Below are 54,385 nucleotides of genomic sequence, written 5' to 3' on the forward strand. Positions count from 1 at the left end.
CCCTCCGATAACCGCCTCCGACCCGGGATGGTTGACATGTTATCGGCCCATGCACAAGCGCGTGTGATTTGTTGCAATCCTCGGTTCCCGGACCCGACTGCGCTATGCTGCATCACATGTGAGTGAGGGCACAGATGTTTGACAGGCACGATCCGTTCTATGCGCAGCTTGTGCCCCAGCGCGAGTTTGCGCGAATGGCCGAACCCAGCCGGTTCCAGCCGGTGCCCGACGATTGGATGGTGGGCGTTTCCGACATCGTCAATTCAACCGGCGAGATCGCCGAAGGCCGCTACAAGACGGTGAACATGGTCGGTGCGGCGGTGATCTCGGCGATGATCAACGCTTTGGGCGATCAGCAGTTTCCCTACATATTCGGCGGCGACGGCGCCTCGTTTGCGGTGCCGGGGGATCAGGCCGGCCAGACCCGGCAGGTGCTGGCGACCCTGCGGCGCTGGGCTGAGGAAGAGTTCGCAATCTCCCTGCGCGCCGCGCTGGTGCCGGTCAGGGACATCCGCTCGGCAGGCCTCGACGTACGCGTGGCGCGCTTTGCGGCCTCGGAAGGCGTGGATTACGCCATGTTCGCCGGGCGCGGACTGGCCTGGGCCGAGACCCGGATGAAGGCCGGAGAGTATGGGATCGACCCTGACGCCCCCGGCGCGCAACCCGACCTGACCGGCCTCTCGTGCCGCTGGTCCAACGCCCGGGCGCAGAACGGCCAGATCCTGTCGCTGGTGGTGCTGCCGACCGACCGCGCCACCGAGCGTGACTTCGCCGATCTCGCACAGCGCGTGGTGGCGGCCTCCGAAGGGCTGGCGCGCGGTGGCCACCCGGTGCCCGCCGAAGGGCCGGCGGTGAACTGGCCGCCGCCGGGGCTGGATCTCGATGCCCATGTCTCGCGCGCCGGGCGCAACCTGATGCTGCACAAACTGTTCCTGCTGGGCCAGAACCTGCTGATCTGGCTGCTGTTCAAGACCGGCAAGAACCTGGGCTCGTTCGACCCCGACCACTATGCCCGCATGGTCAGCAGCAACGCCGATTTCCGCAAATTCGATGACGGGCTGAAAATGACGCTCGATTGCGACGAGGCCACCCGCACCCGGATCGAGGCGCTTCTGGACGAGGCGCGCGGGCGCGGCAAGATCCGCTATGGCCTCTTTGCGCAGGACGAGGCGATGGTGACCTGCATCGTCCCCTCGGCACTGCGCGACGACCACGTGCATTTCATCGACGGCGCCTCGGGCGGCTACACCCAGGCGGCGGCCAAACTGAGCGGATAGAGCCTAAACAGAGCCTATTTCGCCTTCCAATGCGCCGACAGCGCCCGTGCATTCTGAGCCAGGATCAGCACGTCGATCCCCACCGCCAGAAACTGCGCCCCCATGTCCAGATAGGCCTGCGTGGCCTCCTCGCTGACTCCCAGAATACCCGGCGCCTTGCCTGCTGCCTTGATCCGGGTGATGGCGTCGGCGATCACCGCGCGCACCTCTGGGGCGGCGCTGTTGCCCTGAAACCCCATATCGGTGGACAGATCCGCCGGGCCGATGAACACACCGTCTACGCCCTCGACCTGCAATATATCGTCTAGCGCGTCGATACCCGCCCGGTTCTCGACCTGCACCAGCAGGCAGATCTCCTGATCGGCCGTCGGGATGTACTCGCTGACCGTCCCGAACATCGCAGCCCGCGCCGCTGTGGCCCCGACCCCGCGCGCGCCATGCGGCGGGTACCGGCAGGCCCGCACCAGCTCACGCGCCTGTTCAGCGCTTTCCACAATCGGCACCAGTACCGTCTGCGCCCCCGCATCCAGCACCGTCTTGATGATCCAGGTCTCGCCCACCGGCACCCGCACGACGGCATGCGACGGGCTGGCCGCCAGCGCCATCAACTGATCGCGGATCGAGCGAATGTCGTTGGGCGCATGCTCGCCGTCGATCACCAGCCAGTCGAACCCGGTGGTGCCCATGATCTCGGCGGTGTTGGATTCGGCAAAGCTCATCCAGCAGCCGATCAGCCGATCGCCCCGTTTCAGAGCCTGTTTGAACGTGTTTGTCGGGGCGGCCATGGCGGAACCTTTCAGGCGAAATTGACATCAACCGAGCCGAACGGCCCGAAATCGGCTTGGAACGCGGCGCCCGGAGGCGCCTCGATGGGCCGGATGAACGAGCCCGACAGGACGATATCGCCAGCCTCGATCACAAGTCCATACTCGGCCATCCGCCGCGCCAGCCACAAGACCGAGGTCACCGGATCGTTGAGCACCCCGGCGCCCAGCCCGGTCTCCTCGACAACGCCATCGCGGGTGACGATGGCCCCGACCCAGCGCAGGTCATGGGCGTCCACCGCATGGCGCTCATCGCCCAGCACCACACCCGCATTGGCCGCATTGTCACTGATCGTGTCGGTGATGATCCGCGCCTGCCCGGTCTCGGAATCGGCGCGCAGGATGCGGGTGTCGAGGATCTCCAGCGACGGGCAGACGTAATCGGTCGCCGCCAGCACGTCCGCGCGGGTGCAGTCGGCCCCGGCCAGCGGAGCTTTCATGACAAAGGCGATCTCGGCTTCGACGCGCGGCTGGATGAACCGGCCTGCGGGCACGGTGCCGCCGTTCCCGAACGCCATGTCATCAAGCAACACCCCACTGTCCGGCGTCTCGATCTTCAGCGCGTCCTGCATGGCGCGGCTGGTCAGGCCGATCTTCCACCCGATCCGGTGCCGCCCCGCCGCCAGCTTCTTCGCCACCAGTTGCTTCTGCACCGCATAGGCATCGTCCAGGGTCATGCCGGGATAGCGCAGGCTGAGCAGCCCGCATTGCGTGCCGCTCTGCTCGGCCTGAAACAACGTCTCGGCGGCTTGCGTATGCTGATCCGGGGTCATTCGTCCTCCACCGTGTTGACAAGCGTGCCGATGCCTTCCGCCTCAACCTCGATCACGTCACCGGGTTTCAGGAATCGCGGCGGGTCGAACCGGGCGCCCGCGCCGGTGGGGGTGCCGGTGATGATGATGTCGCCGGGCACCAGCGTGGTGAAGGTCGAGATATACGCGATCTGCCGCCGGATCGGGAACAGCATCCGGCTGGTGCGATCATCCTGCCTTGGCTCGCCATTGACCCGGGTGGTCAGCCGGATGTCATCAAGCTGCGCCGGGGCCGTAAAAGGCACTAACCAAGGCCCAATCGCCCCGGATTTGTCCCAGTTCTTGCCCTGCGTGACGTTGAACTTCGCGTGCCGCACCCAATCGCGCAACGTGCCTTCGTTGCACAGTGAAATGGCCGCGATGTGGTCATACGCCTTGTCCTGCGCGATACGGCGCCCGCCCTTGCCGATCACCACCGCGATCTCGCCTTCGTAATCCAGCTGCGGCGTCTCCGGCGGCCGGATCAGCGGTTGCCCGGCTCCGGTGAACGAGCGCGGGAACCGGATGAAGAGCGACATGTTCGGCGGCGCTTCCTGCCCGTCCTTGTACTCGGCATTGCGGTCCGGGAAGTTCACGCCGACACAGATGATCTTTTCCGGCGCGGGGATCGGGATTTCGTAGCGGAAGCTGCCATCGGGATGGGTGACTGGCCTGTCCTTCGCCGCCAGCGCCAAAGCGTGCAGACCATCTGCCTCGATCACCTCGCGCAGGGTCGGCCAATCCGGGAAATCGGGCGTGAGGGCAACCATGCCGCCCTCGGTCACGGCACCATAGAAGGTATCGCCTCCGAAACTGTAAGTGGCAAAGCGCATCACAGGAGCCCTCTCGCAATTTCGGTGATGACGTCGAAGGCCATCCTCACATCCTCCTCGGTGGTCTCGAACTGCCCGGCCTGAAAACGGATCACCAGATCTCCGTCCACCCGGGTCTGGGTCAGATAGATGCGGCCATCGTCGTTGATGGCGTTCACCAGCCGCAGATTCAGATCGTCCAAATTGTACAAACCGGGGTCAGAACCCGGTACAAAACGGAAGGTCCAGAGCGACCACATGGGTTTGGTAACGATTTCGAAATCCGGCTCCGCCGCCAGCCTATCGTGTAAGGCTTGCGACCAATTCACGTGATTGCGCAGCCGTTCACGCAGACCTTCCAGCCCGTAAGTGCGGATCACGAACCAAAGCTTCAGCGCCCGAAAACGCCGACCCAGCGGCACCGACCACTCGGAATAATTGATGATCCCGTCCTTGCCATGGGTCTTGAGATACTCTGGACTGATCGCCAGCGTCTGCACCAGATCGTCCGGGTTCTTGAGGAAATGCGCGCAGCAATCGAACTGCACGCCCAGCCATTTATGCGGGTTGAAGACGATGCTGTCGGCACGCTCCACCCCCGGCCAGTAGTGGCGGTATTCCGGGCAGATCATCGCGGACCCAGCCCAGGCGGCATCCACATGGGTATAGAGGCCATATTTCTCGGCAATCTCAAGACATTGCTCCACCGGATCGGTGGCGCCGGTGCCGGTGCCACCGACGCAAAGGATCACGCCCGCGGGCTGCAAACCAGACTCTAAATCGGCCTGAATTGCTGTCTCCAGCGCTTCGGGGTCCATGCCGCGCCAGTCGCCCTTGATCGGGATGCGGATGAGATTTTGCTGCCCGATCCCGGAGACCCAGATGGCGCGGTCGATTGAGGTATGCACCTCGGACGAGCAATAGACTCGCAGTGTTTTCTGCCCGAAGAGACCCTGTTCGTTGCCCTGCCAGCCCAGCGCCTTTTCCCGCATGGTCAGCACCGCCGCGAGCGTGGCCGAGGACGCCGAGTCCTGAATGACCCCCGCAACCCCCTCGGGCAGGTCCAGCGCCTGCCGCAGCCAATCCATCATCCGGGTTTCCATCTCGGTCGCCGCCGGAGAGGTCTGCCACAGCATGCATTGCGGCGCGATGGCGCTGGCCAGAAACTCGGCCAGAACCGAAGGGGCCGAGGCGTTCGAGTTGAAATAGGCGAAGAATCTTGGGTGTTGCCAATGGGTTATCCCGGGCATCACCATATCCTCGAAATCGCGGAAGATATCTTCCATCGCTTCAGGAGTTTCCGGCGGGGTTTCAGGCAGCGCGCTCAGCACATCACCCGGCTCGGTCCGCGCCCGCACCGGGCGGTCGCCCACGGTCAGGTGATAGTCCTGCGTCCAGTCGGCGACCTTGCGGCCCCAGTCGGCGAACTCGTTCCACTTCATGCGGTGATCCTTGTGGCTGGCGCCCCCTCACCCAACCCGCTCCCCCGAGGGGAGAGGGCTTTGGCGACCGTTGGGTCAGGGTGCGATGATCGGCTGGGCGTTGAGCGCGCTGGGCGCTGGTGTGACACCTTCGAAGGTCGAGCCCTCTTCGAACCAGCTGCGCGGTGCGGGGGCGCCCCAGAGGGTCTGGCGCTGCGGGTCGGTGAGGGACCATTTGATCGGCTCAAGGTCCGGGTCGACGGTCTGATAGTCCGAGCAATAGATCTCGATCCGGTGCCCGTCCGGGTCGCGCACATAGAGGAAGAACGCGTTCGAAATTCCATGCCGCCCCGGTCCCCGCTCGATATTGTCGACATAGCCAGTGGTGGACATCAGATCGAGAAGGTCAATGATGTTGAGCGGGTTCGGCACCCAGAACGCGGTGTGATGCAGGCGCGGGCCGAAGCCGTTGGTGAACGCCACATCATGCACGCCACCCTTGCGGTGCATCCAGGCGGCCCAGATTTTGCCGCTCTCGTCGTCCTCGGTGTATTCCGTGACGCGGAATCCGATGTCGTTGTAGAACTCAACCGCCGCATCCACATCCGCCGAGAACATGTTGAAATGGTCGATGCGGAGAGGTTTTACCCCGTTATAGAGCCTGTATTTCTGGTGGATCGGCGCCAGCCGCTCCATCCGGACATAGAATTCCAGCGGGATGCCCCAGGGATCGCGGGTGCGCAGGGTGCGGCCCATATGCGGGCGCTCCACCCACTCGACCGGCAGGCCGCGCGCGGCGAAGAACTCGGCGGCCTTGTCCAGATCAGGCTCATCGAACAGTTTGAAACCCAGCACCCCCACCTCGGCTGTATCCGCCTGCGCCAGCACGATACAGTGATGGCCGCGTTCCTCCATCGCGCGCAGGTGGATGCGCGTGTCGTCCTCGTGCGTGACCTGCAGGCCCAGCGTGTCCACGTAAAACGCGCGCGAGGCGGTCAGGTCGGTCACGCGGTATTCCACGTGGCTGAGCCGTACGATGTTGAAGGGCGGATAGAGGTTCGGGGCGGGGACGGGCATATCGGGCCTCCTTATTGAACCGGGAAGATCACGTTGGTCTGGCCGGTGCCGGAACTGGGGAAATACTCGGTGATGAGCTCGCAGGGCGCGGTGTAGCTGTCCCAGCCGAGTGCACCATAGAGCATGGCGGTGTCGTGCATCGAGCCCTCACCGCAGCAGAATTCTGCGTACTCACCCAGCATTTTCAGGAAGGTCGCATGATCGCCTTTTTGCCACAGCTCCAGCACGCGCAGGTCCATCTGGCGGTTGAATTCCGAGCTGATGGTGAAGGTGCCGTTATTGGCGGCGTAGTCCTTGTTGGCCCAGATCTTGTGGCTGAGCGAGCCGGAGGCGACCAGCAGCACCTTGCTGTCGCTGGCCTCGACCGCCTCGCGGATTGCCTCGCCGATCACGCGGCTTTCGTCATGGTCGTGCACGGTGCACCAGGCGGCGATGGAGACGACCTTGAAATCGCCCTCGCGGCTCATGAACCGCATCGGGACAAGGGTGCCGTATTCCAGTTCCAGCGAGTCCAGTTGGTGCGACAGGGTGTAGACGCCTTTTTCGGTGGCCTTGGCAGCGATGGCGTCACCCAACACCGGGTCGCCTTCGTAGGCATAGGGCAGGTTCTGGATGAATTGCGGGAACTCGTTCGAAGTGAACAGCCCCTCGAACCGGTGATTGGCATTGATGTGATAGCCCGCATTGATCACCCAATGGGTATCGCAAATCACGATGGTATCGGCCCCCAGTGCCTTGGCGCGCCGGGCGATTTCACGGTGGCCGTCGATAGCGGGTTGGCGGGCGCCTTCCAGACGGCCGGGCTGCTCCGACATCAGCATGGTCGGAACGTGGGTGCATTTGGCTGCGAGAACGATTTCGCCCATTCTCTCCTCCTCAAAGATTGGGTGCGCGTTTCCCCGAGGTCTCAGGCGCCGAGGCGCGGGATGCTGTGTTGGCCGGTGGCAAAGCCGACATGTTTCTGTTCCATGTAGAACTCGAAGGACCAGTCGCCGCCGTCGCGGCCAATGCCGCTGGCCTTGACACCTCCGAACGGGGTGGGCAGGTGGCGGACGTTTTCGCTGTTAACCCAGATCATGCCCGCCTCAAGCGCATTGGTGAAGCGCAGGGCGCGGGTCAGATCGTTGGTCCAGACATAGCCGGTCAGGCCGTATTGGGTGTCATTGGCCAGTGTTAGAGCCTGACTTTCGTCGCTGAACCGGATGGCGGTCAGGACCGGGCCAAAGATCTCCTCCTGCGCGATGGTCATGTCGTTGGTGGCATCGGTGAAGAGGGTGGGGCGCACGAACCAGCCTGTGTCGCCGACCCGCTCACCGCCGGCGGCGATGGTGGCGCCGTCAGATTTGGCGGTCTGGAAGTACGATGTAACCTTGTCGAAATGCACCTTGTGGATCAGCGGGCCGATCTCGGTTGTTGGATCCAGCGGATGGCCGACGCGGATGTTGTTCACGCGGGCGGTCAGTTTGGCCAGGAACGCATCGGCCACGCTGTCCTGGATCAGCAGGCGCGAGGATGAGGTACAGCGCTCGCCGTTCAGCGAGTAGATCATGAAGATCGCGGCATCCAGCGCGCGGTCCAGATCGGCGTCGTCGAAGACCACGACCGGGTTCTTGCCACCGAGTTCGAAATGCACGCGCTTCAGCGTATCGGCACCCTGTTTCATGATCATCGAGCCGGTTTTGCTTTCGCCGACAAAGGCGATGGCCTTGATGTCGGGATGTTCGGTCAGGCGCTTGCCCGCCTCTTCGCCGAAACCGTTGACCAGATTCCAGACCCCGGCGGGCAGACCGGCTTCATGGGCGATCTCGGCCAGAATGCGGGCGGTCAAAGGCGAGAACTCGGCAGGCTTGTGCACCACGGTGCAGCCCGCCGCCAGCGCCGGGGCGATCTTCCAGGTGCTGAGCATGAAGGGCGTGTTCCACGGGGTGATGACGCCGACCGGGCCGATGGGCACCCGCGTGGTGACGTTCATCAGGGTCGGCGATTGCAGGTTCTGCCCGTCCCGCGCTGCCGGAGCCTTGTCGGCGAAGAACCGGAAGTTCTCGGCCCCGCGTAGCGCTGCCTTGGACATGAAGCGCAGCGCCTGACCGGTGTCCCAGCATTCGCACAGCGCGATTTCCTCGGCGCGTTCGACGATCAGGTCGGCGATACGGTGCAGGATCTTGCGGCGTTCTAGCGCGGGCATGTCACGCCACGCTGGGAACGCGTTCTTGGCCGCTTCGGTGGCGGCGTCGATATCCGCTGCTTCGCCCCGGGCGACGGGACAGATCAGGCTCTCATCAACGGGGGAATGTGTCTCGAACCGCGCGCACGAGGTCGCGCCCACGGACTCTCCGCCGATCAGGTTTTGGATGCCGCTGGTGCGGAACCGTTCCAGATGTCCGTTCAGTTTCGCGATATTGGTGTCGAGGTCAGTCATCCTGATCAGCCTTTTTCAGATGGTCCCGGATCGTGCCGGTCTTCGGGGACAGCTCGGGGTCGATGTCGCGCATCTCAAGCGACAGGGCGACGGAGTGTTTGGCCATTGTCGGGGCGAGGAAGCGTTCCGCCGCCGCAAAGATATGTGCGGTCGCGTCTTTTCGGGCCTGCAGGTCGCGCCCGCCGCGCAGGCGGACCGAGATGTCCACATAGCCATGGGTTGGATCACCGTCCGCGATCGCCACATGATCGGCCCGCACCGCCCGAACGCGGATGCCGGCAAGCGGGAGAATTCTGGTTTCCAGCGCGGCCGCCCGCAGCGCCTCACAGAGCGCGCCGATATCGGTGCGGGTCTCCATATTGGCGGAATAGTCCACGATGACGTGCGGCATCTGCGCTCTCCTTTAATTAACATGTGAAGTAATTTTATGATTCTGTCAACCGCCGCCAAATCAATCACCGGTTGCGAAAGAGGCCGAATTCGGCAAAGGTTTGGTATGACACGCGAATTACCGCTTACTTCAAGGTCCTTGCCAATCGCTCTGCTGCGGGCACGCGAAAGCGTCATGGGGCCGATCCGCACGATGCTGAGCGATGTCGGAATCACGGAACAGCAGTGGCGGGTTCTACGTGTATTGGAGGAGGAGGGCCCTCAGGATCCGACCCGTATTGCCGAGCGGGCGTGCCTGCTGTTGCCCAGCCTGACGCGGATTTTGCAGAAGCTGGATGAGAAGGGGCTAATCGACCGGCGCCCTGATCCGGATGATCGGCGCAAGCAGATCATCAAGATCACAGATCCCGGGCAGAAGATCATTCACGATAACCTGACCGCCAGCATTCAGGCTGCCGAGCGCATCCGGGCGCATTTGGGGCCTGATCAGTACGAGGCCCTATTGGACCTGCTCAACGAACTGCACGACATGGACACGTAACCGGCGCTGGTCAGCGCCGGTGACTTTAGCGTTTGCCCGCCACGATACGGTCGAGGATCAGCGCGCAGAACAGGATTGCGAGACCTGCAAGGATGCCCTGACCGGCGGCGGCGTATTGCAGCGCCTCCAGCACGTCCTCACCCAGCCCCTTGGCGCCGATCAGCGAGGCGACGACCACCATGGCCAGCGACATCAGGATGGTCTGGTTCACGCCCGCCATGATCGTCTTATGCGCCAGCGGCAGGTCCACCCGCCAGAGCAGGTAGCGAGGCGTCGCGCCAAAGGCCAGCGCCGCCTCGCGCACCGTTTCGGGCACCTGTTGTAGGCCCAGAACCGTGAAGCGGATCACCGGCGGGCTGCCGAAGATCATGGTCGCAACCACGCCAGCGGGTTTGCCCGAGCCGATGAAGGCCACGACCGGGATCAGGTAGACGAACGACGGCATCGATTGCATGAAGTCCAGAATGGGTCGCACGATAGCGAAGGCGCGCGGTCTGCGGGCGCAATAGATGCCCAACGGAATGCCCAGTGTGATCGAGATCAGCGCGGCCGCGCCGAGCAGCGCGATAGTGGTCATGGCCTTTTCCCAGAAATCCAGCAGGCCCAGATAGGCCAGCGCCGCGCCGGTAAAGATTGCCACGCGCGGACCGGCGGAGAGAAAGGCGAGCATGATGATCACCAACGCCACGACGGGCCAGGGCGTGTCGACCAGCACAACCTCGATCCAGTCGAGCAACGTGCGCATCCCGTAAGTCAGCCCGTCGAAGAACCCGCGCCCGGCGGTCTTGGTCCATTCGAACACAGCCTGCACCCCGTCGCCCACGTTCAGCCGCCAGTCGCGGTTGGTCGGGAAGGTCTTGAGCAGGTTCACCGCGTCGGGCTGAGCGAACTTTATCGTGGTCAGCACCACGACGGCGACCGTCAGCACCGAAGAGATAAGCAGCCTTGGCCCTGACCAGCCATTCGCGACGCTGTGATCGGACCGCCACCGGGCGAACTGGCCTTCGAGCGTCCAGTTGGCGAGCGATGCGGCGAGGAATTTTACTCCGAGCAACAACACAATGCCGATGATCAGATAGGTCACGCCCGTGGAATCCGCGCTGCGCGCAGCCTCTTGGGCGCCAGCAAGCGCACCCTCCAGTGATTCCGCCGCTCGCTTCAGCGAATCGAGGGACGCAGCCCCGGATTGTTCCGCCGCCGCGATCTGTTGCCGCCTCAGTTCCAGCGTTTGCTCGATCTGCGCGGCCCGCTCCCGAAAATCACGACCTAGATCGCCGATGAGGCCCAGCCCGATCTGAATATAGGCCAGGGTTTCCAGCACCAGAAAGCCCAGGAACCAGGACCAGAGCCCGCGTGCGCCGAACCAGATCGGCCCCAGCAGGGCCGCCGCCTTGTTCAGCGTGAACCGGTAGCCCGGCGCCTGCATCATGTAGCCGAACGTCTGCTGGTAATAGGCCTGTCCGCTGCCCACGAACTCCGCGATCAGCGTGTTCAGGCGGTCGGCGGTTTCCGGTTTGATCTCTGCATCGCCCACGTGTTTCATGTCCGCCTCCTTAAGCCTGGCTGTCCTGAATGGCGCGGATCAGCCCCGCGCGGTTGATCACGCCTACGGTCTTCCCGCCCTGCGTGACGGCGACGACGCCATGCCCATCGACGCAAAGGTTCATGAGGTCCGACAGGTCCATTTCCGGATGCGCCTCCTTGGCGTCCTTGGGCACCTCGCCGTGATGGGCCTCGAACTCGTCAACCGGTTTCATCACCGAATGGGCGAAGATCATGTTGAGCTTGGAAATCCCTGCCACGAAATCGGCCACGTAGTCATCGGCAGGGTTCAGGATGATCTCTTCGGGCGTACCGATCTGCACGATGCGGCCATCCTTCATGATCGCGATGCGGTGGCCAATGCGGATCGCTTCGTCGAGATCGTGGGTGATGAACATGGTGGTCTTGTTGAGCTTGTGGCTGAGCTCCATGAACTGATCCTGCAACTGCTTGCGGATCAACGGGTCGAGCGCCGAGAACGGCTCGTCCATCAGCAGGATCTCGGGGTCGGCGGCGATGGCGCGGGCGAGGCCCACGCGCTGCTGCATGCCGCCGGACAGTTCATGGGCGTATTTGTCTTCCCAGCCGGTGAGTTCCACCAGTTCCAGCACCCGGTCCGCCTCTTCCCAGCGGCGGGCCTTGCCGGTGCCGCGGATCTCCAGCGGCATCGCCACGTTGTCGCGTACGGTGCGGTGCGGCATGAGTCCGAAGTTCTGGAACACCATCGCGACGCGGCGGTTGCGCAAATCGCGCAACCCCTCATCGTTGAGGCCCATCACATCGTCGCCGTCCAGATAGATATGCCCGTCGGTGGGCTCCAGCAGACGGTTCACATGGCGGACCAGGGTCGATTTGCCCGAACCGGACAGGCCCATGACACAGAACAGTTCACCGCGCTCGATCTCGAAACTGGCATCGGCGACGCCCACGACGCAGTCATACTTATCGAGCACGTCGGCCTTGCTCAGCCCTTCGGCATGAATGGCCTTCAACGCTTCTTGTGCCCGGTTGCCGAACACTTTCCAGACGCCACGCGCGTCGATTGCGATATCCGCTGTCATACTGGCCCCGCTGATATTGGTTTGGTGGTATTGGACCCCGGCTGCTTTCCGCCGGGGTCATGTTCGGCTCAGTTGACGTTCAGGCCCAGCCAACCATCCACGATATCGCCGTTGGCAGCGATCCATTCGGTAACCACCTCATCGATCTCGCGGCCTTTCACGACCACCTCATAGGTGAGCCCGCTCAGTTGGTCCGCATCCATGTCGATCTTGGCCAGGAACGAGGCGGCCGCCGGGTTGCGCTGCTCCAGAGATTTGGAATGGGCCACGGTCACGGTCTTGACCGGCTCGCCGGTGCTGACGTTGGACTTGTTGTACCAATCGGCATCCTGATCCGGCTGCACCATCTTGTAGGTGGCCGCGTCATGCTCGGGCTCTTCCAGAATGGTCACGTCATAAAGCGCGTGGACGTAATGCGGCGCGTAGCAGTAGAAGGCCGCACCCTTGCCCTGATCCACGAGGTCCTTCAGCCGCGAGTAGAACACGGTTTCATCTTCGGTGGTGGGGGTCAGGAAGGTTTCTATGCCATAGTCGCGCACGCGCACCTTGAACGTGTTGGTCGAGGCCCAGCCCGACGCTCCTACCCAGACCTCGCCCATGCCGTCGCCATCCGAGTCGAACAACTCTTGCGCGGCGGGAGTGGCCAGATCGTAGATCGATTTGATGTTGTGATCCTCGACCATGTAGTTCGGTACGCAGATGCCCGCGCGGCCCTCATAGCTGCCTTCGGACAGGGCGACGGTGCCCTTCTGGTCGACATATTCATCGGTGAAGGAGGACTGGTTCGGCAGCCAGACATCCGGATGCACGTCGATATCGCCGCGCCCACCGTCCATGGCGGCAAAGATCACCGCGTTGGCGCCCGGGGCGTAGCCCACTTCGCCACCCAGACGGGCTTCGATCACCTGACCGATTACCCGGCTCATGATCTTGGCGCCGGGCCAACTGGGCTCGCCCACCATGACCTTGTCCTGAGCCATCGCGCCGGTGGCGCCGAATGTAAGGGCCAGAGCGGCTGTAAGTGTCTTGATCTGTTTCATTCCTGGTTCTCTCCTGTTGATTGTGTCGGTTACGCTGTCAGGCGCGCGCCCGCTTGCGTTGCGGGTCAATGAATGGAATGTCCGTGACGGTGGCGCCGAGGCGCTTCATCCGTCCATCGAGCTGCCCGATTTCAAGCCGGGTTTCGTTGTCTGAGTGTTCGACCGACAGTCGCGCCATGGCGATGGCACGTTCAAGCGAGGGCGAGCGGGTGGCTGAGGTGACCACGCCCACCTGCCGCTCACCCAGATAGACATGGGCGCCATGGGCGGGCATGTCGTCGCAATCGATCAGCAGGCCCTTGAGCACCCGCCGCGGCTCGCGGGCATTGCGCTCAAGCGCCGCCTTGCCGGTGAAGTCGGCCTTGTTGAGATCGACGGCAAAACCCAGTCCCGCCTCGAACGCATCGACGCCCGGCGCGAATTCGGCATCTGCGGCGGCCAGCCCGGCCTCGATCCGGATGATTTCCAGTGCCGCGGAGCCCATGGGGGTGATCCCGAACTCTTCGCCAGCCGCCATCACCGCGTCCCAGATGGCAATGGCGTCGGATTTGGCGCAGAAGATCTCGTATCCCAGCTCGCCGGTATAGCCCGAGCGCGACAGCATGAAGGGCGCGCCCTCGCGGTCATGCAACCGCGCCACGGTGACGCCGAACCATTTGAGGTGATCCAGAGCCGGCACATGCGGCTGGGTAAAGGCGATCTTGCGCAGCAAGTCGCGTGATTTCGGGCCCTGCAGAGCGAGATTCGGCAGCGCCCCGCGCATCGCATGCACCCGCGCCTGCAGCCCGCGCTCGGAGGCCAGCGCTTGCAGCACCCGCCCGCTTTCTTCGGACCCGCAGCACCAGCGGAACAGATCGGGTGCCAGTCGGAACAGGGTGCCGTCGTCGATAACAGTGCCGCTCTCGTCGCACATCAGCGTGTAGGAACCGCGCCAGACCGGCAGTTTCGCCACGTTGCGAGTGGTGGCCTGTTGCATCAGTTTCTCGGCATCCGGGCCGACAATGTCGTATTTGCGCAGCCCGCTCATGTCCTGCACCGTCACCGCCTCGCGGCAGGCCCAATATTCACCCAGAGTGCCATGCGAGGGATAGCTGACCGGCGCCCACAGATCGCGCGCCGGGGCAAAATGCTGGGTCAGGGGGGCCAGACGCTCATGGAACGCGGAATCCTGGCTGATCGACATAAGGGCGTCTTCCTTTTCGCGATAGGCAACGGCGCGGCGGATCGGAGTTTCGGGGCGGTAGATGCGCACATGCACGTCCGTCGGGTTCCAGCCGTTGATCGGGTCGATATCGTCGGGGCAGGCGGTCGAGACACAGATCAGATCCTCGATCGCGCGCATGGCGACGTAATCGCCAGGGCGGGAGTGGGATTCTTCGGTCAGCAGGTGATGCGTCGTGGGGTCGATCCACGTGCTCCAGAAAAAGTTGATCGCAGGCCAGGCCGAGCGCCGCGCGACGCCATAAGGAGCGAGCGCGTTCGACATATTGTCGGAGCAGTTCACATGACCGGGAAAGCCGCGTTCTTCGTATCCGCGCGCGGTGCAGGCCAGCCCGAACGTGTCATGCCGCCCGCAGGTATCCTGTACCACGTTCAGCAGCGGGCGCATTTCGCGGTCATAGAATTTGTCCAGCAGACCCGGACCGGGATAGGCGCGCCGCACCATCGAACGGGTGGCGGTCGAGTCGATTATCCACTCGTCACCCCGGTCCAATCCGTCGGCGCGCAGGGCCATGAAGTCCGAGCATTGCTGCCCCTCGATGTCGATGATCTGGATGACCTCGCCGGCCTTGACCTCGTAGGCGCATCCGGTGCCGCGCGGCACGGTGAACTCGTCCCTTGTGTCGCCCAACAGCGGCGGCAGAAGCGGGCCGTTCACGACAGCGGGCTTGTGCAGCACGGTGACGCTGCCGCCGCCGGCGCCGTCAATCATGTTCTGGGCAGGCGCCGGGCGGATCAGCCAGATGGTCAAAGGCTGGTCCGCCCTGAGGATCAACGCATCCTCCGCCTGCGCCAGCCGGCGGGAGAGAACCGGCTGAAAAGGGTCGCCGCCCTGTGCCGCGATCCAGTCGCTGAACCGGGTGCTGTCGAAATCCGAAGGCTCAACCGTGCGGTTCGACGTCAGGCCCAGCGCCGCCAGCATCGGCTGCCCTGAGGCATCGAACGTGGCGAGTTCAAGCGGGCCTGATGGTGTGATCCCGTCCACCGAGATCAGGTCGCCTGCCAACATCTCCAGCTTTAAGGCCTCACGCGGGGCCAACGCATATGGCCGCGCGCCAGTGGTTTTCGGAAAACCGGGGAACCGGCGTCCGGACGTGTCGAACCCCATGTTGCTGAAGTCGTGTATGACTGTCTGGCCGTGCATCATTTTCGCGGAATCGCTGAAATGTAACTAGTTACAAGAGTTGATGAAACTAGTTACATATGTCAAGCCTTTCATGAGCCGACTCTCGTTAGTCAGGGAATTCAGACCATTATGACAGGCCCCGAGCCTAAAAAGCGTGCAAACCTGCGGGACGTCGCCAAAGCGGCGGGTGTTTCGGTTGCCACCGTGTCCCGGGTGCTGAACGCGCCCGGAACGGTAAAGCTTGAGACGCGCGAGAAAGTGCAGGCGGCGATTTCCGAGCTACGCTTTGTCCCCAGCGCTGCCGCGCGCGCGATCAACTCTGGCCGGACGCGGTTTGTCGGAGCACTGGTGCCGACACTGGACAACGCAATCTTTGCCCGGTTCCTGGCCGCGCTTGAGCGTACATTGGGCGAGCACAAACTGTCGCTGGTGGTGGCAACCACCCATGACGATCCCGGCATCGAGGCGGCAAAGGCGCAGAATTTGGTGGATATCGGCGCCGAAGGGCTGATCGTGTCCGGCATTACCCATGCCCCCGATCTGGATGCGCTGATCGAGCGTTGCCAGCTGCCCGCCATCGCCACGTCCTTCTATGCGCCGGACTACGGCTTACCGACCATCGGATATGACAACGCTGCCGCTGCGCGGCTGGCGTTGCAGCATCTGACCGGGCTGGGGCATCGCCGGATTGCCGTTGTGCACGGCCCACGTGCCAACAATGACCGGACGCGGGCGCGGCTGGAGGGCGTGTTGGGGGCGGGCGATGGTGTCTCGGTGCAATGTCATGAGGCCGTGATCTCGATTTCCGGAGGATGCGATGCCGCGCGGGTGATTTTGGCCGCCGATGCGCGGGTCAGCGCCGTGATGTGCCTGTCGGACGTTCTGGCCACGGGGGTTCTGTTCGAACTGCAGCGTCAGGGCATCCGCGTGCCGGATGAAATGTCGCTGATGGGGCTCGACGATCTGCCCGGTTCGGCCCATACGGCGCCGGGTCTGACAACGGTGCATCTGCCGGTTTCGCGCATGGGCGAAGCCGCCGCCCATGCGATTGCCGGGTGGGTGGAGCAGCGCCGGGTGCCGCGGCCCTATTTGCTTGAGCCCGAACTGGTGTTGCGGGCCTCGACCATCCGATGCGACGCCAGTGATTCCGGGGCGAAAAAGTAGCGTTTTGCGGTCATATTTTTTCGCGCTAGCTTTCGCGCCTGAGTCGCATCGTAAGGTGTGGTCAGTGATCGGATATAACGCGTTTGTGGAACGCGTAACTTATTCATATTAAACGAGTTAAACACCAGATCGGAATTTGCGGTTATTCGGCATTCCTGCTGTGGACATTCCCGTCCGCGTTGATCTAGACTCGGGTCAGCCAATGCGATCGGAGACGTCTGAATTGTCTACCACCCATGAGCCAGTGCAGGACCTGAAGCGCGACGAACGCCGTGCTTTCATACTGCTTGCGGTTTTCCTCGCCCCCGCGCTTGCAATTGCAATCGTGGGCGGATGGGGCTTCCTCATCTGGATGTTCCAACTGATCTACGGACCCCCAACCGGGTGACGGTGGAATGTCTGGCCAGGTAAGAACAGCAAACCCACGCCAGATGTTCCGACAAAGGTCGGATTACCAACGCCCACCTTGGTCCACTGAAAGTAGCATCCGAAATGCATGTATTGGCTGCCGAAGGTGCATAGAGGCCTGTCCCGAGGGCATCCTGTTTGCCGGATATGCGGACACGCCAGCCATCGATTTCGAACTTGGTGAATGCACCTTTTGCGGCGCCTGCGCAGAGGCCTGTGACGAGGCGGTATTCGCCGAGATCACCGCCGAGCCCTGGGACCAGATCGCCGTCATCGGATCGGGTTGCATGCAGGCCGCCGGGATCGGTTGCCAGCTGTGCACTGACACCTGTCCGCAGACGGCCCTGCGCCTGGACCTGTCGCACCGGCCCGTTGGCCGCATCGCGGTGAATGCTGAGGCCTGCAAAGGCTGCGGCGCCTGTTTGCCGGTCTGTCCGGTTGGGGCCATTACCGTCGAAACACCCAAAAAGGATCACCTCAATGGCTGATCTCGTTCATATCTCCAGCCTCATGGTTCTGGCCGACCCGGCCCAGATGGAAACCGTAGAGGCCGAAATCGGCAAGATCGCCGCCGCCGAGACGCAGGTCACCGACCCGTCCGGCAAGATCATCGTGACGCTTGTAACCGAAAGCGAAGCGGAAATCGTGAACCATCTCAACGAGTTGAATCTTATCGACGGCGTCGCCAGCGCGTCGCTCGTCTATCATCAAACCGAAACCGAACCAGAAGTCCCGGCATAAGGCCGGAACGGGGAGAATTGCATGACTGAAGTTACCAGACGTGATGTCATCAAGGCACAGGCGGTCGCTGCCGCCGCTGCCGCGGCGGGCATCCCGATCCCCGCTGCAGCACAGAACTTGATCACCGAAGCCGAGCTTACAGACCTGAAATGGTCCAAGGCCCCCTGCCGTTTCTGCGGCACGGGCTGCTCCATCATGGTTGCCACCAAGGCAGGCCGCGTCGTCGCCACGCATGGCGATGCCGAGGCCGAGGTCAATCGCGGCCTGAACTGCGTCAAGGGCTATTTCCTGTCCAAGATCATGTACGGGCAGGATCGCCTGACCCAGCCGCTCTTGCGCAAGAGAGATGGCCAGTACCACAAGGATGGCGATTTCGAGCCGGTCTCGTGGGACGAGGCCTTCGACACCATGGCCGAGAAGTGGAAAAAGGCCCTGGCCGAGAAAGGCCCCGGCGCGATTGGCATGTTCGGCTCGGGCCAGTGGACAGTGTGGGAAGGCTATGCCGCCGCCAAGCTGATGAAGGCTGGGTTCCGGTCGAACAACATCGACCCGAATGCGCGGCACTGCATGGCGTCCGCCGTGGGCGGCTTCATGCGGACCTTTGGCATCGACGAGCCGATGGGCTGCTATGACGATTTCGAGAACGCTGATGCCTTTGTGCTCTGGGGCTCGAACATGGCCGAGATGCACCCGATCCTGTGGACCCGCCTGGCCGACCGCCGGTTCAGCCATTCGCATGTGAAGGTGGCGGTCCTGTCGACCTTTATCCACCGCAGTTTCGATCTGGCCGATATTCCGGCGGTGTTCACGCCGCACACGGATCTGGTGATTCTGAACTATATCGCCAACTACATCATCCAGAACGGCGCGGTGAACGAGGATTTCGTCTCCAAGCACGTGAATTTCCGCAAGGGCGCCACCGATATCGGTTATGGCCTGCGCGACGATCACCCGCTGCAACAGGCCGCCGCCAACCCGAACTCAGGCGCCTCCGAAGAGATGACGTTCGAGGAATTCGCCGAGTTCGTGTCGGAATACACGCTTGAGAAAGCCGCCGAGATGTCCGGCGTTCCGGCTGACACGCTGGAGAATATCGCCAAGCTCTACGCCGATCCCGAAACCAAGGTCATGTCGCTCTGGACCATGGGCGTGAACCAGCACACCCGCGGTGTGTGGGTCAACAACATGATCTACAACGTCCACCTGCTGACCGGGAAAATCTCGCAGCCGGGCAACTCGCCGTTCTCGCTGACCGGTCAGCCTTCGGCCTGCGGCACCGCGCGCGAGGTTGGCACGTTCTCGCACCGTCTGCCCGCCGACATGGTGGTCAAGAACCCCGAGCACCGTGCGATTGCCGAAAAGATCTGGCAACTGCCCGAGGGCACTGTGCCCGATTGGAACGGCGCCCATGCGGTGGTGCAGAACCGCAAACTGAAGGATGGCGAGATCAACTGCTACTGGGTGCAGGTCAACAACAACATGCAGGCCGCGCCCAACATGATGGAGGAAGGGCTGCCGGGCTATCGCAACCCCGACAACTTCATCGTGGTCTCGGACGCCTATCCGACCGTGACGGCAGAAGCTGCCGACCTGATCCTGCCCGCTGCCATGTGGGTTGAGAAAGAAGGCGCCTATGGCAACGCCGAACGCCGCACCCAGTTCTGGTATCAGTTGGTCAACGCACCGGGTGAGTCCAAGTCGGATATGTGGCAGGTCGTGGAATTCTCGAAGCGCTTCACCACCGATGAGGTGTGGCCGGCGGAAATCCTCGACGCCAACCCCGAATACAAGGGCAAGACCCTGTTCGAGGTGCTGTTTGCCAATGGCAAGGTCGATCAGTACGAGCTGACCGAGAAGGCCAAGGAATACGGCAACCACGAATCCGAGGATTTCGGATTCTACATCCAGAAGGGCCTGTTCGAGGAATATGCCGAGTTCGGGCGCGGTAAGGCGCACGATCTGGCCTCCTTCGACACCTATCACGAAATCCGCGGTCTGCGCTGGCCTGTGGTAGACGGCAAAGAGACCCAGTGGCGCTTTAAGGAAGGGTACGATCCCTACGTGACCCCGGGCTCGGATTTCGAGTTCTATGGCAAGCCCGACGGCAAGGCGGTGATCTTTGCGCTGCCCTTCGAACCCGCCGCCGAAAGCCCGGATGAGGAATACCCGTTCTGGCTGACCACCGGCCGTGTGCTGGAACACTGGCACTCGGGTTCGATGACCCAGCGGGTGCCGGAACTGCACAAGGCGGTGCCGGATGCGCTGGTCTACATGCACCCCGATGACGCGCAGGCGATGGGCGTCCGGCGGGGCTCGGCGGTCAAGGTCGAGTCGCGGCGCGGCCATATCGTCAGCCGGGTCGAGACCCGGGGCCGCAACAAGCCGCCCAAGGGGCTGATCTTTGTCCCGTGGTTCGATGCGCGCCAGCTGATCAATAAGGTCACGCTGGATGCCACCGACCCGCTGTCGAAACAGACCGACTTCAAGAAATGCGCGGTGAAGATCGTGCCGGTGGGAGTGTAAACACATGAAACGCCAGACAGCTTTGATCGCCGCCATCCTGGCGGCTGCCATCGGCGGCGCGGCCCTTGCCCAGCAATCGGTCGCCACCCTGCGGGGTGGCACCCCGCTGGCCGACAATGCCGATCCGATGGTCATTCCCAAAGTGGTGAATACGGACCTGCGTCAGGTGCGCAACTACCCCGAGCAACCACCGCTGATCCCGCACAAGATCGACGGCTATCAGATCGACCTGAACGCCAACAAGTGCCTGACCTGCCATAGCCGCGAGGCGATTGAGATCAGCCAGGCGCCGATGGTCTCGATCACGCATTTCATGAGCCGTGACAACCAGTTCCTCGCCTCGGTCACGCCGCGCCGGTATTTCTGCAACCAGTGCCACGTGGCCCAAACCGAAGCACGCCCGCTGGTCGAGAACGGCTTTGTCGATATCGACTCGGTTCTGGAATATGTGAAAAACCAGCAGGGGGGATCTGACTGATGTTGGGTTTCCTGCGCCGGACCTGGGGTGCGGTACGCCGCCCCAGTGTCCACTATTCCCTTGGTTTTCTGACCATGGGCGGCTTTGTCATGGGCGTTGTGTTCTGGGGTGGATTCAACACCGCGCTGGAACTGACCAATACCGAGACGTTCTGCACCGGTTGTCACGAGATGCGTGACAACGTGTTCGTGGAACTCCAGCCGACCATCCACTATTCCAACCGCTCGGGCGTGCGGGCCACCTGTCCCGACTGCCACGTACCGCATGAGTGGACCAACAAGATCGCGCGCAAGATGCAGGCCAGCAAAGAGGTCTGGGGCAAGATCTTTGGCACCATCAACACGCGCGAGAAGTTCCTGGAAAAGCGGCTTGAGCTGGCCCAGCACGAATGGGCGCGGCTTGAGGCAAACGACTCGCTGGAATGCCGCAACTGCCATTCCGCCGAGTCGATGGACATCACCCGGCAGAGCACCCGCGCTGCCGAGGCGCATGAGCGGTTCCTGTTCACCGGAGAAAAGACCTGTATCAGTTGCCACAAGGGGATCGCGCACCAGCTGCCCGATCTGGGGCAGGCCTCTCTGATGGCCGCGCCCGAGGCGGTGGCAGAGCTGTCCGGCTATCTCGACCAGTAGGGCGTGATCCTCTGTCAGAGACTAAAAGGCCCCGGCGGAGCGATCCGCCGGGGCCTTTGGTTCATCTGCACCGGAGGTGAGGGGAGGGTGCGCCCCGGCGTCAGATGAACCCGGAATAGGCGCGGCGGATAGCGGCGTCATGCACCATCGTCGTGAGCGTCGTCAGATCGAAAACCGGACGACGGATCGCCTGTTGCAGCTTGTGCGCATAAGGTGGCAGGTCGGTGCATTCCAGCACCACCGCGCCGATCTCGGGCGCGCGGGCCATCATGCCTTGCGCGGCCTCGATCAGCTCGGCCTCGACCTTGTCCAGATCCATTGCCGTGCGTTCGTTGCGCAGGATTACCGTGGCGAACTCCTCGGTGTGGTCCAGACCCTGCACAACGATGGGGACGCCAGCGGCGCCCACCCCTTCGAGATGCGCGTCTGTCAATGCGTCGGCTGAGGCGGTGAGAACACCGACCGGCGCCTGCGTCATCTGATAGACCATCGGCACCTGGATCAGAGAGGACACGAAGACCGGCACCGAGACCGCCTGCGCGATCTCGCGCTGGAACAGGGCCAGAAACCCGCAGGATCCGGTGATGGCGTGCACGCCTTTGGCCTCAAGCCGTTTGGCCGCCTCGATCAGGCGGTCCTTCATTTCACCGGTGGGATTGCCCAGCAGTTCGGGCACGGTGATGCCGTCGAGCATCTCGTACATCACCGTGAAGGGCAGGCTGGACGGGTTCTTGATATGGCCGGGCGGTTTTGGAAAGTAGCTTTCCAGCGACAGCACACCGATCGAGATGCCACAGATGTTCTGCCCGCCGGGATGGATGGTCATGGGTCTTGTCCCTCAGAAGCGCCGCACACGGAACGGCGACAGGTCGATATTGGATGCGGTATTGGCGACCAGATCGGCGACGATCCGGCCGGTTTTCGGGGCCATCATCAGGCCGTAATGACTGTGCCCGAAGGCGCCGATCAGGTCTGGAAAACCCTCGATCTCACCAATGCAGGGCAGGCTGTCGGGCAGGCTGGGGCGCTGGCCGGACCAGGTTTGGATGTCGTCGGCCTGCAGATCGGGCAGCAGCGCCTTGGCGAGTTTGATCAGCCCGTCCAGCCGCTTCTGGTTGATCGGCTGGTCGAGCCCGGCAAACTCGGCGGTTCCGGCCACGCGTAGCCCTTCCTCCATCGAGGAGGCGACGAATTTCATGTCCATGTCCATGATCGAGTGGTGCAACTCCACCCCCGGATCGCGGAACGACACGTGATAGCCGCGCTCGGCTTGCATCGGCACCTTGATGCCTAGCGGTTTCAGCAGTTCTGCCGACCACACGCCCATGGCCAGCACCAGCTTGGGCGTCCAGTCGGTTCCAGCCTCGGTCGTGTAGGTCCAGCCGCCGCTTTCAGCGGGCAGGATGCCCCTGACCGACTGGCGCAGGATCTCGCCGCCCATGGCAAGGAACTTCTTGGCCAGCACTGTGCCGATCCGTCCCGGCGAGATGGCCCGCGCCTGTCCCTTGATCAGGATCGCCGCTTGAAACTCGGGCGTCAGGGCGGGCTCCAGTGCGCGCAGTTCGGCGGCGCCGATCCGCTCCATATCCGCCCCGCGTTCGCGCCGCATGCGGTAGTCGATGGCCTTCGGATCGGCGGCATTGGCGTTGCGGAAGGCGTGGACATAGTAGCTGTCACGAACCAGATCCTCATGCCCCGTCCCGGCCAGATGCTGGCGGTAGAGATCGACGCAATCCCGGTTCAGCAGGTCCATCGCGTCCGAGATCTGGTCCACTCGACCCGCGCGCCCCTCATAGAGGAATCGCAGGCCCCAGAAGGCCACGCGCGGCAGGTAGCTGGGCTTGATCGTCACCGGTCCCAGCGGGTCCAGCAGCCAGCCCGGCACCTTCTTCCACAGGCCCGGCATGGATTGCGGCACCACCGACCAGGGTGAGATGATGCCCGCATTGCCGTAGGAGGTCGCCTGACCGGGCGCATCGCGGTCGATCAGGCGGACCCTGAGGCCCCGCTCGGCCAGCGACAGGGCCGAGCAGATGCCGACGATCCCGGCACCCAGAACCGTCACATCAGGAGAGGCCGCGTCGCTCATTCCGCAGCCTGCAGCTTACGCTGTTGCCCGAATTGCTGGATCAGCACCGGCGCCATGACAACCAGCGCTGTCAGGTCCGAGCCGGTCGAGGGCGCGACCAGCAGCAGGCCGCCGATAGCCATCAGGATCCGCCACAGCCCTCCGAGCGGCGCCAGGAAATAGCCCGAGACGGCGGTTGCGATTGCAAAGACCCCCAGCGCGCAGGTCGCGGTGACCTGAACGAAGCTGGTGATCGTGAAGTACTCGGGCAGCACGATCAGCATCGTCGGTGCGTAGACAAACACCATCGGCACCATCAGCTTGCCCAGACCCAGCGTGAACGCGTTGAGCCCGGTGCGGAACGGGTTCGACCCTGCAATGCCTGCCGCTGCATAGGCCGAGGCGCAGACCGGTGGGGTAATCTCGGAGATCACGCCGTAATAGAGCACGAACATGTGGGTGGCGAGCGGCGGCACTCCAAGCTGGCTGAGCGCCGGGGTCGCGACGGCCACCAGCATGATGTAAAGCGCGGTAGTCGGCAGGCCCGCACCCATCAGGATACAGGCCATGGCGATCAGCACCAGCGACAGAAACTGCTGGATCGAGCTTTGCGAGAAACCCTCGATCCCGGTCCAGTCGAGCAGCGGCGCCAGGCTGGCGGCCATATCCGCCGCGCCGCCGGTGACCATGAAGCCCAGCCGGAAGCCGACGCCGGTGGTGTTGATGACACCCACCACGATGCCGACCGCTGCCGAGGCCGCACCCACGGCCAGCGCGTATTGCACGCCGACATGGAAGCTGTCGAACAGGTCGCGGAAGCTTTGGCGTTCGTTGCGGTGCAGGCAGCCGAGGATCGTCAGCGCGCTGAGGATACCGGCCATGACCGGCGAGAACCCCTCGCCGCTATAGGGCGATGCCTTCCAGAAGATGAACCCGAGCAGGGCCAGCGGCACCACCAGCGAGGCGGGCTTGTTGAAGGCGCAGAAGCCCACGACAACGCAGAGCGACAGGCCCATAAAGGCCGCCATGTTCGGCGAATATCCCGAGAACAGCACTACCAGCAGTGCGATCAGTGGGATGATGGTGAACCAACCTTCGCGCCATACGGCCAGGAACTGTGGCAGTTGATCCTTGGGATAGGCGGTCAGGCCCAGTTTCTTGGCGGTGAAATGTACTATCGAGATCACGCCTACATAGTGCATCATCGCGGGCACGATGGCGGCGATCACGATGGTGGTATAGGGCACCTCGAGATACTCGGCCATCAGGAAGGAGGCCGCCCCCATGATCGGCGGGGTGATCTGACCCCCGGCACTGGCCGCAGCCTCGACACCGCCCGCGAAATGGCCCGGGTAACCCAGCCGCTTCATGTTCGGAATGGTTAGCGAGCCGGTCGAGACGGTGTTGGCGATGGATGAGCCCGAGATGGTGCCGAAGAATGCCGAGGAGACCACCGACACCTTGGCCGGACCGCCGGTATAGCGGCCTGCAAGGATCATGGCGTTGTCGACAAAGAACTGCCCCAGCCCCATGCGCTGCGCCACCACGCCGAAGAGGACGAAGTGGAACACCACGGTCGAGACCACCCAGAGCGTGACGCCAAAGATGCCCTCGGACGGGAAGTACATGTTGTTGACGAATTGCCGCCAGTCGACGCCCGGGTGCTTGAGGATCTGCGCGGGCATATAGGGGCCGAACAGCGCGTAGCTCATGAACACCAGAATGATCAGGGGCAGCACGAAGCCGATGGTGCGGCGGGCGATCTCAAGCACGGTGAGGATCAGGACTGAGCCAAAGAACACATCCGGTCCCGACGGGTTGCCCTGACGCAGTGCCTGTTCCGGCAGATCGAAGCCAAGGCCGGAAAAGCCGCGCCAGCTGAGCCACAGGAACAGCGAGGCGGCGATGGCCAGCCCGGCGAGCGCCCAGTCGTAAAGCGGTACATTACCAGGCGCCAACGCGTTCGGCCCGCGCCATTCCAGGCTGCGTGCCGTCTTGATCAGCGGAAAGCCCACGAAGATGAACAGAAAGAGGCCCGCCAGATGGATGCCCATATGCACATGGTCCACCGGCGTTCCGAACCCGGCGGTCCACAGGTGATAGAGCGCAAAGCAGATCGTCGCCCAGTAGATCACCCGGGTCAGAACCGGCCCGTTGTCCCGGGTGTTCAGAGCCGAGTCATACTGCTTTTCAAGCTCTTCGAGTGCCTTGTTGTCGAGATGGGATTGCATGGGCATGGCCGGATCCTCCGGTAGTCCTGGTGTCCGAGCGGTGCCGCTGCCTTTGGCCTCTCAGGTCCAAAGGGGTCACCACCGGGTCAAAAAAGCGGCAGCGGGGGCATCCCGCCGCTGCCGCAGGTGCTGGGGGTCTTACTTCAGAACTCCGGCCTCACGGTAGAAACGCTCGGCGCCCGGGTGCAGCGGCACACCGATGCCGTCGATCCCGTCCAGCGCGGTTTCCAGCGTGATCACCTTGCCCTTGGGATGGCCGTTATCCAGCAGCTTGCGTGCGGTGTCGGACCACATCGCCTTGGTAACCTGATAGATCAGCTCTTCGTCCATGTTGGCGTTGGTCACCAGGATGCCAGACACCGCGACGGTGTTCACGTCATAGTCGACGCCTGGATAGGTGCCTGCCGGAATGGTCGACGGGATGTAGTAAGGCACGGTTGTGTTGGCCTGTTTCACCTCTTCATCGGTGAAGGAATAGAGCTCCATCCCCTTGGTGTTGTCGAGCTGGATCATCGCGGCGACCGGGGTGCCGGCGGCGTAGAAATAGGCGTCGAGTTGCCCGTCCGCGATCCGCTCGGCGGATTGCGCGTTGTTCAGTTCGGCCTCGTCGATGTTGTCACGGTTGACCTCGTGGTCGCCCAGGATCAGCTCGACCGCGATCTGCGTGCCCGAACCGGCCTGCGCGATACCGACGCGCTTGCCCTTCAGATCGGCCAGACCGTCCAGCGCGGCATCCTTCGGCAATACCAGGTGCAGATCCTCGGGGAAGAGGTTGGCGATCACCCGCAGGTCGGGCTTGGCGTTGCCTTCATACTTGCCGACGCCGTGATAGGCGAAATGCAGGGTTGCGGCGCCGGACAGACCGGCCTCCATCTGTCCCGCCTGAATGGCGTTGACGTTATGCGCCGAGGCGTTGGTCGATTGCGCGATGGCGACCAGACCCGGAACGCCACAATTGCCGCCCTCTTCGCAGGCGCGCGAGCCCGGCGGGTTCGAGATGGCGTTGGCGATGATGCCGCCGATCGGGAAATACGTGCCGCCCGCGCCGCCGGTGCCGATCCGGAAAAAGCTCATCTCCTGCGCTACGGCCACGCCGGTCATCATGGTGCAGGCCAAGGCTGCGCCGGTCAGTTTGCTGAAAATACCCATTGTCGTTCCCTGTTTGAGGCGCGCCCGTCTTGTGCGGTTACGCGCGGTGAATTCGGACCCACCTATGGTGTAAATCTAAATCAATAAATACAAACTCCAAATTCTATGGTATCCATAGATTATGCTTATGGAGCCGGAGAAATCATGAACCTGCAACAGCTTGCCGTATTTCGGGAGGTCATGAAAACCGGTTCCGTAAGTCAGGCGGCGCGCAATCTGCACAGAACGCAGCCTGCGGTCAGTGCTTCGCTCAAGGCGCTTGAGGCCGATCTGGGCATGGACCTGTTCCTGCGGGACGGGCGGCGGATGATTCCCGCGCCCGAGGCGCATTACCTGCTGTCCGAGGCGTCGGAGGTGCTGGACAAGCTCACAATCGCCAAGCAGAACCTGACCAGTATGCGGGACCGGCTCAAGGGGTCGCTGCGCATTGTGGCGATGCCGGGGCCGTCCTCGGTGCTGCTGCCATCCTTCATCAGCCGGTTTATCGTCGACAAACCCGAAACGCAGGTCTCGCTGGCCACCCGCAGCTCGCCGCAGGTGCGCAACCTGATCGCGGCGCAGAGCTTTGATGTCGGGTTTTGCGATATCGGCGCGGGCGTTCATGACGACAAGCTGTTTCTGGGCGAGAGCATCCCCTGCACCTGCCTGTGTGCCCTGCCGCGCGGGCATCCGCTGGCCCAGAAGGAGGTGGTAAATGCCCGCGATCTGGACGGTGTGCCCATGGGCGCGCTGCAGCCCGAACATTCGACCTATCGCGACACCCACAGCGCCTTTGCAGCAGTGGGGGCCCGGTTCAATATCCGCATCGACTCGCAATATTTCCTGCCGCTGTTCCATTTCATCGAGGCGGGCCAGATCTGTGCCGTCGTCGATGTGCTGAGCGCAGTGAGCTACCGTCAGAGCAACCCCACCGATCCCAAGATCGTCTTTCGCCCTCTGACGCCCAGCGTCGATTTCGGCTATGCCATCCTGACGCCGCATCAACGGCCGCTGTCCCGCCTTGCCAGCGCGTTCGTGACCAGTTGGAAAGCCTGGGTCGAGGAGGCCATCGAGACGGTTCTGGACCCGGAGGCAGCGGCCTAGGAAATCGCTCCGGTCGTGCCCCGCAGGATGCAGTTCAGCTCGCAACAGATCTGGAACAGTTCGGGCTCGTCCGAGGTGATGTAGTCGGTGAACCGCTCTCCGGCGAGGGTGCCGATAGTCTCGGCTGGGATGCGGATCGTTGTCAGTCCAGGTTCCAGATCGACCGAGCCCTTGAAGTCTCCGATCCCCATGATCGAAATCTCGTCCGGCACCCGCAGCCCGAGCGACTGGGCCGCATAGAGCGCCCCATGCGCGATCACGTCATTGCCGCAGAGAAGCGCGGTTGGGCGTTCTGACATCGCAAGTAGGTCCAGCGTCACCTGTTTGGCCTGCGAAATGCTGTAAGGCGCCTCGGATCGCCATGGATCGGGCACGGTGATGTCCCGTTCATTCAGCGCCGCCAATGCGCCCTCCAGCCGATGCCGTGCCCGGTCGTTGCCGGAGGTGTCGGGAAAGATCAGCCCAACCTCGCGATGACCCAACGACAGCAGATGCTCCATCGCCATCCGCCCAGCCTGCCGGTTGTCGGTGCCGACGCAGGGTAGATCGGTATCCTCGGAATAGTTCCAGATCGCCAGCGCGGGGATCTCCTGCTGTTGTATCAGGCGAAAGGTGGCGTCGGAATGCTCGAGCCCGATCAGCGCCACGCCGTCCACACGGTGCTCCAGCAGCTTGCGGATCATCGCGTATTCGCGGTCCAGATCGTAGCCGTGCGATGCGATCAGTAGGCTGAAACCCGCCTTGTCGATGGAATCCGAAAACGCCTGAATGACCTCGGCAAAGATCGCGTGGTTGATGGTCGGTACCACCAGTCCGATCGTGCCCGAACGCTTCCCGTGCATGGTCTGTGCCGCGCGATTGCGGATGTATCCCAGCCGCCGCACCGCCCGATCGATTTTCTTCCGAGTCGCCGGATTGACCATTTCCGGATGGTTGAACGTGCGTGAGACGGTGGACGCAGACACTTTTGCGGCCTGTGCCACGGCGATGATATCCACCTTATGCTTTTGTTTTCGAGCCATTATTTTTTGCCCCACAGGTAATTTTATGAAAACATTTGCAATACTATTTTCATCTCCTACCCTGAATTGTCAACGAAAGTCCAAGACGCGGACAAACGGGTGGGGAGGTCCCGGGATGGAGTTCATCTATTACGTCGGCGACGTGTTCTCGCCCCTGTCGTTCCTGCTGCTTCTGGGCGGCACGATCGGAGGGCTGATCCTGGGGGCGACGCCGGGCCTGTCGCCCACGATGGCGGTGGCACTGCTCATCCCGTTCACCTTCCAGCTTGAAGCGGTGCAGGGTCTGATCCTGCTGGGCGCGGCCTATACGTCGACCGTTGCGGGCGGAGCGGTCAGTGCCATCCTGCTCAAGATCCCCGGCGCGCCGGCCAATATCGCCACCACGCTCGACGGGCACACGATGGCCAAGCAGGGGCAAGGGGCCAAGGCGCTGCAATTGTCCTTCCTCGCCTCGGCGGTGGGCGGTATCTTTGGCGTGCTGCTGTTGATCTTCCTCACTCCAGTTCTGGCGCAATGGGCGCTGGCATTCGGGCCGTCGCACCTGTTCTGGCTGGCCATTCTGGGGGTGACGGTGATCGGTTCACTGGACTCGGCCTCGGTGGTCAAGGGGCTCTTGTCGGGCTGTATCGGGCTGTGGCTGGCCACTATCGGGTTCGACGACATCATGGGCGCGCAGCGGTTCATCTTTCACCCCGCGCTTGGCGGCGGCATCAATATCATCGCCGCGCTGATCGGCCTGTTCGCCATCCCGCAGGTGCTGACCATGTTCGCCAAGGGCCGCCGCACCGCCGGGGCGGAGGTAATCGAGGTGCAGAAACACTCGATCCTTGCTGCCCTGCGCGAGCTTTTTAGCCGTACCCGGGCGCTGAGCATCGGTACGCTCACCGGGTCGATCATCGGACTGATCCCCGGCGTCGGCGGGCAGATCGCCGGGCTGGTGGCCTATGACCAGACCAAGAAATTCAGCGCCGACAAGGACAAGTTCGGCAAAGGCCATTCCGAGGGCGTGATCGCTGCCGAGTCCGCCAACAACGCCATGGTCGGTCCGTCGCTGGTGCCGCTGCTGACGCTGTCGATCCCCGGCAGCCCCACGGCTGCGGTGCTGCTGGGTGGTCTGCTGATCCACGGAATTTTCCCGGGCTCGGACCTGTTCGACAATCACCCGGACGTGGCCTGGACCTTCATCAACTCGATGCTGATCGGGCAGGTGCTGATGTGCCTCTTCGGCCTCTACGTGGCCGGGCTTGCCGCTCGTGTCGCACAGGTGCCGCAATCGGTGATGGCGGCCATCGTGCTGGCGCTGTCGGTGTTTGGGGCCTATTCGGTGCAAAGCTCGATGGGTGATGTCTATGTCATGGCCTGCCTCGGCATCGGCATGTTCTTCCTTGAGCGCTTCGGCTTTTCCGCGGCACCGCTGGTGCTGGGCCTGATTCTCGGCCCGATTGCCGAGGCGAATTTCATTCAGGGCGGAATGATTGCGGATGCAACCGTCGGCAAGGCCTCCTATTTCCTGACCGGCGGGTTGAACCTGTTCCTTATCGCCGTCGTGCTGGCCTCTATCGCTTACTCCGTATGGATGGAGCTTCGTGCCCGCCGACGCACCACCAAAGAGGAGGCCATGGCATGAACCGCGCGCAACATATTGTCCCGTCCGGCATCGTCTTTGCAGTGGGCTGCTGGATCGCCTGGATCAGCTATACGCAGCAACCGGCCGAGGCCTTTCTGTTCCCGCGCCTGATCGCCACCGTTTTTGTGGTGCTGGCCGCCTGGACCTTTGGTAAGGCGGTTCTGGGGCTCAGCAAGGTGGGTGCCGGCGTCTCGCGCTCGATGATCATCAATCTGACCCCGGGCCTGCTCGTGGCTCTGATCTATGTCTTCTGGGCGGCGAAAGCGCTGGGTTTTTACACCGCGACAGCCGTCGCCTTTTTCATCCTGCTCTCGCTCTACGATCCGGCGGCGCATTCCGAGGTCCGGACCTGGATCAGGCGCGGGATCATCACCGGAGGTTTCGTGGCGGTGATGTACGGGCTCTTTGCCCTGCTGCTGAACGTATACACACCACGGGAAATCTTGTTCTGACCGCAGAAGGCGCGGCCGACATCAAAGGGAGGAAACGCAAAATGAAACGACTGATCGCAGGGGCGGCTCTGGCAGTGATGAGCCTGACCGGAGGCGCCATGGCGCAGGATTATCCCGAGCGGCCCATCATGATGATGGTGTCCTATGGCGCAGGCGGGGCAACCGATTTTCAGGCCCGGATCGTGACCATGACCGCCGGGAACGAGGATGCGCTGGGCATGCCCATCGCCATCATCAACAAGCCGGGTGCGGGGGGCCGCGTCGGCTGGAACTGGTTTGCAACGCAGGCCGATGCCGACGGCTATACCCTGGCCGCCTATAACGTCCCGCATTTCATCGCCCAGTCGATCAAGGGCGGGGTGGAGTATTCGGCGGACAGCTTCGAACCCATAGCCAACTGGGGGGCCGACCCGGCGGTGTTTGTCGTGGCCACGGACAGCCCGTTCAACTCGATGGACGACGTGATCGCCCATGCCAAGGAGAACCCGGGCAAGCTGACCTTCTCGGGAGCCGGGCTGTTTGTCGGCCACCACATCGCCGCGTTGCAGATCGAAAAGGCGGCGGGCGTGAAGATGGCCTATATCCCCACCAAGGGCGGCGGGGCCGCAGCGATGAAGGCGGTGATCGCCGGTGAGGTCATGGGCGGTATCAACAACCTGTCGGATGCCTTCCGCGCGCAGGAGGCCGGGAACGTCAAGATCCTGGGCGTCGCTGATCTGGAGCGCTCTGAATTTCTGCCCGACGTGCCCACGATGATGGAGCAGGGGCTGGACGTGGACAACTCATCGGTCAATTTCCGGGGCGTCATGGTGCCCAAGGGCACCCCGCAAGAGGTGATCGACAAGCTGGCCGCCACGGTGCCCGAGATGTTCAAGAACGACCGTGTGGCCAAGAAGATGCAGGCCGGTGGCTCGCCCATGCATGTGATGACCCGCGACGAGGTGATCGAGATGTGGGCCGCGCGCGAGCAAACGCTCAAGGAACTGCTGGCCGGTCTCTGAATTGAAACCCCACCGGGGCGGGCCCCGCCCCGGACAACCCATTGAGGACACAGCATGAACGCGCAGGACGAGATCGCCCCCGAGATTGCCGAAGTGGATCGGATCGTGGCACGGGCACGGGCCGCTCAGAAGGCTTATGAGGCCGGGGGCAGTCAGGCGCTGTATGACAAGGCGGCGCTGGCGGCGGGCTGGGCCATCATGGAACCGGCCCGCAACCGGGCGCTGGCTGAAATCGCCGTGCAAACCACCGGCCTGGGCAATGTGCCCGACAAGATCACCAAGAACCACCGCAAGACCCTTGGCCTGCTGCGCGACTTAGCCGGGGCGAAGACCCATGGCGTGATCAGCGACGACCCCGCGACCGGCATCACCGAGATTGCGCGTCCCATCGGGGTGATTGGCGCCGTGGTGCCCTCGACCAACCCAGCGGCCACGCCCGCGAACAACATCGTCAACGCACTCAAGGGCGGCAATGCCATCGTGGTGGCGCCGTCGCCCAAGGGCGTGGCCTCGTGCGAGTTGTTGCTGTCCTACATCCATGCCGAGTTCGACAAGCTGGGGCTGGACCGCGATCTGGTCCAGATGCTGCCTGCGCCAGGATCGAAGGCGAAGACCCAGCGGCTGATGGAGACGGTTGATCGGGTGATCTGCACCGGCAGTCAGAACAACGTGCATCGCGCGCAATCCTGCGGCACGCCCGCCGTGGCGGTGGGCGCGGGCAACGTCACCGTCATCGTCGACGAAACCGCCGATCTGGCGGCGGCGGCGGCCAAGATCACTGCCTCGAAATGTTTCGACAATGCCACCTCCTGTTCGTCCGAGAACGCGGTGGTGGTGGTCGGCGCAGTCTATGACGCCTTTGTCGCCGCGCTGGCGGCGGAGGGCGGCGCATTGGTGCCTGAGGCCGAAAGTGCCGGGATCGTTTCCAAATTGTGGCCCGACGGGCACCTGAACCGCTCGGTCATCGCGCAGGATGCCGACAAGATGCTGGCGGCGCTGGACATGACCAGCAAGGTGCCCGCCGACACCAAGTTCCTCGCGGTGGAAACCAGCGGTATTGGCCCGGATCATCCTCTGTCAGGGGAAAAGCTCAGCCGGGTTCTGGCGCTCTACCGGGCAGCGGATTTCGATGAGGCCAAGGCAGTGGCGGCCCGCATCCTCGCCTATCAGGGTGCGGGCCATTCCATCGGGATTCACACGGGCGACGATGCCCGCGCGGTCGGGCTTGGCCGAGAGATGCCAACCTGCCGGGTCATCGTCAATCAGGCGCATACCTTCGCAACTGGCGGCGGTTTCAACAACGGCATGCCGTTTTCCCTGTCGATGGGGTGCGGCAGTTGGGGCGGCAATTCGATCGACACCAACCTCAACTGGCGGCATTTCGTCCAGACCACCAATATCGTGCGCCCCATCGACCCGGTCGAGCCGTCCGTCGAGGATATCTTCGCGGGTTACTGGGCCGAGGCCGGTCAATGAAGCTGCATCGCGATCATCCGCCGGAGGGCACCGTTCGCGACTGGCTGGACGGGCGCGCGGATGCGGGCGGGACCGGCTTTGTCTTTCCCGAAGGCGCATCCCCACTGAGCTGGGACTCGCTGCGAAGCAGGGCCCGTGAGATTGCCGCGATGCTCACCTCGCAAGGGATTGCCGCCGAAGAAAGCGTTGCCATCATGATGCCCAATGGCCGCCCGGCCATCGAATGCCTGTTCGGTGTTCTCTACGGCGGGTTCCGGGCCACGATGATCAATCTGGTGGCAGGCGACGAGGCGATCTCCTACGCGCTTTCCCACAGCGAGGCGCGCTTTGCTTTTGTCGGTCCGGAGCAGGAGGAGCTGTTTTCCCGAACAGCCGATCCCGCACACATCACCGCGCTCAGCCCGGATGGCGGCCCGTCCCCGGATGTGCCTCTGCACGACATAACTCCGCAAAGTCACGCTCTGCTGATGTACACATCCGGCACGACAGGACGGCCCAAGGGGGTCGTGCACACCCAGTGCAGCCTGCTGGCGGGCGGCTGGACCACGGCAATTGCCCACGCGCTGACACCCGAGGATCGCGGCCTGTGCGTACTGCCCATCTACCACATCAACGGCTTGTGCGTGACGGTCATGGGGGCGCTGGTTTCGGGCGGCTCTCTGGCGTTGGTCTCGCGCTTTTCGGCCAGCAATTTCTGGGCGCAGGCAGCTCAGAGCGAGTCGACATGGTTCTCGGTGGTGCCGACCATCATCTCTCATCTGCTGCATTCCGAAAACGATCCCGACCCCGACTGCATCGCCCGCCTGCGCTTTGGCCGCTCGGCCTCATCCGCGCTTGCCCCCGAGGTGCAGCGCGCGTTTGAGACCCGCTTCGGCATTCCCATTGTCGAGACCATGGGCCTGACCGAAACTGCCGCCCAGATCCTGTCGAACCCGCTACCGCCCGGCACACGCAAGATCGGCTCGCCGGGGATCGGGGTCGGCAATGAGGTGGCGATCTTCGACAGCGGTTTCAACAAGCTGCCTCCGGGGCAGGAGGGTGAACTGGTGATCCGCGGCCCGAACGTGATGCTGGAATACCTAAAGAACCCCGAAGCCACTGCTGACAGCTTTACTCCGGACGGCTGGCTGCGCACCGGTGATCTGGGGCGGCAGGACGGGGACGGATATGTCTTCATCACCGGGCGTCTGAAAGAGCTGATCATCAAAGGCGGTGAGAACATCGCGCCGCGCGAGATCGACGAGGCGCTTTATTCCCATCCCGACGTCATCGAGGCCGCCGCCTTTGGCCGCCCTTGTGCGAGTTACGGTGAGCGGGTTGAGGCCGCTGTCAGGCTGCGCAGCGGCTCTTCGATCACGCCTTCGGATCTGATTGCAATATGCGAGAAGCGTTTGGGTAAGTTCAAATCGCCCGATCAGGTGTTTCTGCTGGATGAACTGCCGAAAGGTCCGTCAGGCAAGATCCAGCGGATCAAGATCCCAGTCGAGATCGACCGGCACATGAGACGATAGCGGGCGCGGTCCGGCGCGATGTTCGCCAACGGCCTTTACGACCGGGCCGGGATCGCGCAAAACCATCACAAGTTCGAGGATGACCAGCAAGGCTCCGGCGACGGCCGGAGCCATAGTGCCTGACGGGTGGCCGGTCGTTGATCCGCGCAGGAAAGGTGATCCCATGGCGAACCCTCTCTACGACCGCCTGTTCGGTGTCCATGCCGGAAAACCCACGCCTTTTCTCTATCTCCCCGGCGGTCAGGTCGTGTCTCATCAGGACTTTCTCGCCATGGCTGCCCGGTTTGCCCATGTCATGTCGCAGGTCGGATTGAAGCCGGGCGACCGCGTGGCCGTACAGGTGCAAAAATCGCCGGAGGCACTGGCGCTCTATGCCGCCTGCTCGCAGGCCGGTTTGGTGTTTCTGCCGCTCAACACCGCCTATACGGTCGATGAGCTGTCCTATTTCATCGAAAACAGCGGCGCGTCTTTGATTGTCTGCGACGGGAAGAGCGAAGGCGCACTAGCATCAATTGCTGAGGGTCTGGGTGCCCGCATCGAAACACTGAACGTTGACGGTTCGGGCAGCCTGACGGATCAGGCTCAGGCGATGCCCGCGTCTTTTGCCACCGTCGAGCGTGACGGCGAGGACCTTGCCGCCTTTCTATACACCTCTGGCACCACAGGCCGCTCCAAAGGCGCCATGCTGACCCAGAACAATCTGCTGTCAAATGCCGAGACACTAGTGACCGAATGGCGGTTCACGGCGCAGGATGTGTTGCTCCACGCGCTGCCGATCTTTCACACTCACGGTCTGTTCGTGGCCACAAACATCATGCTTCTGACGGGCGGCTGCATGGTCTTCATGCCGAAATTCGATCTGGACGAGATCATCGCGCATATGCCGCGGGCGACTTCGATGATGGGGGTGCCAACCTTTTACACAAGGCTGCTGGGCGATGACCGGTTCACCCGGGACCTGGCCTCGCATATGCGCCTGTTCATCTCTGGCTCGGCACCGCTGCTGGCGGAAACCCATGTGCAATTCGAACAGCGCACTGGCCACCGCATCCTCGAACGCTACGGCATGACCGAGACCAACATGAACACCTCGAACCCCTATGACGGCGAGCGCCGCGCAGGCACTGTCGGCTTTCCGCTGCCGGGGGTGGAGCTGAAGATCACCAACTCGGAAGACGGCACCGAAGTGGCCCAAGGCGAGATTGGCCAGATTGAGGTGCGCGGTCCGAATGTGTTCAAGGGCTATTGGCAGATGCCCGAGAAAACCGCCGCCGAGCTGCGCGCGGACGGGTTCTTCATCACCGGCGACCTGGGCAAGGTGGATGCGGACGGCTATGTCCATATCGTCGGCCGCAACAAGGACCTGATCATCTCGGGCGGCTACAACATCTATCCCAAAGAGATCGAACTGGTGCTGGACGACCAGCCCAGTGTTTTGGAAAGCGCGGTGATCGGCGTGCCGCATCCGGATTTCGGTGAGACCGTGCTGGGCGTAATCGTACCCGAGCCCGGTCAGTCTCCGGACGTGGGTGCGATCATGGAGGCCGTGCGTGAGGCGCTGGCCCGCTTCAAGCATCCCCAGCAATTGATCCTGTTGGACGAACTACCCCGCAATACGATGGGCAAGGTGCAAAAGAACATCCTGCGTGAGCAGTACAAGGATATGTTTGCAACCGGTTGAGGGTGCCAGATCAAAGATCGTGACGGTCGTGTCGATCAACCCGACACACACCAGCCCGTGGCCGGGTTCCACCGGCTCGCAACCTGCCTCAGTCCATGTGGTAGAGCGACTCGTAGATCGGGGTCAGGGTCTTGTCCTCGAACAGTGACGAGACGCTGGTGCCGTTCCAGATATTCAGGATCGCCTGCGTGAAGATGGGCGCAGTGGGCACGGTGCGAATATTCGAGGCCTTCTGGATTTCCTTGGTGGGCTGGATCGTGTCGGTCAGAACCAGCGACTTCATCACCGAATTGGTCACCCGCTCGACGGCGGGGCCGCTCATGACGCCGTGCGTGATGTAGGAATGCACCTCTTTCGCACCGTTGTCGGTCAGCACTTGGGCTGCCTTGCAGAGCGTTCCGGCGGTGTCGCAGATGTCGTCCACGATCAGGCAGATCTTGTCCTTCACGTCGCCGATCACGGTCATCTCGGCCACTTCGCCCGCCTTCTCGCGACGCTTGTCCACGATCGAGAGCGGTGCGTTGATGCGTTTGGCCAACTCGCGCGCGCGGGCCACGCCGCCGACGTCGGGCGACACCACCATGATCTCGTCAAGCCGGTCCTTGAACTGGTTCTTCACATCCAGCGCAAAGATCGGCGAGGCGTAGAGGTTGTCCACGGGAATGTCGAAAAAGCCCTGAATCTGGGCCGCGTGCAGATCCATGGTCAGCACCCGTTCGATCCCCGCGCCGGTCAGCATGTTGGCCACCAGCTTGGCCGAGATCGGTGTGCGCGCCTTGGTGCGACGGTCCTGGCGGGCATAGCCGAAATAGGGGATCACGGCGGTGATCCGCGCCGCCGAAGATCGGCGCAGCGCGTCGGCGATGATCAGCAGCTCCATCAGGTTGTCATTGGCCGGGTTCGAGGTCGGCTGGATGATGAACATATCCTCGCCCCGGACATTCTCGAACACTTCGACAAAGATCTCGCCATCGTTGAACCGTTCGACCCGCGCATCGACAAGGCCCTGATCGACGCCGCGATACAGGCTCATGCGGCGCGCGATAGATTGGCCAAGCGGCAGGTTTGCGTTCCCAGCGATTAGCTTGGGTTCGTGGAGTGATGGCATTGTCAGAAGTCCCCGGGCAGCAACGGTATGTGACAGATTCGTGATGTTGACACCGCTTAGCATGGGCTTACCGTCCCGCAAAGATAACCCAGTGGAGAAAGTGAACATGGCCGATATTGACTACTTTTTTGCGACACTCTCGCCCTATTCCTACCTTGCAAGCACGCGGTTGGAGGAGATTGCGGCCAAGCACGGGGCGAGCATCGCGTACAAGCCGATGGATATCGTCGCCCTGTTCGGCCGCACCGGGGGTACGCCCCCCAAGGACCGTCACATCTCGCGCATCGAATATCGCGCGCAGGAGTTGGTGCGGCAGGCCGCAAAGCTGGGCATGGAGTTCAACCTGCAGCCCGCGCATTGGCCGACCAATGCGGCGCCGTCGTCTTACGCCATCATCGCGGCCACTCAGGATGGCAGCGGCGATGTGGGCAAGCTGTGCCATTCGATCCTGCGGGCCTGCTGGGCCGAGGACAAGGACATCGCCGAGGATGCGGTGATCCGAGACTGTCTCGAAGGCGCAGGGTTCGATCCCAAGCTGGCCGATAGTGGTCTGCTGGTGGGTGCCGAGACCTATGCCGCCAATCTGGAAGAGGCGGTGGATCGGGGCGTCTTTGGTGCACCCTTCTACGTCACGCCGGACGGGCAGCGGTTCTGGGGACAGGACCGGCTGGATGACCTCGACGCGCATCTGGCCGGGCTCATGGGGTGAAGGACCTGCCCCGGCTGGCGCAACCGGTCCATGTGCGTAAACTGGGGGAGGGCCCGCGCCGGGTCCTCGCCCTTCACTGCACCATTGCGCATTCCGGGGCGTGGAAAGGACTGGCTGGCCTGCTAGGGCAGGAGGCGACGTTCACCGCGCCCGATATGCTGTCGCACGGGCGCAGTCCGGACTGGGATCGGCAGGGTGAATTCTACGACCGGATCACCGAGACTGCTTTGGCGCAACTGACCGGCCCCATGGATCTGATCGGCCATTCCTTCGGCGCGGCAGTGGCGCTGCGATTGGCGGTGGAACGTCCTGAATTGGTGCGCAGTGTCGTGCTGATCGAGCCGGTGTTCTTTGCGGTTGCGGTGCAGGATGCGCCGGAGCTGATCGCGCGGCACGGACAGGACGCGCAACCCTATATGGAGGCCCTGTCCGCAGGCGATGAGGCACTGGCCGCGCGGTTGTTCAACCGGATGTGGAGCACCGAGGGCAGCCCGCGCTGGCCCGATCTGCCCGAGAGCACACGGGCCGCGATGATCCGGGGCATTCACGTCGTGCCGACCGTCGATCAGGCGTTGTTTGCGGATCGGGTTGGGCTGCTGCAACCGGGCGTTCTGGACCGGGCCTCGATGCCGATCCTGTTGCTCAGGGGGTCGCTGACGCATCCCGTGATGGCTGCGATCAACGAGGGGCTGGCGCGGCGCCTACCAGATGCCGCAAGTGCCGTGGTCGAGGGGGCCGGGCATATGCTGCCAATCTCGCACCCGGGTGAGGCAGTCGCGCAGATCCGCGCCTTCTGGGCAGGCGGTTAGGCCGGGGCGGGGAAGCCGCTTGCAAGCGGCTTAAGCGGTTTCGAAACCGCTTCAAGGCGTTTGCAAACGCCTTGGCGCCGAGTGATTGCCGTTTGTTCTATTGCAGAAGCGACAGGAACCGGTCGATCTGATCGGTGCTGATGGACCAGTCGCAGACAAGGCGGCAGGCCAGGGCTTCGTCCTCATCCGCGCCCTCCAGCGTATCGCCCCAGAGGTGATAGACCGCTCCGGCCTCGTGCAGGCGTTTGTGGGTGCTGCGAGGGAAGCTGGCGAAGACGATATTGGCCTGAGGCTCATGCAGAAACGAAGCCCCGGCCGCGCGCAGGCCATCGGCGAGCCGGGCGCAGTTGGCATTGGCCAGACGTGCCGATTTCAGCCACAGATCATCGCGCAGATACGCAGCCATCTGGGCCGAGAGATAGCGGTGTTTGGAGAACAGGTGCGCACCGCGCTTGCGGCGCAGCTCGAATTCCCAGGCCTTGGATTCGTCGAAAAAGATCACCGCCTCGACGCCCATGCATCCGTTCTTGGTGCCGCCGAAGCTGACGGCATCTACACCGGCCTTCCACGTCATCGCGGCGGGGGAACAGTTCAGCGCCACCAGTGCATTGGCAAAACGCGCGCCGTCCATGTGGACGGGCAGGCCATACTCCTTGGCCACACCACAAAGCGCTTGCAACTCGGCCAGAGAATAGACCGAGCCGCGTTCCGTCACTTGCGTGATCGATACCGGCCCGCGCTGTGGCCCGTGCACGCCCCGGGTTTCTTCCCCAGCGATTGCGCCGAGCAGGGCCTCGGGGGTCATCTTGTCGCCGCCCGGCACAAGGGTCAGCTTGGCGCCGCTGTAAAACTCCGGCGCGTTGCACTCGTCTTCGTGGATGTGGGAGACGGGTGAGCAGAACACGGTCTGCCACGGCTCGGACAATGTGGCCAAGGCCAGCGAGTTCGCCGCCGTTCCGGTCGCCACCAGATAGACCGCCGCGCCGGGTGCCTCGAACACGGCGCGGATATGATCGCGGACCTCGTTCATCAGCGCATCGGCGCCATAGGCCATGGCATAACCCTGATTGGCCTCGGCCAGTGCCTGCAGCACCTCCGGGTGGACTGGTCCGGAATTGTCGGATGCAAAGAACATCAGGTCGGCTCCTCGATGATATGATCTTCCCACTCGTCCTCGGGTGTCTCGAACTCCGAGATGGTCCAGCCGCGCACCGACACCCCGGCCTTGTGCACACTGTCCGGCGTACCAGATATCAACGGGTGCCAGTCGTAAAGGGGTTTGCCCTCCCACAGCAGCCGATAGGCGCAGGTCTGCGGCATCCAGTAGGCATGGGTGTCGAGGTTCGAGGGTTTCAGGACGATGCATTCCGGCACGAATTGGTGCCGGATCGGGTATTGCGTGCAGCGGCAGGTTTCGTCGTCGAGCAAGCGGCAGGCCACCCGGGTCAGGGCGACTTCGCCGCTATCCTCGTCTTCCAATTTGTTGAGGCAGCATTTGCCGCAACCATCGCAGAGTGCCTCCCACTCCTTCTTGGTCAGCTTGTCCAGCGGCAGACGCTTCCAAAACTGCGGGCGCAGGCCCGAGCGGTCGATCGGGTCTTTCATAGCGCGGCCAGTATGTCTTGCGCCTTGGCGCAATCGGCATCCATCTGGGCGACAAGCGCGTCGAGCCCGTCGAATGTCATCTCGGGGCGCAGGTAGTCGATCAGGCCGACCGACAGGGTGGCGCCGTACAGGTCGCCCGAGAAATCGAGCAGGAAGGTTTCGATATTCGGCTGTTCGCCGTGGAACATTGGCCGGGTGCCGACCGAGGCAGCGCCGTGGTAGCTGCCCTGATGGGGGCCGTCCAGTACGTCGACCAACACGGCATAGACGCCGAATCTCGGCGGGTGCAGCCCGTCTATGGACATGTTTGCGGTGGGATAACCCAAGTCGCGCCCCCGTTGCTCACCCCCGATCACCTCGCCTTCGATCCGGTGCCAGTGGCCCAGCATGGTGGCGGCATCGCGGGGGCGGCCCTCGGTCAGCGCGGTGCGGATGGCGGTGGAGGAGACCACGTTTTCCGACCGTTCCAGCAGGGGTGCGATGGTGACGCCAAAGCCCATGTCCTGCCCGAAGCGAACTATGTCCTGTGCGTTCCCACTGCGGCCCTTGCCGAAACAGAAATCGGCGCCCACGACCACATGGGTCAGCCCTAGCCCGTCGCAGATCACGCCTTTGGCGAATTCTTCGGGCGTCAGGCCTGCGAGGGAGGCGTTGAAGTTCAGCTCATAAAGCCGCTTGACCCCCAGCTTCTCAAGCCGGTGGGCGCGAGTGCTGCCGCGCATCAGCCGGAACGGAGGGGCGTCGGGGGCAAAGAACTCGCGCGGGTGCGGCTCAAACGTCATGATGCCCAGCGGCGCCTCGGGCGCAGCCTGACGGGCCAGGTCGATCACTGACTGGTGACCGACATGCACACCGTCAAAATTGCCAATCGCGACGCTGGCGCCGCGATCTTCTGGCTCAACAAACTGATGGTCCCGGATGATCCGCATGAGCGCTTGGGTAATGGCAGTGGGGGGCATGTTCAAGCGCTTGATTGTGGTTGCCAGCGTTCGTGACTAACTCCGGATGATGCAACAGGCAGGGAACCAGTGGCCACGCCTATGGTCGGCGACGCGTCGACGCGGGGCTTCAGTTGTCTTCACCCTGGACAAATCACATCGACCGAAGCCGGGCCCGTATGTATTTCGCGGCAGATCTGAAGTGGCTCGGCCCTGCGGCCTCTGCCCAACGTCCTATGGTCCAGTTGTTGTTCGCACCTTGCATCGGGCCATCATATAAATCGCTGTTCGAGTGGGATTGGATAAACTGCATGAGCTTGGCGTTTCCGTCCTGCAACGCACTGACAGCCGCATCCCAGCCCATGTCCTTTTGTTGCAACCGAAGTTCGGAATTGTATCGCTTCAGGTCATTCCATTTGTACCCTTTTGCCGGGAAATAGACGGGTTTTCCGGCCTGCCCGTCCGAATACCACCCCAGAAAGAGATCGATCCAATGCGCCCGATGGGCGACTACATCCTTGATCGATGTTGCATCCTCATCTTGCTGCATGGCCTGCTCGTTTGTGATCGCGGCAATCAGTCTCTCCAGCTTCGCGAATTCCTTTTCGCTAACCTCAAGCAGTTCGGTTTTGTTTGTTGCTGCCATTGTCGGTCACACAAGCGTTCCAGCTATCTACTGTAGAGAAAATGGACGCAAACCACCCGACACCCCTTGATGCATATCAACCCAAAGGCAAGAGATCCCTGATCGCTTGACCGCGAGGCAGGAAATTCCGGTCAGGACGCGGAACGAACAAAAAATGGGCGCCGGTCGGACGCCCATCGGTTCGTTGGAAAAGGATGTGCGCTCAGTCGAACTTGCGCGAGGGTGCCAGCACCATGGCCTCGCCCACCAGTACTTTCTTGCCGTCTACCGCACAGTGGCAATCGAGCTTCACGCGGCGTTTGGATATGTCGATATCGACCACCTTGACCTCGGCATAGACCATGTCGCCCGGACGCACAGGCGCGAGGAATTTAAGCGACTGGCCCATATAGACCGTGCCGTGGCCCGGAAGCTGCTCGCCGATCACCGCCGAGATCAGGCCGGCGGTCAGCATCCCGTGAGCGATGCGGCCCTGAAAGATCGTGTCGCGGGCGTAGTCGTCGTCTAGATGCACCGGGTTCCGGTCGGTCGAGATCTGGGCGAACATCTCGATGTCCTCATCCGTCACCACTTTGCGCAGATGCCGGGTCATGCCCATCTCGATGTCTTCGATACAGATCGTTCCGCGCGGAAGATTGTCCAACATGTCGCCCTCTTTCAGCACTGACTGGGTAACATTCCATCATGTCCAGCCTCAAGTTGGCAACTTTATTACTTCGCAGTCGCAGAAAATCAAGCCTAAATTCCGCTAGCGCAAACGGCCAATCGAATAGGTCGGATCCATTTTTTCCATTTCAAGATAGCGGCTTAGCGCATCCGGGTCCGGCTGGTATGATGTTTTGGTTTCCGATGCGGCCAGTCCGCCGGTGATGAACAGGGAATCGAGGCCTTCGCCGATCCCACCGGCGATGTCGGTATGCGGGCCGTCCCCGATCACAAGGATCTCGGAATCCGGCACATCGGTGCCAAGCGCCATCAGCCTGCGGCGGGCCAGATCGTAGATCGGCGGGTGCGGTTTGCCGAAGTAGAGGCTCTCGCCCCCCATTTCGGTATAGAGCCGCGCGAGGGCGCCCGCGCACCATTCCCGCACCTCGCCGCGATCCACCACGATATCTGGATTGGCACAGAGCAGTTTCAGGCCCTTATGCTTCGCCAGCAGGAAATCCGGCCGGTTCACGTCCGGGTCCGCATGCGGGTCGAAGGGGCCGCAGCACACGATCCCCTCGGCCTGATCCAACGGCACGCGTTCGATGTGGATCGGGTGCTCCAGCAGCTTGAGCGGTTCGAAAAACTCCGCATCGCGCTGCCATTCGCCCATGAAATAAACCTTCTCGCCGACAGCCCCCAGAAACATGGCCGAGCGGGCGGAATCGCCGCTGGTGGCGATGGTGTCATAAGCATCCGCAGGCACGTTGAACTGTGTCAGTTGTTCTCCGACGCCTGCCCGGGGTTTGGGCGAGTTGGTGACCAGCACCACGATCCCGCCCTGTGCGCGGTATGTCTGCAGGGCGGCGACCGCCTCGGGGTAGGCGGTGATACCGTTGTGGACGCATCCCCACAGGTCGACGAACAGGGCCTTGTAGCGGTCGGAGACCTCGGAAAGGGCAGTGATGATCTGGGTCATGGGGGCCTTCGGGTTGCTTGGTTGCATTGGTTATGCCCGATCCCGGCGGGCGAGGCTATGGGGGATGAACCCGCCAAACCTGGGGACAAAAAAGGCCCCGCTTGCGGTGCAGCGAGGCCTGATCCGGGATTGGTGCGGTTTACACCTTGAGGTTCGGGATGATCTGCTTTTTGCGGCTCATGATGCCGGGCAGGACCACGGCGTCGCCATCAACGGTGGCGCCAAAGCTCTTTTCGGCGACGCCTTTCACCAGATCGTTCGGCACCAGCAGCGTGGCCTCTTCGTTCAGGATGTCGACGACGAACAGCAGCACCTGATCGACGCCATCCTCCTGGGCGACCTCGGTCATCGAACCGGTCAGGCTGGCCTTGCGGTCCAGCACCAACTCAGGCGCGGTGGTTTCCAGAACGCTGACGCGAAACTTGGTGCCGTCGACCTCATATTCCTTGCTGTCCATGCGGATCAGTTCGGCATCCGAGAAGGACGAAACGTCCGATTTTGCCGCGAACATGTCGGCAGCATAGGCCGAGATATCGAGGCCAAGATCGGCGGCCAGCTTCTTGGCCACTTCGCGGTCATGATCGGTGGTGGTGGGCGAGCGGAATTCCAGCGTGTCGCTGAGGATGCAGGTCAGCGCTGCGCCCTTGACGGCTTCGGGCATCTTGGCGGCATCGTCGCCCATCAGGTCGACCATGATGGTGGCGGTGCAGGCCAGCGGGCGCACAGTGATGTCGATGGGGCCTTTGGTTTCCAGCCCGCCGACCAGCTTGTGATGGTCGATGATGGCGCGGATATCGGCGTTGTTGATATTGGCGGGCAGTTCGGCGGGGTTGTTGGTGTCCACGATCACGACAGGTGCGTCGTCCTCCACATCCGCGATGATCGCCGGTTTTTCCAGCCCCCAGCGTTGCAGCATGAAGGCGGCCTCGGTGTTGGGTTCCCCCAGCAGCACTGGGGTGGCGTCCACGCCCTGTACCTCGTTCAGGTACCAGGCCCAAAGGATGGGCGAGCCGGTGGAATCGGTATCGGGGGATTTGTGGCCAAAAACTTGGGTGGTCATGTCGCTGTCCTGCGTTCACGGAAATTTTGGCGCCTTATAGGGTGGGTCTTGCCGGTTGTCACCCGGCAGCCGCAGGGGTGCGACCCTTGGCCTGCTGGGCCGCCGTCGGGGGCTTCAGAATGCCGCGCGCGACAGCGTGAAGCCCTGTTGCCGGAGCAGGTTCAGAACACCGACACGGCCCGGAAGATGTGCGGCGCCAACCGCGACAACAATGGTGTTTCCCTTGGTCCCAAGGATGACCGGAATCCAAGCCCGGTTGCGACGGTCGAGAATCTGGCGGTCATACTGTTCCAGCAGGCGTGCCACCTCGCGGCGAGGGATGTCGATGTCGCGATACAGTGTCCATTTCTGGATCAGCATTGCCTCGGCCAGGCTTTCCTCGAAATAGGCGTTGCTGAGCGTGACAATCTGGTCGTCGTAGTTGAGGCCGCTTTTGATATCCAGCTCCAGCAGAGCAAGCTGATCGCGGATCGGTTGCCGCGAGAGTGAACGCATGCCGTCGCCGACACGTTCGAGCGACCCAACCGGCACGCGGTGGCGAATCGCGATCCGCTCGATCCGCTCATCAAGGCCCGCATAGGCGGCGATTCCGCGTCCGCCGCAGCCCGAGCGCGACAGGGCCATCGAGATATACCATGGCTGTAGACGCGCTAGCAGATCGCTATCCACCCCCTCAAAGCCCATGCGCAGTTGCAGCATGCTCCAGTCCTCGGCCGACATCATCTCGGGCAGGCCGGGGCCGCGTGGGATCAGCAGGATCGAGGGGTTTTTCCGCAGCACCTCGTCCAGCCTGCTTAGTTCGGCCTCTGTCACTTCAAGCAGGACCGCATCCGCTGACCGGATCACCGGGCGCAGTTTGCGCATCACCTTGCGCATCCGGCTGTCCCCGTTGTGCTGGGTGCCGACCACATGAATGCGCTTGCTGCCCTTGGTGGCGACCCAGTGGTTGCCATAGGCAAAGGGAGTGTCACGAATCTCCTGTTCCAGCCGTTTCTGGGCGGATGGGGTCAGGTGATTGCGCAAATCCGTCCCGGTGCATCGGGCAAACGCCGGAAAGGCGATGCCCAGACACAGCATCAGGGTGACAATTGCGCGAATCATGGGCTTACTCCTGACACGTGGGGCTGGGGTCATAGTTGCGCGTCCTGCAGCGGCCCGCAAACGCAAATTGTGCCCCCGGTTCTGGAGAGGCTAGCATACGCTTATGGAGCGCGAGCAGGATCTGTACCCACCGATCAAGGAATTGCTGGAAGGCCAGGGATATGTGGTCAAGGGCGAGGTTGGCGCCGCCGATATCGTTGCGCGCCGTGGGGACGAGCCGCCGGTGATCGTCGAACTCAAGCTGCGCTTCTCGCTTAGCCTCTTCCATCAGGCGGTGGCGCGGCTGAAGATCACGGATCAGGTCTACGTCGCGGTTGTGAAGCCCAAGGGCAAGACGGCCCGGAGAGCGCTGCGGGACAATCTGTCGCTCTGCCGTCGTCTTGGGCTGGGCCTGATCACTGTTCGCGCCGATGGGCGGGTCGAAGTGCAGTGCGATCCCGGACCCTACGCGCCCCGGAAATCGAAAGAACGCACCGCACGGCTGCTACGTGAGTTTGAACGGTTGCAGGGCGATCCCAACGCCGGCGGGGCAACGCGGCACGGGATTGTCACCGCCTACCGGCAGGACGCGCTGCGTTGCGCCGCCCATCTGGCCGAGCACGGTACCTGTCGGGGTGCCGAGGTGGCACAGGCCACGGGGGTCGAACAGGCGACACGTTTGATGCGCGACAATCACTACGGCTGGTTCGACCGTGTCGGGACCGGCCTCTATGCGCTGACACCCGAGGGATCAAAGGGGCTGGAGCACTGGGCCTATAGCTGGGAAGCCGGATAAGTCGCGTTTTTTTGCATCAGGGCGTTGACTCAGGATTTTTATCTGCCTAGCTATTCGCTCGTTAGCACTCATGAGTGACGAGTGCTAACGGCCTCTCGCGATACATCGCGGGGTCGGAAAAGAAACGAACTTTGAGCCCAAGGAGCTGCAAAGATGGCATTGAAACCGCTTCATGACCGTGTGCTGGTTCGCCGCGTGGAAAGCGAAGAGAAAACCGCAGGCGGCCTGATCATCCCCGACAGCGCAAAAGAAAAGCCCAGCGAAGGCGAAGTCGTCGCAACCGGCGAAGGCGCGCGCAAGGATAGCGGCGAGCTGATCGCAATGGCCGTCAAGGCCGGTGACAAGATCCTGTTCGGCAAATGGTCGGGCACCGAAGTCAACATCGACGGTGAAGAACTGCTGATGATGAAGGAAAGCGACATCATGGGGATCATCGAGTAAGCGCGCGCTTTCTCTGATCTCAGATCGCTCAATCCAATCAAGAATTCTCAAGGAGCAAGATAATGGCTGCTAAGGACGTCAAGTTTACCACTGATGCCCGCAATCGCATGCTGGCTGGTGTGAACATCCTGGCCGACGCTGTCAAGGTGACCCTGGGCCCGAAAGGCCGCAACGTGGTTCTGGACAAATCCTTTGGCGCGCCGCGCATCACCAAGGACGGTGTGTCGGTTGCCAAGGAAATCGAACTGGAAGACAAGTTCGAAAACATGGGCGCCCAGATGGTGAAGGAAGTTGCTTCCCGCACCAACGACGAAGCCGGTGACGGCACCACCACTGCAACCGTGCTGGCCCAGTCGATCGTGAAAGAAGGCCTCAAGCAGGTTGCCGCCGGTCTGAACCCGATGGACCTGAAGCGCGGCATCGACCTGGCAACCGCCAAGGTTGTCGAAGGCATCAAAGCTGCCTCGCGCGAAGTCAAGGACTCGGCTGAGGTTGCTCAGGTCGGCACCATCTCGGCCAACGGCGAAGCCGAAATCGGCCGCCAGATCTCGGACGCGATGCAGAAGGTTGGCAACGAAGGCGTGATCACCGTCGAAGAAAACAAAGGTCTGGAAACCGAGACCGTTGTTGTCGAAGGTATGCAGTTCGACCGTGGCTACCTGTCGCCCTACTTCGTCACCAACGCAGACAAGATGATCGCAGAGCTCGACGACTGCATGATCCTGCTGCACGAAAAGAAACTCAGCTCGCTGCAGCCGATGGTTCCGCTGCTGGAACAAGTGATCCAGTCGCAGAAACCGCTGCTGATCATCGCTGAGGACGTTGAAGGCGAAGCGCTGGCGACCCTCGTGGTCAACAAACTGCGCGGCGGCCTGAAAATTGCTGCTGTCAAGGCACCGGGCTTCGGCGACCGCCGCAAGGCCATGCTGCAGGACATCGCAATCCTGACCGGCGGTCAGGTCATCAGCGAAGATCTGGGCATGAAGCTCGAGTCCGTCACCATGGACATGCTGGGCACCGCCAAGAAGATCGAAATCACCAAGGACGAAACCACCATCGTCGATGGTGCTGGCGAGAAAGCCGAGATCGAAGCACGTGTTGCTCAGATCCGCACCCAGATCGAAGAAACCTCGTCAGACTACGACCGTGAGAAGCTGCAAGAGCGCGTTGCCAAACTGGCAGGCGGTGTTGCCGTGATCCGCGTCGGCGGCATGACCGAGGTTGAAGTGAAAGAGCGTAAAGACCGCGTGGACGATGCTCTGAACGCAACGCGCGCTGCCGTTCAGGAAGGCGTTGTTGTTGGCGGCGGTGTCGCTCTGGTTCAGGCCGGCAAGGCCCTGAACGAGCTGGAAGGCGAAAACGCCGACCAGAACGCAGGCATCAACATCGTGCGCAAGGCCATCGAATCGCCGCTGCGCCAGATCGCCGAAAACGCGGGCGTTGACGGTGCGGTTGTCGCTGGCAAAGTGCGCGAGTCCTCGGATGCCGCGTTCGGCTTCAACGCTCAGACCGAAGAATATGGCGACATGTTCTCGTTCGGCGTGATCGACCCGGCCAAGGTTGTTCGTACCGCTCTGGAAGACGCGGCGTCGGTTGCTGGTCTGCTGGTCACCACCGAGGCGATGGTGGCTGACAAGCCTGCCAAGGAAGGCGCGGCGCCTGCAGGTGGCATGCCCGACATGGGCGGCATGGGCGGCATGATGTAATCTGCCGCGCTTTTGTGCAAAGATTTGAGGGGTCGCCGGTTGGGCGGCCCCTTTTCGTTTTGAATGCCCGCTGCGCGGGCATGCCTCCGGCGGGGATATTTTTTGAACAGAAGAAGGGTGGAGGGTGTGCGATGGTCATCGGTCCGGATTCCAGTCGGGAAATGTTTCCGGGTGAAGAGGCCGAGGTGGACGCGTTGTTGCGCGCAGCCTTTGGCGGCGAGGATGAGGTGGCCTTGGTTCATGCCTTGCGGCGGGATGGCGATATAGCATCTGAGAGCGTCACCTGCTGGCACGGGCGGATTGCCGGATATGCAGCGCTGTCGCGGATGGTGGCGCCCGAGGGATGGTTATGTCTGGCTCCTGTGGCGGTCTGGCCCGAGTTCCAGCGCGGGGCCCTTGCACCGGAGGGCGGGAGCAAGAAGTATTGGCAGGTGGGGCGCAGGCTGGTGAGCATGATCGCGATTGCCGCTGAAAGCCCCACCCTTGAGCAGGTTCCGGCCATCGTGGTTCTGGGCAACCCGGAATTCTAGGAGAAATGCGGGTTTTCCCGCGCGAGGGCGGCAAAGCTGAAAACGCCCTACCCGTCGGAATACACTATGCTGGCCGCACCGGGTGAGGATGTGCCAGAGGCGGAACTGATCTACCCGCCCGCCTTCCTTGCGCCTCAAACACAGATTTGAGTTTCCTGCCGAAGCGCCTCGGGTTATGGCCGCATGATGCGCCTGTTTTTGTTGACCTGCCTCACTATGACCGCCTTTGCGGCCAACTCATTGCTCAACCGTCTGGCGGTGGAGAGTGGCGGCAGCGATCCTGGCAGTTTTGCCGCGCTGCGGGTTTTCGCCGGGGCTGTGACGCTGGCGATGCTGGTGCGGATGCGGGGTCGGCGTCTGCCGCTTTGGTCAAGCCGGCGCATGATCGGCGCGGGGGCGCTGTCGCTATATATGGTCGGGTTTTCGACGGCCTACCTGACGCTTGATGCGGGGCTGGGGGCGTTGATCCTGTTTGGCGTGGTGCAGATCACCATGTTCGCGGTTACGTCGGCCACCGGCGCGCCGCCTGCTGCGCGGCAGTTGGCTGGCGCAGGTATCGCCTTTGGCGGGCTGGTCTACATCCTCTGGCCTGCGGGAGCGGTGCAGGTCGATCCGGTCGGTGCGGTGTTGATGGCGCTGGCCGGAGTGGGTTGGGCGGCCTACACGCTGGCCGGGCGGGCGGAGGCGGATGCGCTCGCAGGCACGGGGGCGAATTTCGTGGTGGCTCTGCCGGTTACCGGCGCGGCCATTCTGATTTTGGGCGGGAGTTGGGGTATGACGCCCATCGGGACCGGGCTGGCGATCCTGTCGGGGGCGGTGACCTCGGGGCTGGGATACGCGCTGTGGTACAGCGTATTGCCGCGACTGACGGCCTCGGTGGCGGCCACGGTGCAACTGAGCGTTCCGGTCATTGCCATCATTGGCGGCGTTCTGCTTCTGGGCGAAACGGTCGGCCTGCGGCTGATCCTTGGCACCGTGCTGGTGCTGGGCGGAATTGCGCTGGCCATATCGCGGCGTCACCCTGGCTAAGGGTTTTCCTGATGTCCGTTTCCAAGTATCCCGCTGCTATGCGGTATTTGGTGCTTCTTCTGCTGTTTCTCTGGCCAGCGAGCCTTCGGGCTGACTGTGTCGTGCTCTTGCACGGTCTTGCGCGGACCGAGGCGTCATTTGCGGTGGTCGAGCAGCTGTTTCTGGCCGAAGGTTATGACGTGGTGCGCCCCGGCTATCCTTCGACCGATCTGCCGATTGCGGAACTGGCCGAGCGGACCTTGCCTGCTGCGATGGCGGAATGCGGCGACCGGCGCTCCCATATCGTGGCCCATTCCATGGGCGGGATTCTGGTGCGCTACTGGCTGCGCAATGGAGTGCCCGAAAATCTTGGTCGTGTGGTCATGATGGGGCCGCCGAACCAGGGCAGCCAGCTTGTGGATGAACTGGGCGATTGGGAGGTGTTTGGCCTCTTGCATGGGCCTGCGGGCCTGTCGCTGGGCACTGGTCCCGGCAGCGTGCCGCTCAGCCTGCCGCCGGTGGAGTTCGATCTGGGCATCATTGCCGGGTCGAATTCGCTGAACCCGCTGTTTTCGTCGGTCATCGAGGGCCCGGATGACGGCAAGGTCTCGGTCGCCTCGACACGGGTTCAGGGGATGGCGGACCACATCGTGCTGCCGGTCACCCACACCTTCATGATGAACAACCCCCGCGTCATTGCGCAGGCGCTGCATTTCATCGAATTCGGGCGGTTCGACCCCGAGATTTCGTGGCTGGATGCGGTGCTGGATACGATTGACGAGATCTGCATCGGGCAGGATTGCTCGGAGCCGCAATCGGAACCGACGCAATGACCGCACTCGACCTGACGTTTAGCGGGGCGGATGTGCTGCTGCCGGGTGAGGGCGTGGTGCGGAGTGAACTGTCGATTGCCGATGGGGCGGTAGTCGAAGCCGCCGGGTCCGGCAGGCGGGTGAATCTGTCGGGTTATCTGATCCTGCCGGGCATCGTGGATTTGCACGGCGACGGGTTCGAGCGGCATCTGGCGCCCCGGCGTGGGGCGATGAAACAGATGAACGAGGGCATCATCGCGACTGAGGCTGAGCTGGCCGCCAACGGCATCACCACCGCCGTGCTGGCGCAGTTCCATAGCTGGGAGGGCGGGTTGCGCGGGCCGGAGTTCGCCGCGCAGGTCTTCGCTGCGATTGCGGCGGTCCGGGATGACGTGGTGACCGATCTGATCCCGCAGTTGCGGTTCGAAACGCACCTGTTGGAGGATTACGACGGCCTGCCCGAGCGCTTGGCACAATGGGGTGTGCCTTATGTGGTGTTCAACGATCACCTGCCGCATGACCGTCTGGCCGAGGGGCGCAAGCCGCCGCGCCTGACCGGGCAGGCACTGAAGGCGGGGCGCAACCCCGAGGCGCATTTCGAGTTGCTGATGGGGTTGCATGGGCGGTCGACCGAGGTCCCGGCGGCGCTCGATGCGCTCTGTGCACGGCTTGCGGGGCAGGGGGTGCGGATGGGCAGCCATGACGATGCGACCGCCTTGGGCCGCGCGGTCTGGAACGGGCGCGGGGTCAGGATTGCCGAATTCCCGGAGACGCTGGAGGCGGCGGAGGCGGCCAGGGCGGCGGGCGATCACGTCATTCTGGGCGCGCCGAACGTGGTGCGGGGCGGGTCGCACAAGGGCAATGTCAGCGCGGTGGAGCTGATCACCATGGGGCTTTGCGATGCAATCGCGTCGGATTACCACTATCCCAGCCCGCGCCGGGCAGCGTTGATGCTGGTGCGGTCGAGCCTCCTGGATCTGGCCGGAGCCTGGGCACTGGTCTCGGAAGGGCCTGCGCGGGTGCTGGGGTTGCAGGATCGCGGGACGCTTGTCCCCGGTAAGCGCGCGGATCTGGTGGTGTTGCAGCAGGGGTCGCACCGAGTGGCGGCGACTCTGTCGGCGGGGCGGGTCAGCTATATGAGTGGGGATATCGCCGAGCGGTTCGTGGCTTAGGTGTCTGAACCAGAATGCGCGGCGCCTCGGGCCCGGCGGGCCCTCGTTGCCGCGCGCGAAATCCTTCGGGAATTTCGCAGGCGCTGGTGTCAGCCATTTCGTTTGACGCGGTTGATGTGGCCCATCTTGCGGCCTGGTTCGGTTTCGGCCTTGCCGTAGAGATGGATCGCCACGTCGCGCTCCTGCGCCAGATCGGGCACCCGGTCCATGTCGGCGCCGATCAAGTTCTCCATCACCACGTCCGAATGGCGCTGCCCGTCGCCCAGCGGCCAGCCAGCCACGGCGCGGATATGTTGCTCGAACTGATCCACGGCGCAGCCGTTCTGGGTCCAGTGGCCGGAATTATGCACCCTCGGCGCGATCTCGTTCACGATCAGGCCCTGCGGGGTCACGAACAGTTCGACCCCCATCACGCCCACATATTCCAGCGCGTTTAGGATGTTGGCAGCCAGCAGAACCGCGTCTGTCCGCTGCGACGGCGACAGGCGGGCAGGGACGGTGGTTGTGCGTAGGATGCCGTCGCTGTGCACGTTCTCGCCCGGATCGAAACAGGCCACCTGACCGTCCAGCCCGCGCGCGGCGATGATCGAGACCTCGTGGGTGAAGTTCACGAAGCCTTCGAGGATCGCGGGCGCGCCCGTCATGTCCGTAAGCGCGGCATCGGCATCTTCGGGTGCGTTCAGCCGCGCCTGTCCCTTGCCGTCATAGCCGAAGCGGCGGGTCTTTAGGATCGCGGGGGTGCCGATGGTTTCGATGGCAGCCTCAAGGCTTGTCAGATCGGTGATGTCGGCAAAGGGCGCGGTGTGCAGGCCGAGGCCCTGCAGAAAGGTCTTTTCGGTCAGCCGGTCCTGACTGACCCGCAGTGCCTCGCGCCCCGGGCGGATCGGGCGGTGCGCCTCAAGCAGGTCGAGCGCTTGGGTGGGGATGTTCTCGAACTCGTAGGTGATGACATCGACCGAGGCGGCGAAAGCCTCAAGTGCGGCGGCATCGTTATAGGCCGCCGTGGTCACGCGGTCGGCGACCTGCCCGGCGGGCGGGTTGGCGCCAGGTTCATAGATATGGGTGGTGAACCCAAGCCGTGCGGCTGCGACCGAAAGCATGCGGCCCAGTTGGCCGCCACCGAGGATGCCGATGGTTGCGCCAGGGGAAAGGGTCTCAGTCATCGCTGGGAGCCTCCGGGATCGAGGCCGAGAGCGCCGCGCGCCAATCGTCGAGCCTCTTGGCCAGCGCCGCATCCTGCAGCGCCAGAATGCCAGCGGCCATAAGGCCCGCATTGGCGGCACCCGCTGCGCCGATGGCCATGGTGGCGACCGGATAACCCTTGGGCATCTGCACGATGGAATAGAGCGAATCCACGCCCGAAAGCGCCTTGGTTTGGACCGGTACACCGATCACCGGCACCCGGGTTTTCGAGGCCATCATGCCGGGCAGATGCGCGGCCCCTCCGGCGCCCGCGATGATCACGTGCAGCCCGCGATCCGCGGCGGTTTTGCCATAGTCCCACAGCCGGTCCGGCGTGCGGTGCGCCGAGACGATGCGCGCCTCGTAAGCT

The 54,385-nt window shown here is 62.9% G+C and carries 54 protein-coding genes (1 of these 54 cut by a window edge); 25 read left to right on the forward strand and 29 right to left on the reverse strand.

Annotation, left to right across the window (positions count from 1 at the left end):
* Window positions 1-134 precede the first annotated feature (134 nt).
* Window positions 135-1,277: a DUF3095 domain-containing protein gene (locus AB3N21_RS08070; protein WP_367934747.1), complete on the forward strand. Its 1,143-nt coding sequence runs from the start codon at window positions 135-137 to the stop codon at window positions 1,275-1,277.
* Window positions 1,278-1,291: 14 nt separating this feature from the next.
* Here the strand turns inward: AB3N21_RS08070 and AB3N21_RS08075 are convergent, their stop codons facing one another.
* From AB3N21_RS08075 to AB3N21_RS08110, 8 genes are all read right to left on the reverse strand, one after another.
* Window positions 1,292-2,062 carry an HpcH/HpaI aldolase/citrate lyase family protein gene (locus tag AB3N21_RS08075; RefSeq protein ID WP_367934748.1) on the reverse strand — a complete coding sequence of 257 codons (771 nt, stop codon included), beginning with the start codon at window positions 2,060-2,062 and terminating at the stop codon, window positions 1,292-1,294.
* A gap of 11 nt (window positions 2,063-2,073) precedes the next feature.
* A complete protein-coding gene (hpaH, locus tag AB3N21_RS08080) occupies window positions 2,074-2,874 on the reverse strand; it encodes a 2-oxo-hept-4-ene-1,7-dioate hydratase (RefSeq protein WP_367934749.1) in 801 nt (266 codons plus the stop codon).
* On the reverse strand, window positions 2,871-3,725 hold the full coding sequence (locus tag AB3N21_RS08085) for a fumarylacetoacetate hydrolase family protein (protein ID WP_367934750.1): 855 nt from the start codon (window positions 3,723-3,725) through the stop codon (window positions 2,871-2,873). Before AB3N21_RS08085 ends, hpaH begins: the two co-directional genes overlap by 4 nt.
* The gene (locus AB3N21_RS08090; protein ID WP_367934751.1) at window positions 3,725-5,146 is read right to left on the reverse strand and encodes an aspartate aminotransferase family protein; all 1,422 of its coding nucleotides are present in this window, start codon (window positions 5,144-5,146) and stop codon (window positions 3,725-3,727) included. Before AB3N21_RS08090 ends, AB3N21_RS08085 begins: the two co-directional genes overlap by 1 nt.
* Window positions 5,147-5,221: 75 nt before the next feature.
* Complete coding sequence (gene hpaD / locus AB3N21_RS08095) at window positions 5,222-6,202, reverse strand: 3,4-dihydroxyphenylacetate 2,3-dioxygenase (protein ID WP_367934752.1); 981 nt, start codon at window positions 6,200-6,202, stop codon at window positions 5,222-5,224.
* An 11-nt stretch (window positions 6,203-6,213) separates the two neighbouring features.
* Window positions 6,214-7,068, reverse strand: a complete 855-nt coding sequence (gene hpaD / locus AB3N21_RS08100; protein ID WP_367934753.1) for a 3,4-dihydroxyphenylacetate 2,3-dioxygenase — start codon at window positions 7,066-7,068, stop codon at window positions 6,214-6,216.
* 41 nt (window positions 7,069-7,109) lie between these two features.
* Window positions 7,110-8,621 (reverse strand): 5-carboxymethyl-2-hydroxymuconate semialdehyde dehydrogenase, encoded by a 1,512-nt coding sequence (gene hpaE, locus AB3N21_RS08105; RefSeq protein WP_367934754.1) that lies wholly within the window; start codon window positions 8,619-8,621, stop codon window positions 7,110-7,112.
* A complete protein-coding gene (locus AB3N21_RS08110; RefSeq protein ID WP_367934755.1) occupies window positions 8,614-9,012 on the reverse strand; it encodes a 5-carboxymethyl-2-hydroxymuconate isomerase in 399 nt (132 codons plus the stop codon). The genes hpaE and AB3N21_RS08110 overlap by 8 nt, the downstream gene beginning before the upstream one ends.
* Window positions 9,013-9,117: 105 nt before the next feature.
* Here AB3N21_RS08110 and hpaR point away from each other — a divergent pair, with 105 nt between their 5' ends.
* Complete coding sequence (gene hpaR, locus AB3N21_RS08115) at window positions 9,118-9,552, forward strand: homoprotocatechuate degradation operon regulator HpaR (protein ID WP_171179010.1); 435 nt, start codon at window positions 9,118-9,120, stop codon at window positions 9,550-9,552.
* A gap of 25 nt (window positions 9,553-9,577) precedes the next feature.
* Here the strand turns inward: hpaR and AB3N21_RS08120 are convergent, their stop codons facing one another.
* The 4 genes from AB3N21_RS08120 to AB3N21_RS08135 form a co-directional block, all read right to left on the reverse strand.
* Window positions 9,578-11,095, reverse strand: a complete 1,518-nt coding sequence (locus AB3N21_RS08120; protein ID WP_367934756.1) for an ABC transporter permease — start codon at window positions 11,093-11,095, stop codon at window positions 9,578-9,580.
* Between the two features lie 10 nt (window positions 11,096-11,105).
* Complete coding sequence (locus tag AB3N21_RS08125; protein ID WP_171179006.1) at window positions 11,106-12,155, reverse strand: glycine betaine/L-proline ABC transporter ATP-binding protein; 1,050 nt, start codon at window positions 12,153-12,155, stop codon at window positions 11,106-11,108.
* Window positions 12,156-12,223: 68 nt separating this feature from the next.
* A complete protein-coding gene (locus tag AB3N21_RS08130) occupies window positions 12,224-13,195 on the reverse strand; it encodes a glycine betaine ABC transporter substrate-binding protein (protein WP_367934757.1) in 972 nt (323 codons plus the stop codon).
* 37 nt (window positions 13,196-13,232) lie between these two features.
* Window positions 13,233-15,560 carry a DUF1989 domain-containing protein gene (locus AB3N21_RS08135; RefSeq protein ID WP_367934758.1) on the reverse strand — a complete coding sequence of 776 codons (2,328 nt, stop codon included), beginning with the start codon at window positions 15,558-15,560 and terminating at the stop codon, window positions 13,233-13,235.
* A gap of 111 nt (window positions 15,561-15,671) precedes the next feature.
* On the opposite strand from AB3N21_RS08135, the gene AB3N21_RS08140 reads away from it, so the two are divergent.
* The 7 genes from AB3N21_RS08140 to AB3N21_RS08170 all read left to right on the forward strand — a co-directional run bounded on the left by AB3N21_RS08140 (window position 15,672) and on the right by AB3N21_RS08170 (window position 21,488).
* On the forward strand, window positions 15,672-16,706 hold the full coding sequence (locus AB3N21_RS08140; RefSeq protein WP_367934759.1) for a LacI family DNA-binding transcriptional regulator: 1,035 nt from the start codon (window positions 15,672-15,674) through the stop codon (window positions 16,704-16,706).
* Between the two features lie 202 nt (window positions 16,707-16,908).
* On the forward strand, window positions 16,909-17,094 hold the full coding sequence (gene napE / locus AB3N21_RS08145) for a periplasmic nitrate reductase, NapE protein (protein WP_171178999.1): 186 nt from the start codon (window positions 16,909-16,911) through the stop codon (window positions 17,092-17,094).
* Window positions 17,095-17,137: 43 nt separating this feature from the next.
* Complete coding sequence (locus AB3N21_RS08150) at window positions 17,138-17,602, forward strand: ferredoxin-type protein NapF (protein WP_367934760.1); 465 nt, start codon at window positions 17,138-17,140, stop codon at window positions 17,600-17,602.
* Window positions 17,595-17,855 carry a chaperone NapD gene (locus AB3N21_RS08155; RefSeq protein WP_171178995.1) on the forward strand — a complete coding sequence of 87 codons (261 nt, stop codon included), beginning with the start codon at window positions 17,595-17,597 and terminating at the stop codon, window positions 17,853-17,855. The genes AB3N21_RS08150 and AB3N21_RS08155 overlap by 8 nt, the downstream gene beginning before the upstream one ends.
* Window positions 17,856-17,876: 21 nt before the next feature.
* Window positions 17,877-20,378 (forward strand): periplasmic nitrate reductase subunit alpha, encoded by a 2,502-nt coding sequence (napA, locus tag AB3N21_RS08160; protein ID WP_367934761.1) that lies wholly within the window; start codon window positions 17,877-17,879, stop codon window positions 20,376-20,378.
* Window positions 20,379-20,382: 4 nt separating this feature from the next.
* Complete coding sequence (locus tag AB3N21_RS08165) at window positions 20,383-20,856, forward strand: nitrate reductase cytochrome c-type subunit (protein ID WP_367934762.1); 474 nt, start codon at window positions 20,383-20,385, stop codon at window positions 20,854-20,856.
* Window positions 20,856-21,488, forward strand: coding sequence for a cytochrome c3 family protein (locus AB3N21_RS08170; protein ID WP_367934763.1), 633 nt, complete (start codon window positions 20,856-20,858; stop codon window positions 21,486-21,488). Before AB3N21_RS08165 ends, AB3N21_RS08170 begins: the two co-directional genes overlap by 1 nt.
* Before the next feature lie 100 nt (window positions 21,489-21,588).
* Here the strand turns inward: AB3N21_RS08170 and AB3N21_RS08175 are convergent, their stop codons facing one another.
* The 4 genes from AB3N21_RS08175 to AB3N21_RS08190 form a co-directional block, all read right to left on the reverse strand.
* Entirely contained in the window at window positions 21,589-22,314 is a 726-nt protein-coding gene (locus tag AB3N21_RS08175) for an aspartate/glutamate racemase family protein (protein ID WP_367934764.1), read from the reverse strand.
* Window positions 22,315-22,326: 12 nt separating this feature from the next.
* Window positions 22,327-23,577, reverse strand: a complete 1,251-nt coding sequence (locus AB3N21_RS08180; RefSeq protein ID WP_367934765.1) for an NAD(P)/FAD-dependent oxidoreductase — start codon at window positions 23,575-23,577, stop codon at window positions 22,327-22,329.
* The gene (locus AB3N21_RS08185; RefSeq protein ID WP_367934766.1) at window positions 23,574-25,793 is read right to left on the reverse strand and encodes a TRAP transporter permease; all 2,220 of its coding nucleotides are present in this window, start codon (window positions 25,791-25,793) and stop codon (window positions 23,574-23,576) included. The genes AB3N21_RS08180 and AB3N21_RS08185 overlap by 4 nt, the downstream gene beginning before the upstream one ends.
* Window positions 25,794-25,925: 132 nt before the next feature.
* Window positions 25,926-26,936 (reverse strand): TAXI family TRAP transporter solute-binding subunit, encoded by a 1,011-nt coding sequence (locus AB3N21_RS08190; protein WP_367934767.1) that lies wholly within the window; start codon window positions 26,934-26,936, stop codon window positions 25,926-25,928.
* Between the two features lie 144 nt (window positions 26,937-27,080).
* Here AB3N21_RS08190 and AB3N21_RS08195 point away from each other — a divergent pair, with 144 nt between their 5' ends.
* Window positions 27,081-28,019: a LysR family transcriptional regulator gene (locus tag AB3N21_RS08195; protein ID WP_367934768.1), complete on the forward strand. Its 939-nt coding sequence runs from the start codon at window positions 27,081-27,083 to the stop codon at window positions 28,017-28,019.
* Here AB3N21_RS08195 and AB3N21_RS08200 read toward each other — a convergent pair.
* Complete coding sequence (locus AB3N21_RS08200; protein WP_367934769.1) at window positions 28,016-29,041, reverse strand: LacI family DNA-binding transcriptional regulator; 1,026 nt, start codon at window positions 29,039-29,041, stop codon at window positions 28,016-28,018. The genes AB3N21_RS08195 and AB3N21_RS08200 overlap by 4 nt on opposite strands.
* 115 nt (window positions 29,042-29,156) lie before the next feature.
* Here AB3N21_RS08200 and AB3N21_RS08205 point away from each other — a divergent pair, with 115 nt between their 5' ends.
* From AB3N21_RS08205 to AB3N21_RS08225, 5 genes are read left to right on the forward strand one after another with little or no spacing between them, the layout of a single operon-like run.
* Complete coding sequence (locus AB3N21_RS08205) at window positions 29,157-30,668, forward strand: tripartite tricarboxylate transporter permease (RefSeq protein ID WP_367934770.1); 1,512 nt, start codon at window positions 29,157-29,159, stop codon at window positions 30,666-30,668.
* Complete coding sequence (locus tag AB3N21_RS08210; protein WP_367934771.1) at window positions 30,665-31,120, forward strand: tripartite tricarboxylate transporter TctB family protein; 456 nt, start codon at window positions 30,665-30,667, stop codon at window positions 31,118-31,120. The genes AB3N21_RS08205 and AB3N21_RS08210 overlap by 4 nt, the downstream gene beginning before the upstream one ends.
* Window positions 31,121-31,161: 41 nt before the next feature.
* On the forward strand, window positions 31,162-32,121 hold the full coding sequence (locus AB3N21_RS08215) for a Bug family tripartite tricarboxylate transporter substrate binding protein (RefSeq protein WP_367934772.1): 960 nt from the start codon (window positions 31,162-31,164) through the stop codon (window positions 32,119-32,121).
* Window positions 32,122-32,175: 54 nt separating this feature from the next.
* Window positions 32,176-33,597, forward strand: coding sequence for an aldehyde dehydrogenase family protein (locus AB3N21_RS08220; protein WP_367934773.1), 1,422 nt, complete (start codon window positions 32,176-32,178; stop codon window positions 33,595-33,597).
* Window positions 33,594-35,108, forward strand: coding sequence for an AMP-binding protein (locus AB3N21_RS08225; RefSeq protein ID WP_367934774.1), 1,515 nt, complete (start codon window positions 33,594-33,596; stop codon window positions 35,106-35,108). Before AB3N21_RS08220 ends, AB3N21_RS08225 begins: the two co-directional genes overlap by 4 nt.
* Here AB3N21_RS08225 and AB3N21_RS08230 read toward each other — a convergent pair.
* A complete protein-coding gene (locus tag AB3N21_RS08230) occupies window positions 35,049-35,273 on the reverse strand; it encodes a hypothetical protein (RefSeq protein ID WP_367934775.1) in 225 nt (74 codons plus the stop codon). The two genes, AB3N21_RS08225 and AB3N21_RS08230, sit on opposite strands and share 60 nt — an antisense overlap.
* On the opposite strand from AB3N21_RS08230, the gene AB3N21_RS08235 reads away from it, so the two are divergent.
* Window positions 35,272-36,789, forward strand: coding sequence for a malonyl-CoA synthase (locus tag AB3N21_RS08235; protein WP_367934776.1), 1,518 nt, complete (start codon window positions 35,272-35,274; stop codon window positions 36,787-36,789). The two genes, AB3N21_RS08230 and AB3N21_RS08235, sit on opposite strands and share 2 nt — an antisense overlap.
* An 88-nt stretch (window positions 36,790-36,877) precedes the next feature.
* Here the strand turns inward: AB3N21_RS08235 and AB3N21_RS08240 are convergent, their stop codons facing one another.
* Window positions 36,878-37,897 (reverse strand): ribose-phosphate pyrophosphokinase, encoded by a 1,020-nt coding sequence (locus tag AB3N21_RS08240; protein ID WP_171178962.1) that lies wholly within the window; start codon window positions 37,895-37,897, stop codon window positions 36,878-36,880.
* 106 nt (window positions 37,898-38,003) lie between these two features.
* Between AB3N21_RS08240 and AB3N21_RS08245 the strand changes: the two genes are divergently transcribed.
* The gene (locus tag AB3N21_RS08245) at window positions 38,004-38,606 is read left to right on the forward strand and encodes a 2-hydroxychromene-2-carboxylate isomerase (protein WP_367934777.1); all 603 of its coding nucleotides are present in this window, start codon (window positions 38,004-38,006) and stop codon (window positions 38,604-38,606) included.
* Window positions 38,603-39,415: an alpha/beta fold hydrolase gene (locus AB3N21_RS08250; RefSeq protein ID WP_367934778.1), complete on the forward strand. Its 813-nt coding sequence runs from the start codon at window positions 38,603-38,605 to the stop codon at window positions 39,413-39,415. The genes AB3N21_RS08245 and AB3N21_RS08250 overlap by 4 nt, the downstream gene beginning before the upstream one ends.
* Window positions 39,416-39,512: 97 nt before the next feature.
* Here the strand turns inward: AB3N21_RS08250 and AB3N21_RS08255 are convergent, their stop codons facing one another.
* The 8 genes from AB3N21_RS08255 to AB3N21_RS08290 form a co-directional block, all read right to left on the reverse strand.
* A complete protein-coding gene (locus tag AB3N21_RS08255; RefSeq protein ID WP_367934779.1) occupies window positions 39,513-40,550 on the reverse strand; it encodes a low specificity L-threonine aldolase in 1,038 nt (345 codons plus the stop codon).
* On the reverse strand, window positions 40,550-41,020 hold the full coding sequence (locus AB3N21_RS08260; protein WP_367934780.1) for a YcgN family cysteine cluster protein: 471 nt from the start codon (window positions 41,018-41,020) through the stop codon (window positions 40,550-40,552). Before AB3N21_RS08260 ends, AB3N21_RS08255 begins: the two co-directional genes overlap by 1 nt.
* Entirely contained in the window at window positions 41,017-41,949 is a 933-nt protein-coding gene (locus tag AB3N21_RS08265; RefSeq protein ID WP_367934781.1) for a bifunctional riboflavin kinase/FAD synthetase, read from the reverse strand. Before AB3N21_RS08265 ends, AB3N21_RS08260 begins: the two co-directional genes overlap by 4 nt.
* 163 nt (window positions 41,950-42,112) lie before the next feature.
* Entirely contained in the window at window positions 42,113-42,604 is a 492-nt protein-coding gene (locus AB3N21_RS08270; protein WP_367934782.1) for a ClbS/DfsB family four-helix bundle protein, read from the reverse strand.
* Window positions 42,605-42,806: 202 nt separating this feature from the next.
* Entirely contained in the window at window positions 42,807-43,250 is a 444-nt protein-coding gene (locus AB3N21_RS08275) for a MaoC family dehydratase (RefSeq protein ID WP_171178953.1), read from the reverse strand.
* Window positions 43,251-43,352: 102 nt separating this feature from the next.
* Complete coding sequence (locus tag AB3N21_RS08280) at window positions 43,353-44,228, reverse strand: TIGR01459 family HAD-type hydrolase (RefSeq protein WP_367934783.1); 876 nt, start codon at window positions 44,226-44,228, stop codon at window positions 43,353-43,355.
* 139 nt (window positions 44,229-44,367) lie between these two features.
* Window positions 44,368-45,288 (reverse strand): manganese-dependent inorganic pyrophosphatase, encoded by a 921-nt coding sequence (locus AB3N21_RS08285; protein WP_367934784.1) that lies wholly within the window; start codon window positions 45,286-45,288, stop codon window positions 44,368-44,370.
* 114 nt (window positions 45,289-45,402) lie between these two features.
* Window positions 45,403-46,389 carry a TraB/GumN family protein gene (locus AB3N21_RS08290; protein ID WP_367934785.1) on the reverse strand — a complete coding sequence of 329 codons (987 nt, stop codon included), beginning with the start codon at window positions 46,387-46,389 and terminating at the stop codon, window positions 45,403-45,405.
* A gap of 103 nt (window positions 46,390-46,492) precedes the next feature.
* Between AB3N21_RS08290 and AB3N21_RS08295 the strand changes: the two genes are divergently transcribed.
* From AB3N21_RS08295 to AB3N21_RS08325, 7 genes are all read left to right on the forward strand, one after another.
* Window positions 46,493-47,164 carry a DUF2161 domain-containing phosphodiesterase gene (locus AB3N21_RS08295; protein ID WP_367934786.1) on the forward strand — a complete coding sequence of 224 codons (672 nt, stop codon included), beginning with the start codon at window positions 46,493-46,495 and terminating at the stop codon, window positions 47,162-47,164.
* 153 nt (window positions 47,165-47,317) lie between these two features.
* A complete protein-coding gene (gene groES, locus AB3N21_RS08300) occupies window positions 47,318-47,605 on the forward strand; it encodes a co-chaperone GroES (protein ID WP_171178944.1) in 288 nt (95 codons plus the stop codon).
* A gap of 62 nt (window positions 47,606-47,667) precedes the next feature.
* Window positions 47,668-49,311 carry a chaperonin GroEL gene (groL, locus tag AB3N21_RS08305; RefSeq protein WP_171178942.1) on the forward strand — a complete coding sequence of 548 codons (1,644 nt, stop codon included), beginning with the start codon at window positions 47,668-47,670 and terminating at the stop codon, window positions 49,309-49,311.
* Between the two features lie 131 nt (window positions 49,312-49,442).
* Window positions 49,443-49,841, forward strand: a complete 399-nt coding sequence (locus AB3N21_RS08310) for a GNAT family N-acetyltransferase (RefSeq protein WP_367934787.1) — start codon at window positions 49,443-49,445, stop codon at window positions 49,839-49,841.
* 186 nt (window positions 49,842-50,027) lie between these two features.
* The gene (locus AB3N21_RS08315) at window positions 50,028-50,870 is read left to right on the forward strand and encodes a DMT family transporter (protein ID WP_367935069.1); all 843 of its coding nucleotides are present in this window, start codon (window positions 50,028-50,030) and stop codon (window positions 50,868-50,870) included.
* A gap of 38 nt (window positions 50,871-50,908) precedes the next feature.
* Window positions 50,909-51,682 carry an esterase/lipase family protein gene (locus tag AB3N21_RS08320; RefSeq protein WP_367935070.1) on the forward strand — a complete coding sequence of 258 codons (774 nt, stop codon included), beginning with the start codon at window positions 50,909-50,911 and terminating at the stop codon, window positions 51,680-51,682.
* Window positions 51,679-52,833 (forward strand): alpha-D-ribose 1-methylphosphonate 5-triphosphate diphosphatase, encoded by a 1,155-nt coding sequence (locus tag AB3N21_RS08325; protein WP_367934788.1) that lies wholly within the window; start codon window positions 51,679-51,681, stop codon window positions 52,831-52,833. Before AB3N21_RS08320 ends, AB3N21_RS08325 begins: the two co-directional genes overlap by 4 nt.
* A gap of 89 nt (window positions 52,834-52,922) precedes the next feature.
* Here AB3N21_RS08325 and AB3N21_RS08330 read toward each other — a convergent pair whose 3' ends face one another.
* The gene (locus AB3N21_RS08330) at window positions 52,923-53,996 is read right to left on the reverse strand and encodes a 5-(carboxyamino)imidazole ribonucleotide synthase (RefSeq protein ID WP_367934789.1); all 1,074 of its coding nucleotides are present in this window, start codon (window positions 53,994-53,996) and stop codon (window positions 52,923-52,925) included.
* A protein-coding gene (purE, locus tag AB3N21_RS08335) for a 5-(carboxyamino)imidazole ribonucleotide mutase (protein ID WP_367934790.1) crosses the window boundary here: on the reverse strand, window positions 53,989-54,385 show its 3' portion. 92 nt of this gene lie beyond the right edge of the window; 397 of the gene's 489 nt are visible here — the last part of the coding sequence; the start codon falls outside the window, past its right edge; its stop codon occupies window positions 53,989-53,991. The genes AB3N21_RS08330 and purE overlap by 8 nt, the downstream gene beginning before the upstream one ends.

Source organism: Ruegeria sp., from assembly GCF_040830605.1.
Lineage (GTDB): Bacteria > Pseudomonadota > Alphaproteobacteria > Rhodobacterales > Rhodobacteraceae > Ruegeria.

What these genes read in the sequence shown, in the direction of transcription:
- AB3N21_RS08150 (WP_367934760.1), top strand. Translation starts at nt 17,138, where the DNA reads ATGTTCCGACAAAGGTCGGATTACCAACGCCCACCTTGGTCCACTGAA.
- AB3N21_RS08215 (WP_367934772.1), top strand. Translation starts at nt 31,162, where the DNA reads ATGAAACGACTGATCGCAGGGGCGGCTCTGGCAGTGATGAGCCTGACC.
- AB3N21_RS08270 (WP_367934782.1), bottom strand. Translation starts at nt 42,604, where the DNA reads ATGGCAGCAACAAACAAAACCGAACTGCTTGAGGTTAGCGAAAAGGAA.
- hpaH (WP_367934749.1), bottom strand. Translation starts at nt 2,874, where the DNA reads ATGACCCCGGATCAGCATACGCAAGCCGCCGAGACGTTGTTTCAGGCC.
- AB3N21_RS08180 (WP_367934765.1), bottom strand. Translation starts at nt 23,577, where the DNA reads ATGAGCGACGCGGCCTCTCCTGATGTGACGGTTCTGGGTGCCGGGATC.
- AB3N21_RS08225 (WP_367934774.1), top strand. Translation starts at nt 33,594, where the DNA reads ATGAAGCTGCATCGCGATCATCCGCCGGAGGGCACCGTTCGCGACTGG.
- AB3N21_RS08205 (WP_367934770.1), top strand. Translation starts at nt 29,157, where the DNA reads ATGGAGTTCATCTATTACGTCGGCGACGTGTTCTCGCCCCTGTCGTTC.
- hpaD (WP_367934752.1), bottom strand. Translation starts at nt 6,202, where the DNA reads ATGCCCGTCCCCGCCCCGAACCTCTATCCGCCCTTCAACATCGTACGG.
- AB3N21_RS08165 (WP_367934762.1), top strand. Translation starts at nt 20,383, where the DNA reads ATGAAACGCCAGACAGCTTTGATCGCCGCCATCCTGGCGGCTGCCATC.
- AB3N21_RS08175 (WP_367934764.1), bottom strand. Translation starts at nt 22,314, where the DNA reads ATGACCATCCATCCCGGCGGGCAGAACATCTGTGGCATCTCGATCGGT.
- AB3N21_RS08090 (WP_367934751.1), bottom strand. Translation starts at nt 5,146, where the DNA reads ATGAAGTGGAACGAGTTCGCCGACTGGGGCCGCAAGGTCGCCGACTGG.
- AB3N21_RS08195 (WP_367934768.1), top strand. Translation starts at nt 27,081, where the DNA reads ATGAACCTGCAACAGCTTGCCGTATTTCGGGAGGTCATGAAAACCGGT.
- napA (WP_367934761.1), top strand. Translation starts at nt 17,877, where the DNA reads ATGACTGAAGTTACCAGACGTGATGTCATCAAGGCACAGGCGGTCGCT.
- AB3N21_RS08280 (WP_367934783.1), bottom strand. Translation starts at nt 44,228, where the DNA reads ATGACCCAGATCATCACTGCCCTTTCCGAGGTCTCCGACCGCTACAAG.
- hpaE (WP_367934754.1), bottom strand. Translation starts at nt 8,621, where the DNA reads ATGACTGACCTCGACACCAATATCGCGAAACTGAACGGACATCTGGAA.
- AB3N21_RS08290 (WP_367934785.1), bottom strand. Translation starts at nt 46,389, where the DNA reads ATGATTCGCGCAATTGTCACCCTGATGCTGTGTCTGGGCATCGCCTTT.
- napE (WP_171178999.1), top strand. Translation starts at nt 16,909, where the DNA reads ATGCGATCGGAGACGTCTGAATTGTCTACCACCCATGAGCCAGTGCAG.
- AB3N21_RS08315 (WP_367935069.1), top strand. Translation starts at nt 50,028, where the DNA reads ATGCGCCTGTTTTTGTTGACCTGCCTCACTATGACCGCCTTTGCGGCC.
- AB3N21_RS08255 (WP_367934779.1), bottom strand. Translation starts at nt 40,550, where the DNA reads ATGTTCTTTGCATCCGACAATTCCGGACCAGTCCACCCGGAGGTGCTG.
- AB3N21_RS08120 (WP_367934756.1), bottom strand. Translation starts at nt 11,095, where the DNA reads ATGAAACACGTGGGCGATGCAGAGATCAAACCGGAAACCGCCGACCGC.
- AB3N21_RS08320 (WP_367935070.1), top strand. Translation starts at nt 50,909, where the DNA reads ATGCGGTATTTGGTGCTTCTTCTGCTGTTTCTCTGGCCAGCGAGCCTT.
- AB3N21_RS08085 (WP_367934750.1), bottom strand. Translation starts at nt 3,725, where the DNA reads ATGCGCTTTGCCACTTACAGTTTCGGAGGCGATACCTTCTATGGTGCC.
- AB3N21_RS08265 (WP_367934781.1), bottom strand. Translation starts at nt 41,949, where the DNA reads ATGCGGATCATCCGGGACCATCAGTTTGTTGAGCCAGAAGATCGCGGC.
- AB3N21_RS08240 (WP_171178962.1), bottom strand. Translation starts at nt 37,897, where the DNA reads ATGCCATCACTCCACGAACCCAAGCTAATCGCTGGGAACGCAAACCTG.
- AB3N21_RS08125 (WP_171179006.1), bottom strand. Translation starts at nt 12,155, where the DNA reads ATGACAGCGGATATCGCAATCGACGCGCGTGGCGTCTGGAAAGTGTTC.
- AB3N21_RS08110 (WP_367934755.1), bottom strand. Translation starts at nt 9,012, where the DNA reads ATGCCGCACGTCATCGTGGACTATTCCGCCAATATGGAGACCCGCACC.
- AB3N21_RS08260 (WP_367934780.1), bottom strand. Translation starts at nt 41,020, where the DNA reads ATGAAAGACCCGATCGACCGCTCGGGCCTGCGCCCGCAGTTTTGGAAG.
- AB3N21_RS08285 (WP_367934784.1), bottom strand. Translation starts at nt 45,288, where the DNA reads ATGACCACCCAAGTTTTTGGCCACAAATCCCCCGATACCGATTCCACC.
- AB3N21_RS08075 (WP_367934748.1), bottom strand. Translation starts at nt 2,062, where the DNA reads ATGGCCGCCCCGACAAACACGTTCAAACAGGCTCTGAAACGGGGCGAT.
- groL (WP_171178942.1), top strand. Translation starts at nt 47,668, where the DNA reads ATGGCTGCTAAGGACGTCAAGTTTACCACTGATGCCCGCAATCGCATG.
- AB3N21_RS08200 (WP_367934769.1), bottom strand. Translation starts at nt 29,041, where the DNA reads ATGGCTCGAAAACAAAAGCATAAGGTGGATATCATCGCCGTGGCACAG.
- AB3N21_RS08210 (WP_367934771.1), top strand. Translation starts at nt 30,665, where the DNA reads ATGAACCGCGCGCAACATATTGTCCCGTCCGGCATCGTCTTTGCAGTG.
- hpaR (WP_171179010.1), top strand. Translation starts at nt 9,118, where the DNA reads ATGACACGCGAATTACCGCTTACTTCAAGGTCCTTGCCAATCGCTCTG.
- AB3N21_RS08325 (WP_367934788.1), top strand. Translation starts at nt 51,679, where the DNA reads ATGACCGCACTCGACCTGACGTTTAGCGGGGCGGATGTGCTGCTGCCG.
- AB3N21_RS08330 (WP_367934789.1), bottom strand. Translation starts at nt 53,996, where the DNA reads ATGACTGAGACCCTTTCCCCTGGCGCAACCATCGGCATCCTCGGTGGC.
- AB3N21_RS08070 (WP_367934747.1), top strand. Translation starts at nt 135, where the DNA reads ATGTTTGACAGGCACGATCCGTTCTATGCGCAGCTTGTGCCCCAGCGC.
- groES (WP_171178944.1), top strand. Translation starts at nt 47,318, where the DNA reads ATGGCATTGAAACCGCTTCATGACCGTGTGCTGGTTCGCCGCGTGGAA.
- AB3N21_RS08190 (WP_367934767.1), bottom strand. Translation starts at nt 26,936, where the DNA reads ATGGGTATTTTCAGCAAACTGACCGGCGCAGCCTTGGCCTGCACCATG.
- AB3N21_RS08185 (WP_367934766.1), bottom strand. Translation starts at nt 25,793, where the DNA reads ATGCCCATGCAATCCCATCTCGACAACAAGGCACTCGAAGAGCTTGAA.
- AB3N21_RS08140 (WP_367934759.1), top strand. Translation starts at nt 15,672, where the DNA reads ATGACAGGCCCCGAGCCTAAAAAGCGTGCAAACCTGCGGGACGTCGCC.
- hpaD (WP_367934753.1), bottom strand. Translation starts at nt 7,068, where the DNA reads ATGGGCGAAATCGTTCTCGCAGCCAAATGCACCCACGTTCCGACCATG.
- AB3N21_RS08130 (WP_367934757.1), bottom strand. Translation starts at nt 13,195, where the DNA reads ATGAAACAGATCAAGACACTTACAGCCGCTCTGGCCCTTACATTCGGC.
- AB3N21_RS08155 (WP_171178995.1), top strand. Translation starts at nt 17,595, where the DNA reads ATGGCTGATCTCGTTCATATCTCCAGCCTCATGGTTCTGGCCGACCCG.
- AB3N21_RS08295 (WP_367934786.1), top strand. Translation starts at nt 46,493, where the DNA reads ATGGAGCGCGAGCAGGATCTGTACCCACCGATCAAGGAATTGCTGGAA.
- AB3N21_RS08275 (WP_171178953.1), bottom strand. Translation starts at nt 43,250, where the DNA reads ATGTTGGACAATCTTCCGCGCGGAACGATCTGTATCGAAGACATCGAG.
- AB3N21_RS08135 (WP_367934758.1), bottom strand. Translation starts at nt 15,560, where the DNA reads ATGCACGGCCAGACAGTCATACACGACTTCAGCAACATGGGGTTCGAC.
- AB3N21_RS08170 (WP_367934763.1), top strand. Translation starts at nt 20,856, where the DNA reads ATGTTGGGTTTCCTGCGCCGGACCTGGGGTGCGGTACGCCGCCCCAGT.
- AB3N21_RS08310 (WP_367934787.1), top strand. Translation starts at nt 49,443, where the DNA reads ATGGTCATCGGTCCGGATTCCAGTCGGGAAATGTTTCCGGGTGAAGAG.
- AB3N21_RS08230 (WP_367934775.1), bottom strand. Translation starts at nt 35,273, where the DNA reads ATGGGATCACCTTTCCTGCGCGGATCAACGACCGGCCACCCGTCAGGC.
- AB3N21_RS08245 (WP_367934777.1), top strand. Translation starts at nt 38,004, where the DNA reads ATGGCCGATATTGACTACTTTTTTGCGACACTCTCGCCCTATTCCTAC.
- AB3N21_RS08235 (WP_367934776.1), top strand. Translation starts at nt 35,272, where the DNA reads ATGGCGAACCCTCTCTACGACCGCCTGTTCGGTGTCCATGCCGGAAAA.
- AB3N21_RS08220 (WP_367934773.1), top strand. Translation starts at nt 32,176, where the DNA reads ATGAACGCGCAGGACGAGATCGCCCCCGAGATTGCCGAAGTGGATCGG.